The 57,671-nt window shown below is 38.6% G+C and carries 52 protein-coding genes (2 of these 52 cut by a window edge); 22 read left to right on the forward strand and 30 right to left on the reverse strand.

Annotation, left to right across the window (positions count from 1 at the left end; all coding sequences use genetic code 11):
- The 3 genes from ACK1I8_RS08870 to ACK1I8_RS08880 form a co-directional block, all read right to left on the reverse strand.
- A protein-coding gene (locus tag ACK1I8_RS08870) for an OmpA family protein (RefSeq protein ID WP_412468972.1) crosses the window boundary here: on the reverse strand, positions 1–1,154 show its 5' portion. 130 nt of this gene lie to the left of the window's left edge; only the first 1,154 of its 1,284 coding nucleotides appear in the window; its start codon is at positions 1,152–1,154; the stop codon falls past the left edge of the window.
- 383 nt (positions 1,155–1,537) lie between these two features.
- Positions 1,538–2,068 (reverse strand): RNA methyltransferase, encoded by a 531-nt coding sequence (locus ACK1I8_RS08875; protein ID WP_412468973.1) that lies wholly within the window; start codon positions 2,066–2,068, stop codon positions 1,538–1,540.
- A gap of 96 nt (positions 2,069–2,164) precedes the next feature.
- Entirely contained in the window at positions 2,165–3,316 is a 1,152-nt protein-coding gene (locus ACK1I8_RS08880; RefSeq protein ID WP_412468974.1) for a galactokinase, read from the reverse strand.
- Between the two features lie 76 nt (positions 3,317–3,392).
- On the opposite strand from ACK1I8_RS08880, the gene ACK1I8_RS08885 reads away from it, so the two are divergent.
- Both ACK1I8_RS08885 and ACK1I8_RS08890 read left to right on the forward strand, forming a co-directional pair.
- The gene (locus ACK1I8_RS08885) at positions 3,393–4,442 is read left to right on the forward strand and encodes an aldose epimerase family protein (RefSeq protein WP_412468975.1); all 1,050 of its coding nucleotides are present in this window, start codon (positions 3,393–3,395) and stop codon (positions 4,440–4,442) included.
- 3 nt (positions 4,443–4,445) lie between these two features.
- Complete coding sequence (locus ACK1I8_RS08890; protein ID WP_412468976.1) at positions 4,446–4,841, forward strand: DUF1398 domain-containing protein; 396 nt, start codon at positions 4,446–4,448, stop codon at positions 4,839–4,841.
- Between the two features lie 203 nt (positions 4,842–5,044).
- On the opposite strand, the gene ACK1I8_RS08895 is transcribed toward ACK1I8_RS08890, so the two are convergent.
- From ACK1I8_RS08895 to ribD, 4 genes are all read right to left on the reverse strand, one after another.
- Complete coding sequence (locus ACK1I8_RS08895; RefSeq protein WP_412468977.1) at positions 5,045–5,905, reverse strand: nucleoside phosphorylase; 861 nt, start codon at positions 5,903–5,905, stop codon at positions 5,045–5,047.
- Between the two features lie 144 nt (positions 5,906–6,049).
- On the reverse strand, positions 6,050–6,664 hold the full coding sequence (locus ACK1I8_RS08900) for an IMPACT family protein (RefSeq protein WP_412468978.1): 615 nt from the start codon (positions 6,662–6,664) through the stop codon (positions 6,050–6,052).
- A complete protein-coding gene (locus tag ACK1I8_RS08905; RefSeq protein ID WP_412468979.1) occupies positions 6,651–7,520 on the reverse strand; it encodes an EamA/RhaT family transporter in 870 nt (289 codons plus the stop codon). The genes ACK1I8_RS08900 and ACK1I8_RS08905 overlap by 14 nt, the downstream gene beginning before the upstream one ends.
- Complete coding sequence (gene ribD, locus ACK1I8_RS08910; RefSeq protein WP_412468980.1) at positions 7,521–8,573, reverse strand: bifunctional diaminohydroxyphosphoribosylaminopyrimidine deaminase/5-amino-6-(5-phosphoribosylamino)uracil reductase RibD; 1,053 nt, start codon at positions 8,571–8,573, stop codon at positions 7,521–7,523. It abuts the gene before it with no gap.
- Positions 8,574–8,653: 80 nt separating this feature from the next.
- Between ribD and prmC the strand changes: the two genes are divergently transcribed.
- Positions 8,654–9,526: a peptide chain release factor N(5)-glutamine methyltransferase gene (gene prmC / locus ACK1I8_RS08915; protein WP_412468981.1), complete on the forward strand. Its 873-nt coding sequence runs from the start codon at positions 8,654–8,656 to the stop codon at positions 9,524–9,526.
- A 141-nt stretch (positions 9,527–9,667) separates the two neighbouring features.
- Here prmC and xerD read toward each other — a convergent pair whose 3' ends face one another.
- Complete coding sequence (gene xerD, locus ACK1I8_RS08920) at positions 9,668–10,567, reverse strand: site-specific tyrosine recombinase XerD (RefSeq protein WP_412468982.1); 900 nt, start codon at positions 10,565–10,567, stop codon at positions 9,668–9,670.
- Positions 10,568–10,616: 49 nt separating this feature from the next.
- Here xerD and aroQ point away from each other — a divergent pair, with 49 nt between their 5' ends.
- On the forward strand, positions 10,617–11,033 hold the full coding sequence (aroQ, locus tag ACK1I8_RS08925) for a type II 3-dehydroquinate dehydratase (protein ID WP_412469360.1): 417 nt from the start codon (positions 10,617–10,619) through the stop codon (positions 11,031–11,033).
- A 176-nt stretch (positions 11,034–11,209) separates the two neighbouring features.
- On the opposite strand, the gene ACK1I8_RS08930 is transcribed toward aroQ, so the two are convergent.
- Positions 11,210–12,223: a glycosyltransferase family 2 protein gene (locus ACK1I8_RS08930; protein ID WP_412468983.1), complete on the reverse strand. Its 1,014-nt coding sequence runs from the start codon at positions 12,221–12,223 to the stop codon at positions 11,210–11,212.
- A gap of 5 nt (positions 12,224–12,228) precedes the next feature.
- Positions 12,229–13,101: a lysophospholipid acyltransferase family protein gene (locus ACK1I8_RS08935; RefSeq protein WP_412468984.1), complete on the reverse strand. Its 873-nt coding sequence runs from the start codon at positions 13,099–13,101 to the stop codon at positions 12,229–12,231.
- 39 nt (positions 13,102–13,140) lie between these two features.
- Between ACK1I8_RS08935 and ACK1I8_RS08940 the strand changes: the two genes are divergently transcribed.
- The 4 genes from ACK1I8_RS08940 (at position 13,141) to bioB (ending at position 17,476) form a co-directional block, all read left to right on the forward strand.
- A complete protein-coding gene (locus ACK1I8_RS08940) occupies positions 13,141–13,752 on the forward strand; it encodes a WbqC family protein (protein ID WP_412468985.1) in 612 nt (203 codons plus the stop codon).
- 4 nt (positions 13,753–13,756) lie between these two features.
- On the forward strand, positions 13,757–14,878 hold the full coding sequence (gene corA / locus ACK1I8_RS08945; protein WP_412468986.1) for a magnesium/cobalt transporter CorA: 1,122 nt from the start codon (positions 13,757–13,759) through the stop codon (positions 14,876–14,878).
- A gap of 136 nt (positions 14,879–15,014) precedes the next feature.
- Positions 15,015–16,364 carry a magnesium transporter gene (mgtE, locus tag ACK1I8_RS08950; RefSeq protein ID WP_412468987.1) on the forward strand — a complete coding sequence of 450 codons (1,350 nt, stop codon included), beginning with the start codon at positions 15,015–15,017 and terminating at the stop codon, positions 16,362–16,364.
- Between the two features lie 110 nt (positions 16,365–16,474).
- Positions 16,475–17,476 carry a biotin synthase BioB gene (bioB, locus tag ACK1I8_RS08955; protein WP_412468988.1) on the forward strand — a complete coding sequence of 334 codons (1,002 nt, stop codon included), beginning with the start codon at positions 16,475–16,477 and terminating at the stop codon, positions 17,474–17,476.
- Positions 17,477–17,645: 169 nt separating this feature from the next.
- On the opposite strand, the gene ACK1I8_RS08960 is transcribed toward bioB, so the two are convergent.
- Positions 17,646–18,056, reverse strand: coding sequence for an organic hydroperoxide resistance protein (locus ACK1I8_RS08960; RefSeq protein ID WP_412469361.1), 411 nt, complete (start codon positions 18,054–18,056; stop codon positions 17,646–17,648).
- Between the two features lie 405 nt (positions 18,057–18,461).
- Here ACK1I8_RS08960 and ACK1I8_RS08965 point away from each other — a divergent pair, with 405 nt between their 5' ends.
- Positions 18,462–20,879: a hypothetical protein gene (locus ACK1I8_RS08965; RefSeq protein WP_412468989.1), complete on the forward strand. Its 2,418-nt coding sequence runs from the start codon at positions 18,462–18,464 to the stop codon at positions 20,877–20,879.
- 17 nt (positions 20,880–20,896) lie between these two features.
- Positions 20,897–21,877, forward strand: a complete 981-nt coding sequence (locus ACK1I8_RS08970; protein WP_412468990.1) for a PorP/SprF family type IX secretion system membrane protein — start codon at positions 20,897–20,899, stop codon at positions 21,875–21,877.
- 16 nt (positions 21,878–21,893) lie between these two features.
- On the opposite strand, the gene ACK1I8_RS08975 is transcribed toward ACK1I8_RS08970, so the two are convergent.
- Positions 21,894–24,053, reverse strand: a complete 2,160-nt coding sequence (locus ACK1I8_RS08975) for an FUSC family membrane protein (RefSeq protein WP_412468991.1) — start codon at positions 24,051–24,053, stop codon at positions 21,894–21,896.
- 788 nt (positions 24,054–24,841) lie between these two features.
- Between ACK1I8_RS08975 and ACK1I8_RS08980 the strand changes: the two genes are divergently transcribed.
- Complete coding sequence (locus ACK1I8_RS08980) at positions 24,842–26,194, forward strand: PhoH family protein (protein WP_412468992.1); 1,353 nt, start codon at positions 24,842–24,844, stop codon at positions 26,192–26,194.
- 95 nt (positions 26,195–26,289) lie between these two features.
- Here ACK1I8_RS08980 and ACK1I8_RS08985 read toward each other — a convergent pair whose 3' ends face one another.
- A complete protein-coding gene (locus ACK1I8_RS08985) occupies positions 26,290–27,501 on the reverse strand; it encodes a TCR/Tet family MFS transporter (protein ID WP_412468993.1) in 1,212 nt (403 codons plus the stop codon).
- Between the two features lie 475 nt (positions 27,502–27,976).
- On the opposite strand from ACK1I8_RS08985, the gene gyrA reads away from it, so the two are divergent.
- The 3 genes from gyrA to ACK1I8_RS09000 all read left to right on the forward strand — a co-directional run bounded on the left by gyrA (position 27,977) and on the right by ACK1I8_RS09000 (position 32,934).
- A complete protein-coding gene (gene gyrA / locus ACK1I8_RS08990; RefSeq protein ID WP_412468994.1) occupies positions 27,977–30,571 on the forward strand; it encodes a DNA gyrase subunit A in 2,595 nt (864 codons plus the stop codon).
- Positions 30,572–30,598: 27 nt separating this feature from the next.
- Positions 30,599–31,687, forward strand: a complete 1,089-nt coding sequence (locus ACK1I8_RS08995; RefSeq protein ID WP_412468995.1) for a tetratricopeptide repeat protein — start codon at positions 30,599–30,601, stop codon at positions 31,685–31,687.
- Positions 31,688–31,815: 128 nt separating this feature from the next.
- Positions 31,816–32,934 carry a tetratricopeptide repeat protein gene (locus ACK1I8_RS09000; protein WP_412468996.1) on the forward strand — a complete coding sequence of 373 codons (1,119 nt, stop codon included), beginning with the start codon at positions 31,816–31,818 and terminating at the stop codon, positions 32,932–32,934.
- 171 nt (positions 32,935–33,105) lie between these two features.
- Here ACK1I8_RS09000 and ACK1I8_RS09005 read toward each other — a convergent pair whose 3' ends face one another.
- Complete coding sequence (locus ACK1I8_RS09005) at positions 33,106–37,908, reverse strand: RecQ family ATP-dependent DNA helicase (protein ID WP_412468997.1); 4,803 nt, start codon at positions 37,906–37,908, stop codon at positions 33,106–33,108.
- A 376-nt stretch (positions 37,909–38,284) separates the two neighbouring features.
- Here ACK1I8_RS09005 and ACK1I8_RS09010 point away from each other — a divergent pair, with 376 nt between their 5' ends.
- On the forward strand, positions 38,285–38,722 hold the full coding sequence (locus ACK1I8_RS09010; RefSeq protein ID WP_412468998.1) for a hypothetical protein: 438 nt from the start codon (positions 38,285–38,287) through the stop codon (positions 38,720–38,722).
- 290 nt (positions 38,723–39,012) lie between these two features.
- On the forward strand, positions 39,013–39,711 hold the full coding sequence (locus tag ACK1I8_RS09015; RefSeq protein ID WP_412468999.1) for an endonuclease V: 699 nt from the start codon (positions 39,013–39,015) through the stop codon (positions 39,709–39,711).
- Between the two features lie 122 nt (positions 39,712–39,833).
- Here ACK1I8_RS09015 and hemF read toward each other — a convergent pair whose 3' ends face one another.
- Positions 39,834–40,748 carry an oxygen-dependent coproporphyrinogen oxidase gene (gene hemF / locus ACK1I8_RS09020; RefSeq protein ID WP_412469000.1) on the reverse strand — a complete coding sequence of 305 codons (915 nt, stop codon included), beginning with the start codon at positions 40,746–40,748 and terminating at the stop codon, positions 39,834–39,836.
- A gap of 89 nt (positions 40,749–40,837) precedes the next feature.
- Positions 40,838–42,070 (reverse strand): MFS transporter, encoded by a 1,233-nt coding sequence (locus ACK1I8_RS09025; RefSeq protein ID WP_412469001.1) that lies wholly within the window; start codon positions 42,068–42,070, stop codon positions 40,838–40,840.
- Positions 42,071–42,197: 127 nt separating this feature from the next.
- Between ACK1I8_RS09025 and ACK1I8_RS09030 the strand changes: the two genes are divergently transcribed.
- The 4 genes from ACK1I8_RS09030 (at position 42,198) to ACK1I8_RS09045 (ending at position 45,462) form a co-directional block, all read left to right on the forward strand.
- Positions 42,198–42,539, forward strand: a complete 342-nt coding sequence (locus ACK1I8_RS09030; protein ID WP_412469002.1) for a hypothetical protein — start codon at positions 42,198–42,200, stop codon at positions 42,537–42,539.
- Between the two features lie 196 nt (positions 42,540–42,735).
- On the forward strand, positions 42,736–43,221 hold the full coding sequence (locus ACK1I8_RS09035) for a DUF4442 domain-containing protein (RefSeq protein ID WP_412469003.1): 486 nt from the start codon (positions 42,736–42,738) through the stop codon (positions 43,219–43,221).
- Between the two features lie 12 nt (positions 43,222–43,233).
- Entirely contained in the window at positions 43,234–43,863 is a 630-nt protein-coding gene (locus ACK1I8_RS09040) for a helix-turn-helix domain-containing protein (protein ID WP_412469004.1), read from the forward strand.
- Positions 43,864–44,103: 240 nt separating this feature from the next.
- Positions 44,104–45,462 carry an MATE family efflux transporter gene (locus tag ACK1I8_RS09045; RefSeq protein WP_412469005.1) on the forward strand — a complete coding sequence of 453 codons (1,359 nt, stop codon included), beginning with the start codon at positions 44,104–44,106 and terminating at the stop codon, positions 45,460–45,462.
- Positions 45,463–45,667: 205 nt separating this feature from the next.
- Here the strand turns inward: ACK1I8_RS09045 and ACK1I8_RS09050 are convergent, their stop codons facing one another.
- The 8 genes from ACK1I8_RS09050 to ACK1I8_RS09085 form a co-directional block, all read right to left on the reverse strand.
- A complete protein-coding gene (locus tag ACK1I8_RS09050) occupies positions 45,668–46,402 on the reverse strand; it encodes a hypothetical protein (RefSeq protein ID WP_412469006.1) in 735 nt (244 codons plus the stop codon).
- A gap of 38 nt (positions 46,403–46,440) precedes the next feature.
- A complete protein-coding gene (locus ACK1I8_RS09055) occupies positions 46,441–47,124 on the reverse strand; it encodes a pseudouridine synthase (RefSeq protein ID WP_412469007.1) in 684 nt (227 codons plus the stop codon).
- A gap of 41 nt (positions 47,125–47,165) precedes the next feature.
- Positions 47,166–48,068 (reverse strand): histone deacetylase, encoded by a 903-nt coding sequence (locus ACK1I8_RS09060; RefSeq protein WP_412469008.1) that lies wholly within the window; start codon positions 48,066–48,068, stop codon positions 47,166–47,168.
- Positions 48,068–48,928 carry a bestrophin family protein gene (locus tag ACK1I8_RS09065; RefSeq protein WP_412469009.1) on the reverse strand — a complete coding sequence of 287 codons (861 nt, stop codon included), beginning with the start codon at positions 48,926–48,928 and terminating at the stop codon, positions 48,068–48,070. Before ACK1I8_RS09065 ends, ACK1I8_RS09060 begins: the two co-directional genes overlap by 1 nt.
- The gene (kynU, locus tag ACK1I8_RS09070) at positions 48,929–50,254 is read right to left on the reverse strand and encodes a kynureninase (protein WP_412469010.1); all 1,326 of its coding nucleotides are present in this window, start codon (positions 50,252–50,254) and stop codon (positions 48,929–48,931) included.
- A gap of 64 nt (positions 50,255–50,318) precedes the next feature.
- Complete coding sequence (locus ACK1I8_RS09075; protein ID WP_412469011.1) at positions 50,319–50,807, reverse strand: pyridoxamine 5'-phosphate oxidase family protein; 489 nt, start codon at positions 50,805–50,807, stop codon at positions 50,319–50,321.
- 53 nt (positions 50,808–50,860) lie between these two features.
- Positions 50,861–51,466 carry a DNA-3-methyladenine glycosylase gene (locus tag ACK1I8_RS09080; protein ID WP_412469012.1) on the reverse strand — a complete coding sequence of 202 codons (606 nt, stop codon included), beginning with the start codon at positions 51,464–51,466 and terminating at the stop codon, positions 50,861–50,863.
- A gap of 13 nt (positions 51,467–51,479) precedes the next feature.
- On the reverse strand, positions 51,480–51,959 hold the full coding sequence (locus tag ACK1I8_RS09085; RefSeq protein WP_412469013.1) for a GAF domain-containing protein: 480 nt from the start codon (positions 51,957–51,959) through the stop codon (positions 51,480–51,482).
- A gap of 129 nt (positions 51,960–52,088) precedes the next feature.
- Here ACK1I8_RS09085 and ACK1I8_RS09090 point away from each other — a divergent pair, with 129 nt between their 5' ends.
- Positions 52,089–52,778 (forward strand): DUF3291 domain-containing protein, encoded by a 690-nt coding sequence (locus ACK1I8_RS09090; RefSeq protein WP_412469014.1) that lies wholly within the window; start codon positions 52,089–52,091, stop codon positions 52,776–52,778.
- Between the two features lie 16 nt (positions 52,779–52,794).
- A complete protein-coding gene (locus ACK1I8_RS09095; RefSeq protein WP_412469015.1) occupies positions 52,795–53,046 on the forward strand; it encodes a hypothetical protein in 252 nt (83 codons plus the stop codon).
- Between the two features lie 421 nt (positions 53,047–53,467).
- On the opposite strand, the gene ACK1I8_RS09100 is transcribed toward ACK1I8_RS09095, so the two are convergent.
- The 6 genes from ACK1I8_RS09100 to ACK1I8_RS09125 form a co-directional block, all read right to left on the reverse strand.
- A complete protein-coding gene (locus ACK1I8_RS09100) occupies positions 53,468–53,803 on the reverse strand; it encodes a Dabb family protein (RefSeq protein ID WP_412469016.1) in 336 nt (111 codons plus the stop codon).
- A 101-nt stretch (positions 53,804–53,904) separates the two neighbouring features.
- Positions 53,905–54,396: a YMGG-like glycine zipper-containing protein gene (locus tag ACK1I8_RS09105; protein ID WP_293787758.1), complete on the reverse strand. Its 492-nt coding sequence runs from the start codon at positions 54,394–54,396 to the stop codon at positions 53,905–53,907.
- Between the two features lie 130 nt (positions 54,397–54,526).
- Positions 54,527–55,249: a diphthine--ammonia ligase gene (locus tag ACK1I8_RS09110; protein WP_412469017.1), complete on the reverse strand. Its 723-nt coding sequence runs from the start codon at positions 55,247–55,249 to the stop codon at positions 54,527–54,529.
- Positions 55,242–55,925, reverse strand: a complete 684-nt coding sequence (locus ACK1I8_RS09115; protein WP_412469018.1) for an SIR2 family NAD-dependent protein deacylase — start codon at positions 55,923–55,925, stop codon at positions 55,242–55,244. The genes ACK1I8_RS09110 and ACK1I8_RS09115 overlap by 8 nt, the downstream gene beginning before the upstream one ends.
- A gap of 7 nt (positions 55,926–55,932) precedes the next feature.
- On the reverse strand, positions 55,933–56,874 hold the full coding sequence (locus tag ACK1I8_RS09120) for an ABC transporter substrate-binding protein (protein WP_412469019.1): 942 nt from the start codon (positions 56,872–56,874) through the stop codon (positions 55,933–55,935).
- 270 nt (positions 56,875–57,144) lie between these two features.
- Positions 57,145–57,671: the 3' portion of a DUF6580 family putative transport protein gene (locus tag ACK1I8_RS09125; RefSeq protein ID WP_412469020.1), read on the reverse strand. Its footprint extends 67 nt past the window's final position; the window shows 527 of its 594 coding nt (coding positions 68–594); its start codon lies off the right edge, out of view; it ends in the stop codon at positions 57,145–57,147.

Raw genomic sequence — 57,671 nt, forward strand, 5'->3', positions numbered from 1 at the left:
TAAGCTTTTACTGATTCAGCTCTTTCTTTTGATAAACGTAAGTTTAACTCTCTGCCACCAGTGTTATCAGTATGACCAGCTAATTTCAAGCTAAAGTTTTTCTCTATCAATAATGCAGCAACACGGTTTAAAGTAGCATATGATTTAGAACGGATTGTTGATTTACCTAAATCGAATTCTAAGTTAGATATTGCATCTTTAACCACTTTACGGTCTTCTTCAGTAATTACTTTAGTTTCTTTAATGATTTCGCGTTGAACTTTGATTGGACAACCAGAACCATCAACAACAGTACCTGATGGCGTTCCTGGGCATTTATCAAATTTGTTTGCTACGCCGTCATTATCATCGTCAGCTAAATCTTTAGCATATTGTTCTCTATCACGTTGTGCATTTTGTTCAGCTGTTGATAACGCTCTTCTTAACTCAGCACTTTCTTCAGCACTTTGCTTGCGTAAATCGGCAACAGCGCTGTAGTTTTGTAACTGAGAATTTTCTTTGTTACCTAAAGCAAACTCTAAACCTGCATGCGCATAAGAGAATCTGCTTTCGTTGTAAGCACTTTTAACCGTTGGAGACGATTTGATGAAATTGATGTCGTAACCTAAATCGATGTTAATTCCTTTAGCTACACCAAGTTTAAATCCAACACCGGTAGGAATAAACCATCCTTCTCTATCAGTAAAGGCTTGTGTTGAGGCAACTTCAGAATCAGAAGACATATAACCAGCACCCGCTTTAACATAAGGAATTAAAACGGCATTCTCCGTATTCAGACTGAAGTTGGCAATATTTAAAACAGCTGTTAATGAACCTGACCAATTGATGCTATTTTTTTGTTCGATGGTACTGGTTTGGTTTAGGGTTTTAATCTCACCGCGTAAAAAATCAGCCTGTAAACCTAATGCAGGTAAAATCTGTTTTTTAACAAAAGCACCATATCCAATACTTTTAAACTCTTCAGCTTTAACGCTTCCGCCGCCTAAAAATGTGTTTTGACTAAGAATACCTCCATGGGCACCAATACTCCATGTTCTTAATGATTGTTTTCCAAATCTGCCAGAAGGCGGAGTCGGTACTTCCTGTGCAAATAATTGTGATGATAATCCTAATAAGGCAACCAACATTGTTGATTTAGTAATTCTCCTATTCATGTTTTCTATTTTTAAATAATTAGAGTCTTAACAGTTTTTTAATCATACTGTTTGAACGTGATTTAGAAAAAATCCTGCCAAAGACATTATTTAACACACAATTAACATATTATCAGGTGATTAACACGTTAAATTTATTTCACAAAAAAGTTACGTAATGTTAGCTACACCGTATTTAACTGTACACAATAGTATACACCAAGAGTTTAAGACTGAGATTTATCCCATAAAATTTTATTAAATAATAGTTTATGAACTGTCTAGCTAACCTCTGTTCATGCACCGGGACTGCGCAAAATATTTTATAAAATTAATCCAACATTTGATGTAATGAATACGAATAGATGCCGGATCAATAAAGCAAACTAAATGAAATTAGGATATCACAATCTCAATTTAGCAAAGAAATCCCAAAATACAATCCCGGCAGAAATGACGATGTTAAAAGAATGTTTGGTGCCGAACTGTGGAATTTCGATACATTCATCAATTTTAGCCATTACCTCTTCGCTTACACCATCAACCTCATTTCCGAATATCAAAGCATATTTTTTATTGGGATCGGGATTAAAAGTATTCAGCATGGTGCTGTGTTCGGCCTGCTCAATGGCCACTATTTCATATCCCAGGTTACGCAGGGTATCAACAGCTTGCAGTGTATCAGTATAATGAATCCAATCAACCGATTGCGTGGCGCCTAGAGCTGTTTTCTCAATTTCACGGTGGGGAGGCTGTGCGGTAATGCCGCAGAGAATTACTTTCTCCAACGCAAAACCATCAGCAGTACGGAATATAGATCCCACATTGTGCATGCTGCGAACATTATCCAAAACTACCACAACCGGTAATTTTTCCTGTGTTTTAAATGTTTCAATATCCGGACGGTTTAATTCGTCTAATTTTAATTTTCTCATTATTTTTTAAAATGATTTCACAGATGGAAGGATTACACAGATTGGATGTAATATCGAATCTGTATTTACATGTTATGCATCTTGTGGCAATTGTTTTTATAAAATGGATGGTCCGTCACCAATTTCACTGATGTAAATTGCAGCTGAATAACCTATTCTTTCGAGATAATAACCAGTTAAGTGTTTAGCAAAATCTTCTTCGTAACCTTTCTCTAACAAAGCAATGGCACAGCCGCCAAACCCCGCACCCGTCATACGGGCACCAATTACATGCTGATAACCTGAACAAAAATCTACTACTGTATCTAATTCTTTTCCGCTTACTTCATATAACGTTCGCAAAGACTGATGTGAAGCATACATCAATCGACCAAATGTTATTAAATCTCCTCCATTTAATGCTTTGGATGCTAAGTGGACACGATCATTCTCCTTAATCACATGTGTAGCCCGATTTAATATGGTTTCATCTTTGATTAAATGACTATGCAGGGCAAACTTCTCTGCATTAAGTTCGCAAAGATAGTTAAGCGTAATTTCCTGGTTTAATAGTCCCAGGGCGGTTTGGCATTCTTCAACACGCTCATTGTATTTTGAATCTGCCAGTTCGCGGGGTTTGTTGGTATTAATGATGGCCAGAACATAATTACCCAGATTTACATCAACCATTTTATATTTTAAGGTCTCACAATCTAAAACAATGGCTTTGTCTTTTTCACCGAAAGTAACCGCGAACTGATCCATGATACCCGAATTTAAGCCGATAAAATCATTCTCAACGCGTTTGGCAATTTTAACAAGCGCTAATTTATCGTAACCCAGGTTATAATAGGTGTTCAGCGCATAAGCGGTAGCAATTTCTATAGAAGCTGAAGAAGAAAGTCCGGATCCGATTGGGATATTTCCATAAAAGAGAAAATCTAAGCCGTTAATTTCCTTACCATCTTTTATAAATTCATTAATCACACCAATCGGATAATTCGCCCAGATCGTACCATCTTTTTCGTTTACCGTGTTGCTATTTATAGCTGTTTCAATATCAAAATTTAAACTTTTAAATCTGAATTGACCACGGTTGTTTGGGGCAATGGCTACCCAGGTTCCTAATGAGATAGCACAGGGCATAACCAAACCGCCATTGTAATCTATGTGTTCTCCAATCAGGTTGACCCGCCCAGGTGTGAAATAAACAGCTTCGGCGTTTTTATGGTATTGCTCGGCAAATTTTTCCTGTAGGTTAATGTTCATTGGGCTAAATTATGTTTATAAAAAGCATTAATAATGGTATGTTTGCTTTGAAAACAAAAGCCCTAAGTTACAATTTATGAGCGTTCAGCAAATACCCACCGGAAAAATTATTGATGGCGAAGAAGTTACCGCAATCGAACTTACCAATAGCAAAGGTACTTACGTCAAAATATTCAATTATGGCGCCATCATCAATCAATTTATAGTTACAAATGCCAAAGGTGAAAAGCAGGATATCGTTCTGGGCTTCGATACATTTGATGAATATCTCAACCCGGCTTATTTAACTAACTACCCTTATCTGGGCGCTATCATTGGCCGATATGCCAATCGCATCAAAGATGGAAGATTTAGTATTGACGGGGAAACTTATCAATTGGCACGAAATGCGGGTAGTAATACGCTACATGGCGGTTTTGTAGGTTTTGATAAAAAAGTTTGGGATATTGTTGAAATCAATGATGGTCCCCAACCTTCGGTTACCTTGCAATATGAAAGTGTGGATGGCGAAGAAAATTTTCCTGGAAACCTGATTGTTGATTTAACTTTCGAACTCACCGAAAATGATGAGTTGATTTTAAGTTATGAAGCAGAAACAGATCAAGCTACCGCCATAAATTTAACACATCATGGTTATTTTAACCTGGCTCCCGGTGGTGGAAATATCAAAAACCATTTACAACAGATTTTTGCTTCACATTATCTGGAGCAGGATGATAATTATTCAGTAACAGGCAAACTAATTCCTGTTGAGCATACCCCTTTGGATTTTACCAAACCTAAAGCAATAGGACAGGACTGGAATAAAGATGAAGGTTATGATCAGACTTTTGTTCTGGATAAAATTTATGGCGATTTATCATTGGCCAGCAAAACAATTGAAGAGGAAAGCGGTTTAGTGCTAAGTGTTTATACTACCGAGCCGGTAGCTCATTTATATACAGCAAAATATTTAGAAGTAAAAAATGGAAAAGGGGGCAGGGATTATAATGGCTTTGATGCCTTTTGTATTGAAACACAACATCACCCAAATGCAGTGAATATCCCAACATTTCCAAGTACCATTTTAAGGCCGGAGGAGTTGTATACGCAAACCACCATTTACAAAATTTCATTAAATAAATAAGTTATGTTCACCATTGAAAATATACGGACTGCAGAAGCAAAAATTAAATCTGGTTCAGATTTTCCGCAATTTATAAAAGAAATAAAGGAACTGGGTGTGAAACGGAACGACGTTTACGTCAGCAACGGCTTGTCTGTTTATTTTGATGACGAGGATAATGCCCAGCAATTAAGTCCGCAGGAGTACCCGACTTTAGTGATCAATGAAGAATCATCGGCTGATAAATTGAAACATGCTTTGAAAATACACCAGCAAGGTGAAACTGATTATTTTTCTTTTTGTAAGCAGGCAGCAGATGCAGGAGTAGAAAAATGGGTTACAGACCTGGATGAGATGACCTGTACTTATTTAGATGCTGAAGGAAATGAATTAATAAAGGAGAAGATAAGAATCCTCTAAATATATTGGCCCGAGATTCCGGGCCTTTTTTATGATATTAAGCCCTATTATTGAAAATAGAACAATTATTTAACCACTTGTAACTTCCTCGCCAACATAATCTTAAACAGGAAAAACCCAAAATACATTCAGGATGACGGCCTATATTTATTAAACTTCCGTGTGAGCTGCTAAAAATAATATAAACTACAGGACTCCGATAACTAGATCCTTTCCAATACCATTTTTATAGCCTGTTCTACAATTTTATTGGGTTCGTTGCTGAATTCGAATTTTACCCTGCTGGCTAAAACAGCATTAATAGAGAGTGCTTTATGCCCTAAAATTTTGGCCAAAGCGTAAATCCCCGCTGTTTCCATTTCTAAATTGGTAATACGGTGCTGATTGCTCTTAAAATTGTTTATTAAGCCGATAAAATCTGGAACGGCATTTTTTGCCCTCACAATTCTACCTTGCGGGGCGTAAAACCCTGGTGCAGTAATGGTGATGCCATGAACCGTATCCCTGCCAATAGTATTTAACAGACCACCGTCCGCAGCAGTTAGGTAAGGATTGATGTTGTTGAGTTGACCAAAGTGTTTTTTAACCTCATCCAGCAACAGTTGTTCATCAGCAGACAGTTGCTGAAGATAATAACTCATTAAAGCATCCATTCCCAAACCATATGAGGAAGCCAAAATGGTTCCCATCGGAATATCTGGCTGGACAGCGCCTGAGGTACCCACCCGTATAATATTTAAAGAAGTAAGCGATTTTTTAATTTCACGTGTCTCAAAATCAATATTAACAAGTGCATCCAGCTCATTAAAAACGATATCGATGTTATCCGTTCCAATTCCTGTCGAAATTACAGTAACGCGCTTTTTGCCTAAATAGCCGGTGTGCGTAATAAATTCACGTTTTCCTTTTTTTAACTCTATGTGATCGAAATATTTACTTACCTCACCAACACGGTCGGGATCGCCAACAGTTATGATTGTTTCGGCAATATCTCCTGGTAAAAGATTGAGGTGGTATATACTCCCGTCAGGATTGATGATCAGATCGCTTTTTGATATTTTCATATTTGGTTTATATCGTCCTAACAGATTTGGCTGAAACAGATTTATTTCTGTTTACCCGATCTGCAGCTACTTATTAAATTTTTTTTACACGCTGTTTGTTCCCGCAGATTTGGCTGATTAATGCTGATCTAATGTCTGTGGAGATTAAATGGTATACAAATATTTCAATTTAACACCTTCAATCTTATCAAATTTACTCAAAACCTGATTGAGTTGTGCTTTTCTTACTTCAAACTTTAATATACAATTCATATCAAATTGCTGTTCCAGGATCTGCAGATTTTCTTCTTTGCTTAATTTCATTACATCATTCATCTGCAGGTATTCGAAATGGGCCTCATACACATCATTAACCGTTTTCCTGATAATCTTTGCAGCTTTAATGGCCTCGATACTAGCATTTTTATACGCGTTAATTAAACCAGGAACACCCAATAAAGTTCCGCCGAAATAACGTACCACGACAATTAATATATTAGTCAGATCTTCTGATAACAGGCAGTTCAGGATTGGCCTGCCAGCAGTACCAGATGGTTCGCCATCATCATTTATCCTGAAAACAGACCGATTAGGCGTTAAACGGTAGGCATAACAAAAATGATTGGCCTTGACATTTGCAGACCGCAGGCTCATGACAATTGGTTTTACTTCTTCCTCACTGCGAATGGGATAGGCATAAGCAATAAACTTGCTCCCCTTATCTCGAAAGATACCTTCTGAAGTACTTTCGATTGTTTGATAAGCATCATCGAACAGCATGTTGTGATAAGGTAATGAAGATAACGGCCGCAATAGCCAAAATTATACCTGCGTAATTTATTTTGCTCAACTTTTCTTTAAATACCATGACGCCAATAAAGGTGCCTGCAATAATTACCCCTAAGTTCATTGCTGCAAACACGGTAGATGGATTGTTTGCCAATACCTTGTGCGCTTTCATATAAAAAAGGATATTCCCAAAATTGAACAAGCCTAAAATAAATCCACAAACCACATTTATCAATTGTAGTTTTGTTTTGCCGGCCACCACCATGGCCATTACCAATAGTAATGAAACGATAAAAGCCAGACCAAAAACGATAAAAAGTGAGGTAGTATAAGGCAATTCTTTGTACAATGCAATCTGTTTAAAAAGTACATCAATAACGCCAAAACCAACAAACACCATAATGGGATAGAAGAGGCTTTCTTTCCCAGTCTTCTGATGATCTGATTTTCGGAGGAATGTTAAGATAATAGCGGCAAAACCTATTATAAGGCCAGCAATTTTCAGGTGGTTAAAACCTTCCTTAAAAATAAAATAAGCCGCCAGTATCGGAATAAATAGCGATAAACGTTGGGCGATGTCGGTTTTAACGATACCCAGTTTTTTTACCGATGCCGCAAGGAATAAAAATATGGAGGGCAAAAGTATAGCCAGCACAATATAAACAGACCATGGATCAGCAGAACTGATCAGGTTAACATCGGGTCTGAAAAACAGAAAACACAAACTTAAGGCGATAAAATAATTGACCGTGACGGCTTGAATAACACTAATCTGGTATCGTTTCGCCAGCTTTAATAAAACAGCTACCGTAACACTGCAGCAGATGCTTAAAATAATGTAAATCATTTATTTGATGTCGTTTAGATAGATAGATAGCTTGTCATTGCCAATTTGTACGGTTTGCTGTAGGTTTCCATTAATATTTGGAGAAGAAACTCCATCGATCCAACTGGTAGACGAAGTAAAGATACGTGCTTCATCCCACAAATTCGTCTTTAAAAATTGATTCAGAATATTGGCACCACCTTCAATAATAACCGATTGTATATCCATCAGGTAGAGCTGAAAAGCTATTTTTTGTGCCAGGTAGAAGTGCATATCTTCCATCTGGATATAATGGATATGATCAACTACATCGGTTTTAATTTCATTAAAAATGATGGTTTTGGCCTCAGTATTAAAAATGTGATTCGATAACGGCACCTGCAGGTTTTTATCAATCAGCAAACGGATAGGATTTTTACCCGGCCATTCGCGCGATGTTAACTGTGGATTATCCATTATAGCAGTCTGCTTACCGATCAGGATGGCATCTTCTTCGCTCCGCCATTGGTGAGCCAGACGTTTGGCCAGCGCGCCGCTGATCCACTTCTGGTGACCATCTGTTGTTGCAAAGTAGCCATTGGCAGTTTCGGCCCACTTCAAAATAATATATGGCCGCTGTTTTTGTATCCTGGTAAAAAATCTTCTGTTAAAGTAACGGCATTCGTCATCCAAAATCCCGCTTACCACTTCAATACCTGCATTTTTAAGTTTCGCTATACCTTTACCATCAACACCTGAAAAAGGATCTCTGTTGCCAATAACTACTTTTTTTAGACGATGTTTCACCAATAGATCAGCGCATGGAGGCGTTTTGCCAAAATGTGCACAGGGCTCCAGATTGACGTAAGCGGTAGCCTGTTGTAATAGATTTTCGGCCTCATTGCCATAAGCATCAAATACAGCTTTAACAGCATTGGGTTCTGCATGTGCCTTTCCATACTCCTGATGATAACCTTCGCCGATAACTTTATTGTCTGCAACAATCACACAGCCAACCATTGGATTAGGGCTAACATTTCCCGAAGCTAAAGCCGCCAGATCCAGACATCGATTGATATAAAATTCATCGCTCATTAGCGCAAAAGTAGTAAAAAAAGCTTCATGGACAGGTCAAAAGAATACGGTTATCATCTCAAATCAGTAATTTTGCCATTATGAAGATAGGAGAATTAGCGGCGCAATATATACTCGAACTTGGGCCTCTTTACGATGGTAATGAAGCAAAAACACTCTTTAATATGGCTGCCGAAAAGGTTTTAGCCATATCTTCAGGCAAGCTGATCATGCAAAAAGATCTTGATATCAGCTTTATCGATCTTCAAAAACTGTTAAGTATCCTAAACGATTTACAGATCGGAAAACCAATTCAGCATATTCTAGCAGAGGCCCATTTTTACGGCTTGGTTTTTAATGTAAATGAAAATGTGCTGATACCAAGGCCTGAAACAGAGGAATTGGTAGATTGGATCATATCAGTTTGCCATAAGCAGTTTTCAGCTGATAGTTCGGCATTGCCAGAAAAGCTGAGCATACTGGATATTGGAACCGGATCTGGCTGTATCCCCATAACGCTAAAAAAACACCTGCCAAACGCGGCAGTATCTACTTTGGATATTTCTGCTGAAGCTATTGCAGTTGCCAAACAAAATGCCAGTCAGATTGGCACTGAAATCAATTTTATAGAGGCCGATATTTTAACTTTTACATCTGAAGAAAAATTTGATGTTATTGTCAGTAATCCACCCTATATCAGAGATTTAGAGAAAGCAGATATGCATCACAATGTGTTGATGCATGAACCACACCTGGCATTATTTGTAAGCGACCAGAACCCATTGCTATTTTATAGCGCTATTGCAGATTTCGCAAAAACGAACTTAAAGCCCAAAGGGCAACTTTACTTTGAAATCAACGAATATCTGGGTAAAGAAACCATTGAAATGTTAACCGATAAAGGCTTTGTTAATATTGAGTTAAGACAAGATATGCAGGTAAAAGATAGAATGGTAAGGGCAGAGATCCGATGATAAAGAGATAATGGAGAATGTAAGATGGAATTGAATATCAATAATCCGTTTATACCACTGGGTTGTTCCGATTTTATTGGAATAGCTAATTGTAAAATCATCATTTTGAGAAGCGAAGCAATCTTATAACCATTCTTTCCACTAAGCCCGTGGATGAAACTGGGTAATTACTTCTCTCAAATAATCCCGATCAATGTGCGTATAAATTTCTGTAGTGGTAATGCTGGAGTGGCCTAACATTTCCTGTACCGCACGCAAATCAGCACCTCCTTCTATTAAATGCGTGGCAAAAGAATGTCTCAAAGTGTGCGGACTGATCGTCTTTTTTATTCCTGCGGAAATAGCGAGGCTTTTAATCAGGTTAAATATCGAAATGCGGGAAATTTTAGCGCCAAAACGGTTTAGAAATATAAAATCTTCGTGTCCTTTTTTAATATTTACATGTACACGGACTTCTTTAATATAGATATCGAGTAGTTTAAGGGCAACATTACCGATTGGTACCAAACGCTCTTTATTCCCTTTTCCAATTACCTTAATAAATTCGATCTTGTGGAACACGTTTGATATTCTCAGTTCGGTCAGTTCGGTTACGCGCAAACCGCAACCATATAAAACCTCCATAATGGCTTTATTACGCATCCCATCTGGCTTAGAAGCATCAATTGCTGCGATAAGTGCATTAATTTCATAAATATTCAAAGTATCGGGTATCTTTCTACTGAGTTTTGGCGCTTCCAATAGTGCTGTTGGATCGTCTGGAATCAAATCTTCGATCATTAAATAGGAAAAAAAGGCCTTTAATCCCGATATTACCCTGGCCTGCGTACTCGCTAGCATTCCAAGTTCGTTTAGCCATGAAATAAAGGATTTTAAATGGCTTATTGTAATTTCGGTTGGTTTGGGTTCGGCATTCAACGATTGAAAATACTGGATCAGTTTATTGATATCGTTCAGATAGGCATCAATAGAATTTCCGGATAATGACCGTTCCAGTTTTAAATACGATTTAAATCCTTTAATATATGATGACCAAAGCATGCTTTTATTTGAGATTTTTTATAACATTGCAACGTTACAACATTATATGATGAAAATACAAATTATTAACGGTCCAAACTTAAACTTGTTGGGTGTTCGTGAGCCATCTATCTATGGGAGTACCAGTATAGAAGATTATATTAAAGAATTAAAAACGTTTTATCCGAATATTGAAATCGAATATTACCAGAGTAATGTTGAAGGCGATATAATTAATAAACTACATGAGGTTGGTTTCAGTTACGATGGGATAGTATTAAATGCGGGCGGTTATACCCACACTTCCGTAGCCATTGCAGATGCCATAGCTGCAATTAAAACGGCGGTAGTTGAGGTGCATGTCTCTAATATTTATGCCCGTGAAGAATACCGCCATGTATCATTAACCGGAAAAAACTGTCAGGGCGTGTTAACCGGGTTTGGCATGAAAGGCTACCGCCTGGCGATTGAAAGTTTATTGGTATAATTTGATCATTTCACTGATCTTTCAGACGCTATACCTGCTAAGCCTCAAAAAATTCATTCCCCCGCAGGCGGGAACCACGAAGTGCTCAGCGAAGCTAATCTTAAAGCCTAAAGCATCGTGATTATATTTATGCACAAATTATGATGGCAATCGAGTTGCGAATCGCGATTCGCAACTTATTTTAACCTCGAAAAATATTGAATTTTCTTTATAAAGAATGCCCAAACGATACTGTTGTTGTACACTCCGGTATGCTTGGCATAATCTTTTTGAATTGCTTTACGCTTTTTGTTTGTTTTAAAAAACGATTTAACAAAATGCCAGTGGCCTTTGGTAACCGCCATCGTAAATTTTGGTTTTCCAGTCAGCAAGAAATGCCACCAGGCAATAAAATCAATAAACATTCGGATAATAATCCTAAAAATTGCATCACCTGCAGGAAGGTTTTTTTGCATGATGATGAGATTATTCCTGAAATTGAGGTAAGTTTTAAACGGATTTTCTGTTTGTAAAGTTCCACCGCCAACATGGTACACTTCAGCATCCGGACAATACATAATTTTATAATTCAGGTTTTTTAAGCGCCAGCAAAGATCTATTTCCTCCATGTGTGCAAAAAGATCGGCATCTAAACCTCCGGCTTCTACCCAGCAAGCACTTTTAATAAAAAATGCAGCTCCACTTGCCCAAAAAACTTCGGTTGCGTCGTTATATTGCCCCTCGTCAGATTCATATACATTGAACAGCCTTCCACGACAGAAAGGAAAGCAGTAAATATCCAGATACCCTCCGGCTGCACCCGCGTATTCGAATTGTTTTTTGTTTAACTGCCATTTAATTTTAGGTTGAGCCGCAGCAATACGCTTATCGCCTTCCATCAAATCGATCACCGGTTTTATCCAATTTGGCGTTACTTCTACATCAGAATTAAGCAGGATAAAATAATCCGCTTCAACACGTTCTAAAACCTTATTGTAGCCTCCGGCGAATCCATAATTCTGGTCGTTCCGTATAATTTTAATGGTAGGAAAGTTTCCCTGTAAAAACGAAACCGAATCGTCAGTAGAAGCATTATCGCCCACAACAATTTGCAGGTTGTCATATTCGGAAAGCAAAATTCCTGGTAAAAACTGCTTCAAATATGCTTTTCCATTCCAGTTTAAAATTACAACAGCTACAGATGGGTTCATTCTTTTTATTCGGGTTTAAATTTCCAGCGCTTATGGCTCCAGAGCCAATATTGCGGCTGTTCTTTTATAATATTCTCTAAAAACTTAAAATGCAGATCAGTAATCCCAAATTCGTGTATATTTTCCGGATTCAGGCACATAGGCAATACTTCTACATGGTAATAACCTTTTTTAACCACATTTACTTTGAAATAGTAGATCGGCCTTCTGGTCGATTTTGCAATTTTTTCTACCCCCAGAAGTGCGGCTGTGGGCTGATTTAAAAAATCAGTAAAATATTTGGTTTCTTCTTTTGTAGGTGATTGGTCGCTCGCAAAACATAATAACGTAGGTTCATTTTTATAAGCAGCAATTCCTCTTAAGGTTTGCCGCATAGCAATAAAAACATTCCCATATCTGGTCCGCATGCAATCAAACCAGGTTTCGAAAATTTTATTTTTGATGGGCTTAAAAATAACCAAGGTTTTGGCCGATATGCTTAATCCAAGCGCAAGGGTACCCAATTCCCAGTTTCCATAATGGCCGGTACAGGCCAATACGCTTTCTCCTGTTTTAAAGTGCTCCTCCAATTGTTCCAAGCCAGTAAACTTTACTCTCCTTAAAGCTTCGGTTTTAGAAATACTTGTTATTTTAATAATTTCAAAGATAAGTTCTGCCAGATATAAGAAGAATTTTTTCTCTATGGCCTTTATTTCCACAGTGGATTTTTCAGGAAAGGACTGCGTTAAATTTTGCCTGACGACTTTTTTTCGATAGCCAATTACGTAATAAAGCAGATAATATAGTAATCTTGCAAAAAAAAAGAGCAGGGGAAGGGGAAGCAGCGATAACAGGTACAAAAAAAATACGCCAACGTGCGCAATCCCTCTCTTAATCATTATTTTTAAAACGTTTCAGCTACAAACATAAATTTTCAAATGCAGAATACAGCTATACTTCCATTATTTTATCTTCCGCCGGTAGGTTATTTTAGTTTATTGCAAAAGCTGGGAGACGATTTTTTAATAGAGAAACATGAGCACTTAGCCAAGCAGACTTACCGTAACAGGGCCAGCATTTATTCGCCCAATGGCAAACTTGACATCACTGTTCCTGTAGTTAAAGGTTCTAAAACACATACCAAGATGAAAGATGTCCGGATCAGTTATGATTTTAACTGGCAACGGTTACATTGGTTAAGTTTAGAAAGCTGCTACCGCAGTTCTGCTTATTTCGAATTTTATGAAGATGAACTTTCTCATTTTTACACCAGGAAATTCGAATTTTTGTTTGATTACAACCTCGAGCTTTTAACATGGCTGAATAAAAAATTAAAATTAAATAAGCATTTTGAAGTAACAGCTGAATATATGGATGACATCCGGCAAGAATTAGACTTCCGATCGGCCATGAACCCTAAAAAACCGGAAGATATGGTAAACAATAAACCATATTATCAGGTTTTTGAAGATAAACATCAATTTTTACCCAACTTAAGTATTGTTGATCTGTTATTTAACCAGGGTCCGCAAGCCCGGCTATATTTATAACCATATGGGAAAAAGCAAGCCACGTAACCGCCATAAACACTATAAAGTTCCGGCTCCGGGAACCAGTCCGGGTTTGTATGCCATTGATGAAGATGCATTAAAGCCCCTTATTGTATTGCATACCTACAATGATAAGAGCTATAAAAAAACCGAACTGGAAAACATCAATAACATTGATAAACTGATCGAGAACAACGACCTCTTTTACTGGTTTGAGATTAAAGGCTTGGGTGATCCGAATATATTTGAAACGCTATATGCTAAACTCGATATCAGCAGGCTTGTACTGGAAGATATTACCAGTTCTTATCAGCGGCCTAAACTGGATGAATATGATAATGACAAATACATTTTTTCAGTAAGCAGGCATTTATATTTAAGTGATGACAATGTGCTTTGTAACGACCAGATTTCTTTCATCTTATCAGAACGGACACTAATCACCTTTCAGGAAACTTATGCAGATTGTTTCGAACCGGTAAGGAAACGACTAGAATTAGGAAAGGGGAACATCCGAATTGGCGGTAGCAGTTATTTAATGTACGCCATCATGGATGTGATTGTAGATAACTATTTTACGCTGTTGAATTTTTGGGGCGAAGAATTAGATGCAATTGAAGACCGCTTATACGATCATCCCGATAAAAGGATCATGTATGATACACAGGCCATTAAAAGATCTCTGATTACCATCAGAAAAGTGGCCTGGCCTGAAAGGGATAAATTAAATGATATTATCCGGACAGACAGCCCCCTGATATCTGAACTGGCCAAAACCTATATGAAAGATGCGTATGACCATTGCATCCAGATCATCGATTTTATCGAATCTTTAAAAGAGATTGCGTCGGCCAATATCGATATGAATTTATCGATCATCAGTAACCGCATGAATGAAATCATGAAGGTATTGACCATTATTTCATCAATATTTATCCCATTAACCTTTATAGCAGGAATCTACGGCATGAACTTCAGCAGGGAAGATCCGGCTACCGGAAAGATATTGAAGGATAATATGCCGGAATTGTATGCGGAGCATGGCTATTTATACACCTGGCTGGTGATGGCAGTGATTGCCATTATACAGGTGATTTATTTTTGGCGTAAAGGATGGTTTAAATAGATCTGGTGTCATCAACTTCTCTTAAGCTACGAATAATTCGAGCGATAGGATAAATAAAAAGATTAGAATAAATTTAAACGGGTTATAATTCAACTTTTAATATTTGTAGCTTTAGGGCGTTTTGGTTAGGTTATAAATGCAGTCATTCGAAATAGATAAAAGCGACGTACTCAAGGTTAAAAATGCAATTTTAGCTGGTGATGAAACTTTGAAAATCGTTTTAGAGGAATACCATGCCTCAGAAATTGCGATTTTATTCGAACGTTTGGACAAATCAGAACAACGGCATATCATAAATCTTCTTCCTGCTGAAATTGCTTCAGAGATTATATCTGAAATGGATGAGGAATCCCACCCGGAGGAATTACTTTTTGAACTTCATCCTGATAAACGTACGGAGATTGTAGAGGAACTGGATTACGATGATGCAACGGATATTATTTCGCAGCTGGAAGATCACGAGCAGAAAGAAATTCTGGAAGATCTGACGGAAGATCATGCTTCAGAAATCCGGAACCTTTTAACCTACGACGAAAAAACCGCTGGTGGTTTGATGAACACAGAACTGATCTGTGTCAATATCAATCTGACGAAAAAAGACGCAATAGACGAAATCATTCGCCAAAGCGAAGAAATGGAGGAGTTTTATACCATTTACGTGGTAGATGACGAGAAAATTTTTAAGGGTATTGTTTCCTTGAAAGATATCATCAAGGCCAAACACAATGCCAAAATAACTGAATTGGTAAAAGACGATGCTGTTTATGTACATCCCGATACCGATCAGGAAGAAGTGGCCAGCCTCATTTCTCAATATAACTTAACCAGTATTCCGGTAATAGACGATCATCAGAAATTACTGGGCAGGGTCACTTTCGATGATGTGATCGACGTAATGGAGGCAGAAAGCACTGAAGATATCCTGAAAATCTCAGGGGTATCAGAAGATGAGGAGTTGAGCGGTAACTGGGTGGAAGCCGTAAAATCGCGTTTACCCTGGTTAATCATCAACCTGGGCACGGCTTTTCTGGCATCATCAGTGGTGCGTTATTTTGATCCTACAATTAAACTGATCCCATCATTGGCAGCCTATATGACTATTATTGCAGGCATGGGTGGAAATGCTGCCACACAGGCACTTGCGGTAACGGTAAGGCGTATTTCGCTGTACGATTTAACTGATAAACAAGCTTATAGAACGGTATTAAAAGAATTTACAGTAGGCTTAATCAATGGCGCAGCTAATGGTTTAATTGTATTTATTTTTGCCTTCTTTTTTGATGGAAACCCTATGCTCGGTTTGGTTATCTTCCTGGCTATGACCGGTAATCTGATTATTGCGGGTATAACAGGTGCAGGTATTCCACTTATTTTAAAACGCGTAGGTATTGATCCGGCCATTGCATCGTCTATAATTATTACTACTTTTACCGATGTTTTTGGATTCCTATTAATTTTAGGATTGGCGAGCAAACTCTTACTATAATCAGGACTTACCTGATCCAGTGCTATTAGCTTAATGCTTGCAAAACTAAATTTAGGGCCTATTAATTTAACTAAGACCACAAAAAATTAAATCTGTAAAATCTGATCCCGATGCAAATAACAAGACACGATTGGACAAAAGAAGAAATATACGAAATTTATAATAAACCGTTTTTGGATCTGGTTTATGAGGCTGCTACAATTCACCGTGAAAATAAAGACTACAATGAAGTTCAGGTCAGTTCATTAATTTCCATCAAAACCGGTGGATGTGCAGAAGATTGTAGCTATTGCCCGCAAGCGGCCCGCTACCATACTGATTTAGAAGTACAGCCCTTAATGCAGGTGAGCCAGGTAGTTAGTGCTGCTGTTAAAGCCAAAGAGGGCGGAGCATCTCGGTTATGTATGGGAGCCGCCTGGCGCGAAGTGCGCGACAACCGCGACTTTGATCGTGTAATTGAGATGGTTAGGGCGGTGAATGATATGGATATGGAAGTTTGCTGCACATTGGGCATGCTTACCGAAAACCAGGCACAACGTTTAGCTGATGCGGGTTTATATGCGTATAACCATAACATTGATACTTCTGAAGACGATTACAAAAGGATTATATCAACCAGAACATATGATGATCGTTTAAATACCATTAAAAATGTTCGGAAAGCCAAATTAACGGTATGTAGTGGAGGCATTATCGGTTTAGGTGAAACGGTAGAAGACCGCGTTTCCATGTTGCAGACTTTATCAAATATGGAGAAACATCCGGAATCGGTTCCCGTTAATGCTTTGGTACCCGTAAAAGGGACACCTTTGGCAGATCAGCCACGCGTTCCCATCTGGGATATGGTCAGGATGATCGCAACAGCACGTATCGTAATGCCAAATTCGGTAGTACGCTTATCAGCTGGCAGAAACGAAATGAGTACATTGGAACAGGCATTTTGTTTTATGGCTGGCGCAAGTTCTATTTTTGCAGGCGACAAATTATTAACCACGCCGAATCCGGCATTTGTTGACGATATGGCCATGTTTGAATTATTAGGATTAAAAACCCGCGATGCCTTTAAAAATGGCAGACCTGCTAATACCATCGTTGAACAGGAAGCCATTTGATTCGACTTACGATGCTGTCAGCTGTTTCCAACTGATAGCCCGGTAGATTTCAAACCATAGTGTACGATAAACAAGAAAGTCCCGGATTAAATCCGGGACTTTCTTGTTTATCGTATTATTTGCAATGTGAGCTGTTTCCTTCTTACAGCACAACAAATCAATAATTACCTTACACCGCAGTTACCCTCACCTCGATATTACCTCTGGTAGCTTTAGAATAGGGGCAGGCCCGATGTGCTTTTTCTGCTAGTGCTTGTGCTTCCTCATGCGAGATACCTGGAATGTGTACATCCAGATCTGCAGAAAGAGCAAATGCATTACCATCTTTATTAAATGAAACCAACACCTTTACATTAGCTTCACTGGTATCAATACCCTCTCGTTCCGCTACACTAGATAGCGCACCTAAATAACATGGTCCCCAAGCAGCAGCAAATAATTCTTCCGGGTTTGTAGCACCTCCCTGCCCTCCAAGTTCTTTTGGTTTTCTTAAATCGAAATCCAAAATTCCATCACTCGATTTAATGTGTCCGTCTCTTCCTCCGATAGCTGTAACTTCAGCTGTATATAGCTTTTCCATCATAATTTCTGAATTGATTTAAGGTTAACAAATCACACTTGTCTTTGTTTTTAGTATTCAAAAAGACTGCCTAATCATACCATTATAGAGCTAAATGAGAATTAGTGAAGAGAAATAAAGGCCTGTTCATGTAAAAAAATAATACCTCGATTATATCAACTTTTGTAAAAAAACGAACATAAAATCAGCTTTCGCATATTTATCATCCATACGGTTAAATAAAAAAACACTGATAATCAACACCTTAAATCCAATACTATCCAAAAATCCATTCTATCTAAATCTTCGTATACTCATTTATAAGTATTAGGTTTCGTGTAAAAAACCATGACTTTGACTTGACATAAAATGCGCCAAACATGCCAAAACGATATTTTTATATCATAACAGCTAAAAATCATCCCAATGGCATATAGATTGTTTTTGTTGATGCTCATAGCAAGTATTGTTATGCCATCCAAATCAAACGCACAATCCGCTCCGGAGAATATTGAATTTGAAAAAGGAAATTTTCAAAACTGGAAAATTTATGCAGGCGCTATTGCAATCGAAAATAACCAGAATGTATTTACGATGAATGAAGTGCCGAAGCCAATTTCTGGGCGGCATACCATCATCAGCAACAAAAATATGGTTGATCAATACGGCGGTTTTCATCTGATTCCGCCTTCAGGAGGAAATTATTCTGTTAAACTGGGAAATAATGCCACCGGCGCACAGATTGATGGAATAGCTTATGTGATTGATGTTCCGGTTGATCAACCTACATTTACATTAACTTACCAGTACGCGGTAGTTTTAGAAGACCCAGATCACGAATCATTTGAACAGCCACGCTTTATTGCCAGGGTTAAGGATGTAGAGAAGAATGAATACATTCCATGTGCATCATTCGAATTTGTAGCGACCTCATCGTTACCTAACTTTAAAAAATCAGCGGATTATGAAAATGTTATCTATAAAGATTGGTCGCCTGTAACCATTAATTTATCCGGTTACCAGGGTAAAAAACTACTGATCGAGTTTATCAGTACCGATTGTTCCAGAGGACAACATTTTGGCTATGCTTATTTAAATATCAAAAATGTATTTGGAGATTTAATTACTGGTAATACTTATTGTGCCAATGTTGATGCTGTTAACTTATCTGGTCCGAGCGGCTACCAAACCTATAACTGGTATAGTGCAGACCGATCGATTAAATACGGTTCGGGTCAATCGATCAATATTAAACCGAAACCTGCCGACGGCTCACGTATCTTACTGGATTTAATACCTTATCCCGGGTTTGGCTGCCCTGCTACAATAAGTACCGTAACTAAAGGTATGGGGTCTGAACTTAGTGTTTTAAAAAAAGATGTCGTATGCCAGAATGCGGAGATAGATCTTTTGGCTCCAAAATACATTCTTAACAAAACGCAAGACTTTACCTATCAGGCTTATGAAGATAAGGATTTAACCAGGCCGATAAAGGGACTGGTTAAAATAGTTTCTGATCATACTTTTTACATTAGAGCTAGCCATAGTAAAGGCTGCGAAAGTGTTGTTCCGGTTGAAATTTCGATATTTAATGCGGCAAACATCACTATCAGAAATCCTGAAACCGTTTGTTATGCTGAGCCTGTAGACATTACGGATGCCACTTTATACCTCGGCAACTTGGAAGGAATTAACAGATCGTATTTTGCAGATGAAGCGGCTAGTCAAATCATTGCAGATCCACAGCACATCACTAAAACAGGAAAATATTTTATCAAACTTTCCAATCAATCGGGCTGCAGTAAAATTGTTCCGATTGAGGTGAACATCAAAAACAAACCTGTTTTAAAGGTAAGCAATCCTAAACCAGTTTGTACAGCATCAAAAATTGATATTACTGCTGCAAATTATTACACAGGAAGTGATGTTACGTTCAAATACAGTTTCTATGCAAATGAAGCATTAACTATACCGTTAACCAATCCTAAAGAGATCGATAAATCTGGAACATATTATATAAAAGCAACCAATGCTGATGGATGTACGGTAACGGACAAAATTGAAATAACAGTTAGTGATATGCCCGTATTACGGATCAAAGATCCGGAAACAGCATGTTATCCAGATAAGGTTGATATTTCTAATCCAGCGCTTTATAGCGGATCGGGTAATAATTTAAAATACTCATTTTTTTACGATTCAGCCTTGAGCAATCAGATTACTTCTCCTAAAACCATTGCCAAAGCAGGCACTTATTATGTGAAAGCAGTAAACGATGGAGGTTGCTTTACCTCTGGCAAAATACAGGTAAGCTTTAATACCGCACCAAAGATAGTATTGAATAAACCAAAGGCCATTTTTGATCAAGGTTATATTGATTTAACTGCGCAGGAAATTACCAAAGGGAGCAGCCCTCATGTAAGGGCGGGTTATTTTGAAGACGAAAATCTAACAAGGCCTTTAGCCAATCCTACTCGAGTAAACAAGGCGGGAGTTTATTACATTTCTATACAGAATGAACAGGGATGCATAGCTTCTGCGCCAATTGAAGTAGAAATCTTACCTCAGCCAAAAATAATTGTACCAACAGCTTTTACCCCGCAAAAAGAAACCAATAACCGTTTGTATCCATTTTTGGTCGGGATTCAGAAGTTAATCAGCTTTAAGGTATACAACAAGTGGGGAATTTTGGTTTATCAAAGTGCAGATTTAGCAAATGGAGGCTGGGACGGACAGTATAACAGCAAAATGCAACCTTTGGAAACGTTTTCCTGGTTTGCGGAAGGTATTGATGTATCAGGTGATAAAATTCAATCAAAAGGAAAAACTATACTCATATTATAATGCACAAATCGCTACTCATGTTTTGTTTTTGCCTTACTACGGTATGTTGTTGGGCACAAGATCCCAAGTTTTCTCAATACTTCGCTGCACCATTAAGTCTAAACCCCGCATTTACCGGTTTTTTTGATGGCGATTATAGAATTGCCGCCAATACCAGGCAACAATGGGGCAATCTGGGCGACCCTTACAATACCTATAGTATATCCGGCGATCTGAAATTGGTAGAAGACGAAAATTTTACAGATAGCTATTTCAGCCTCGGTTTGAGCGGACTGTTTGATGAGTCGCTGAATAAAGCGTTAAAATCACAATATATCAGTGCCAGTTTTTCTTACTATCAGTATATGGACGAAGAGCATCGTTTTAAATTTGGTTTGGCACCACAACTAGCCTATGTTTCCAGATACCTGGATTACAACAAACTTACTTTTGCTTCTCAATACAATGGTGCGGGTGGTTTTGACACTTCAATGCCTAATTACCTCGATTTAAAGAATGATAAAACATCCTATTTTGATTTAAACATCGGGGCTAATTTTGCAGCCAATTTTGATTATTGGAGTGTTGCTCTCGGGTATGCGCAATACCACCTAACAAAACCCAGTGAATCTATGCTCAGCAGCAGCAACGAGGTGGTTGCTGCGCGAAGAACCGTTAATTTAGGCTTGCTTTACTTAATGAACAATAACATCGATTTAAACTTTACAGGAGTTTACAACGCGCAGAAAAATAACAGGGACCTTATTTTCGGTACCGTTCTAGGTTTGAAACCCGGCGATGAAACTAAAATGAAACTGAATTTTGGCATGTGGTACAAATTCAACGAAGCTTCATTTTATCCTTATGTTGGCGTAGCCATAAAAAATGTTAGTGCAGGGATTAATTATACCGTTTACGGAAGTAAATTAATGAGTGCTACACCACGTACATACGAACTTTCCCTAATCTACAGGCATAATAATTTTAAGGGTTTTAAGGTACCTTGCCCTAAATTTTGAGATTAGCTTTTATACGTTAAAGCTTTATTTTTACCGACAGTTTGTAAATATCATATGCCACTTTCTGAATCAGATCAAACTGCTCCGGAATTAAATCTTCGCCTTTTGTAATCGCCAAGCCATTTTCATTTAACCTGATTAAAGGTACATTGTCTATTGCGCCGTTTCCCCGCTCCAGATTGTCAATAGAAGCATCCAACAAGTAATTGGTATTATTGGCGATCGGTTTTAAGGCTTCAAAACTCTCAAATATAAATTGGTGCTCTTTATTGTAAAGCGACAGCGTTGCGACATATGATGACAATAAATGGCTTAGTGCTGTAAACTGATGCACTTCTTTGATAAATAACTGCTTGCTTTTGGGTTCAGAGAACATCCTCTGAAATAAGGAAGCCAGATTGGCTGTACTAACATATACCTCTTTACGCGCCAGTTTATATTCCGTTCTGTTATAATTTTTTTCAAAATACAGTTTAATCACTTGTTCATAATAAGCCTTATTGGCTCTTAGCATGTCGATCATGGCCTCTTTCAGTTTTTCATGCTCCCAGGTTGGGAATAATGAGTAACTGGCTAACAAAGCAATACCAGAACCTATAAATGTATCATAAATCCTTTCACGTGCCAGGGCTATTGATCCCATACCTAAAAAATCGAACAGGATTAAGATATAAGGAGTCATAAAAAGTACGCTGACTACATAGTTTTTCCTTTGGAAGCTGTAGCAGCCAATCATGCATATTAACAGGATTACAAACAAAGTATGGCGATCATGGATATAAGTAATTACCCCCATACCAATAAAAGCGCCAACGGTGGTACCGATTAAACGCTGGTAGTTACGTTCTTTCGTTAAACTGAATCCCGGTTTTGAAATAACGAGGATGGTAAGGAGAATCCAGTAACTATGCGAAAAATCGAGAATCTGCGCCACAATAAAGCCTAATAACATCACTACAGTAACCCGTAACGAATGCCTGAAAGTAGAAGAGGTATAGGTTAAATTCTCCGTAAAGAGTTTGAAATCAAATTTTTGTCTGGTGATAAATTTCTCGGTATCTACCTCTGCTTTTCGAATATCTTTGCTGTTTCTGATTTTGAAGTAGCTGAAAATAGTCTTAACCCTCGACAGGATATTCTCAATGTTTACCTCGATGTTTTTTAAGGCTATAATACCCAGGGTATTGTATTCCTGATTCTGATTGTTTTTTTCCAGATTGTTGATTTTGATCTTTAACCTTTCAATCTCGATTAACAAACGCTTCGAAATAACAGGTATCCCACCACTTTTTAATGCAAAGGCAACATCATCAAGGGCATACGAAATCCGCTTGATGGCCATTTCATAATCTGACAGGATACCTGCTTTATCAAACTGAGCGTGCAGTTGCTGGTAATTATAGTAGGTAGACATTACCTGCTCAAACAGATCGACCATATCTACAAATACCAATAACAAAAATCTGCCTTCCGGAGTAGAATCTCTTACAATTTCGCGGGTCCTGAATAACAATTCTCTTACTGCATCTTGTTTTTCGTGAACGGAGACCTGAAGTTGCAACAGTTCTGAATAAGTTTTATCGTAGTTATTATTCTGATGATAAAACTTAGCCTTTTCGCGTAGAAATTCTGCAACCTCTAAAATAGAATCACTTAACGATTGCTGTACCAAACGAAAAGGGCGCAGCCGGTACACAAAATAGCTCAAACCTGTATACCATAGGCTACCGGCCAGCACCAAAGCAGCATGTAGCAATACCTCTTGCCACGGCCGGATATCATCAATACTTAATACCATGATCAACAAAACGGCGGTACCCACTGATGCTGCCCTGATGCCATAGATATAAAACATCGAAAATACAAAACTCGATATGGCCAACAAAAAGCCTATGAAATAATGATTTTTATTGGTGAGGCCCGTTATGATAGAGAAAGTAAAGATAAGTGCCGTTGTAATCAGCATGGCGTTTCTGCGGTGCACCATTGGCCCCGGACTATCTACCACACTTACGCATAATGCGCCCAAAGATAAAGTCATGCCGTACTTTAGCAAGCCAAACTGGGCAAAAATTAAAGAGGGGAGCAGTACACCTATCGTAATACGGAGCCCATCGGCAAAATAGGTACTCAATAAAAAGTCTTGTATATTTCTAATGGGTTGCCTGATCTGCATGTTACAAAAATAACATAATAGCGATGTTTTTTGTTGGGATTAAAATTAAGTTTTTTCGCTTTTTTATGATCTTTGGGCAGAAAAACGATAATTAATTGATTATTAAACACCTGAATAATGTTGACAGGTATATTGAAGGTTATTGTTGATAAACGCATAAAATGTCCAAACCAACCACAAATTCGAAGTTTATACCAATTCAAACTGTTGATAACCAGTGTATTTAAGTGGATAACATTGTTCATAAAAAGATTTATTTTATACTTGACAGTTGAGCGTTTATATGCTAAATTAGATCATATCAAATACGAAGTACTTTGAATGCTGACAAAACAATCCAAAAGAGATAAAGAACCAAAAGGGAAATTATTTCGGATTGTTTACAGGGAAAACGATTAGTTTCAGAAAGGCTTAAACCGAGTAAGAATATATATCACCATCAAAAGATCGGACCATATGAAAATCGCACAGACCCAAACAGCGCTTATGGAAAGCTATGAAGTTTATGGACGGAAGAGCTGGAAATAAATTTTCACGGATCGTAAAAGTTGCAAAACCTAACGATAACGGAAAAATCAAAGTAAACAAGATTTGATGCTTTAAATATAGCTACGGTTATTTTAAAGTTAAAACGGGGAACTCAATCGAAAGAAGAAGGTCCCCGTTTTTATTTTCCCCTGCCGTAGTCACCCTGAACTTGATTCAGGGTCAATCTTCTACCATAAGATTGCTAAAATATCGTTTAAGGAATTTGCCTTATTTAATCCCTAAAACATTAAATTTACCAAATGGCCAAAAAAGGTAAATCAATCTCCAGTGCATCAAAAAAAATTTTCGTTTTAGATACCTCGGTTATTTTATATGATCATGATGCAATAAATAATTTCCAAGAGCATGATGTGGCCGTTCCCATCCAGGTTTTGGAAGAGCTTGATCATTTTAAAAGCGGTAGTGATACGCGAAATTTCGAAGCCAGAAGTTTTATCCGGCTTATCGATGAAACCTCCAAAGAAAAACTAATCAGCGATTGGATTTCATTGAAAAGTCCGGAGTCAGGAAAATTTAAGGTGGTTTTAAATGAAAAGCCATTAATTAAAAACGCTGAAGAAGTATATGGTAAAGGAAAAACTGACCATAAGATTTTAAATGCAGCATTAAGCTTAAAAGAAGAATACACAGATAAAAAAGTAATTTTGGTATCGAAAGACATCTGCCTGAGGTTAAAAGCAAAGGCTTTGGATTTAAATGCAGAAGATTACGAAACGGGTAAGATTAAAAATGTAGATGAACTCTACGCCGGAAAGACAGAAATAGCTGATTTTTCGGTTGAAATTATAGAGAACGTAAAAAAACAATCATTTGTTGAGGCAAGTGAAATAGCCTTACCTCCCAAAAATGCCAATCATTTTTATGTTTTAAAAAATAAGAGAAAAACTGCAAATGTATTTTATAACCATTATTTAAAAACTATTTCGGCAGTTTCTACAGATGCTGTATTTAAAATAAAACCTCGGAATATCGAACAGGCCTTCGCTATCCATGCGCTACTAGACCCGGAGATTAAACTGGTAAGCATACAGGGCAATGCCGGAACCGGTAAAACACTATTGGCCCTGGCCAGCGCTTTAGAACAGCGTAAAAATTTCAGGCAGATTTATATTACCCGCCCGATTGTATCTTTGAGCAATAAAGACATCGGTTTCCTGCCAGGTGATGCAAAATCCAAAACAGATCCATTTATGGCACCCATCTGGGATAATTTACGGTTTATTAAAGAGCAGTTTGTTGGAGATGATAAAATGTCGGAAAAGATTGATGAACTGATTACAACTGAAAAAATAGCCATTGCACCTTTGGCCTTTATCAGAGGCAGAACCCTGACAAAAATTTTCTTCATAATTGATGAAGCGCAAAACCTCACACCACACGAAGTTAAAACGATCATTTCGAGGGCTGGGGAGCATACCAAGATCGTTTTTACCGGTGATATTTATCAAATTGATACACCTTACCTTGATTCGGAAAGTAACGGATTATCTTATTTAATCGAAAATGCGAAAAACCATCCGCTTTACGCGCACATTACTTTGCAAAAAGGGGAGCGCAGCGAACTGGCCAATTTAGCGAATGAGTTTTTGTAATAATTCTACTCCCAAACCAAATGATCGTCATTTAGAGCGGAGTGTTAAGAAGTCGAGATGAGTATTTCATTATAGAGATAAAGCCTCATCTGCACTTAATGATATTTCTTTAAACTTCTCAAACAGATAAACAAACCAATCAAAGTTAACAATGCACTTAATATGAACGGTGCTCCAGGGAAATAAACAGGTGCTTTTCCTTCGATAAAATACGCAAAAATATGTGTCATTACCCAAGGTGCAAATATGGCTGCCAAACTCTGCAAGCCAGTTAAAACACCTTGCATTTCACCCTGTGCATTGGCGGGTACCTGATTGGAGATGAGTCCCTGCATAGCAGGTCCGCCGATTCCAGCCAAGCCGTAAGGAAGCATAAAGGCGAACATCATCCAGCCCTTAGATGCAAAGGCAAAGGCTACAAAGCCGATTACATATAAAATCAGACCGAAGTAAACGGCTTTCTTTTCACCTATTTTAGGTAAAATGATCCTGATTAATCCACCCTGTACAATTCCGATAACCAAACCCACAAAGCCTAATGAATAACCCACCCATGCCGCATCCCAGTTAAATTTCTCCATGGTGTAGAATGTCCAGTTAGATTGAACCGAATGACTGGAAAAATACAATAAGAATAAGGTAGCCATTAAACCCGCCAATGCCGGATATTTCCCTATACTTCGCAGCGAACCGATCGGATTTGCCCTTTTCCAGTCAAAAGCCCTGCGTTTCTCTACCGGCAAAGATTCTGGCAATATAAAATAACCGTAAAGCCAGTTCACTAAAGATAAACCCGCCGCAACCATAAAAGGAACACGGGTGCCAAAGTGGCTAAAAATACCGCCTAAAACCGGGCCTAATATAAAACCAACACCAAACGCGGCACCAACCAAACCAAAATTCTGTGCCCTTTTTTCGGGGGCTGAAACATCGGCAATGTAAGCCTGGGCAGTGGTAAAACTGGCACCGGTAATACCTGCAATGATACGACCTACAAACAACCATACAATGGAAGGCGCAAAAGCTAAAAAGATATAATCGATACCTAAACCAAACAAAGAACTTAGTAAAATAGGTCTTCTTCCATACCGGTCGCTCATTGAACCGATAATCGGAGCACTTAGAAATTGTACTGAAGCATAGGCCAGCGTGAGCCAGCCTCCATATTCTGCGGCCAAACCAAAACCGCTACCGGTTAAGTCCTGTATAAGCTTAGGTAACACCGGAATAATGATCCCAAAACCTGTAAAATCAATCAGGAGGGTGACCATAATAAAACTCATTGCAGATTTTTTGTTATTTGCCATCTTTAAAAGGTTGAAAAACAAAAGTATCAGAATTACTTAAAAATGTAAATTTTAGTTGGACAAACCTCGTAGGTTGCTAAAAAACTGCCTGGTTAATTCAGCATATGAATACAGAACCCTGTTCATAAGCGGATAGCGCAAAAAAGCCCGCAACCCAATTAACGCACAGGCTAATTGCCTGTATGGAATGCTTGCTTGTTTTACAGGATCCATCGGCAGGACATGCAGCAGGACTGCAGCCTGCCATTAACGCTAAAACAGCCCTACGTTTTCAAAAAAAATTAAATTCATCCGCGCTATACTGAAATGCGTTAAACTGACTTACAATAAATTAAAAAACCTTCAGACATCAAAAACCTATCACAACGGTCAAAAATTTTCCACAATGCCTTAATCCGGCTAAATTTTGCTAAATTCGCAAGGTTATAGTAACACCCTTTTTTAATATCGTTTTAAGTAGCGAGAATAATAATTTATGGCAGAAGATTTAGAAAATCAGCAGAACGACAAAATCATTCCAATTAACATAGAAGAGCAGATGAAATCGGCCTACATTGATTATTCAATGTCGGTTATCGTATCGAGGGCATTGCCTGATGTACGCGATGGATTAAAACCGGTACACCGCCGTGTTTTATATGGTATGCTCGATCTTGGTGTAACCAGCAATAAACCGCATAAAAAATCTGCCCGTATTGTAGGGGAGGTTTTAGGTAAATATCACCCGCATGGTGATGCATCTGTATATTTTACCATGGTACGTATGGCCCAGGATTGGAGTTTGCGTTATCCTATGGTAGATGGTCAGGGAAACTTTGGCCACATTGATGGCGATTCTCCGGCAGCAATGCGTTATACCGAAGCACGTTTCTCGAAAATTGCGGAAGAAATGCTTGCCGATATCAATAAAGATACGGTAGATTTTCAGTTAAACTTTGATGATACTTTACAAGAGCCAACTGTTTTACCTGCAAAAATACCTAACTTACTGGTTAACGGATCTTCCGGTATTGCGGTAGGTATGGCCACTAATATGGCCCCACACAATTTAACCGAAGTAATTGATGGGGTAGTAAACTATATTGACAATAGAGATATTACCATAGAGGAATTAATGAAGTTTGTAAAAGCTCCGGATTTCCCTACAGGTGGTATCATTTATGGATACACCGGCGTTAAAGAAGCATTCGAAACCGGCCGCGGGCGTATTGTAATGCGTGCAAAAGCTGAAATCGAAAGCATTAAAGACCGCGAAGTAATTATTGTTACCGAAATTCCTTATCAGGTAAACAAAGCGCAGATGATTGAGCGTACTGCTGAATTGGTGGGTGAGAAAAAACTGGAAGGTATTGCCAACATTAAAGACGAATCGAACAAAGATGGTATCCGTATCGTGTACGAAATTAAACGGGATGCCAATGCCTCGATCGTTTTAAACAACCTGTATAAATATACAGCCTTACAAACCTCTTTCAGCGTAAATAACATTGCACTGGTAAAAGGCCGTCCACAAATGTTAAATCTTAAGGATTTGATTGTACATTTTGTGGATCACCGTCATGATGTAATTGTTCGCCGTACCAGATACGAGTTGGCTGAAGCTGAAAAACGGGCACATATTTTAGAAGGTTATTTAATTGCTTTGGATCATTTGGATGAAGTAATTAAATTAATCCGCGCCTCAGAAACACCAGATGAGGCCCGCTTAGGCTTGATGGAAAAATTCGGGCTGAGCGACCTTCAGGCACGTGCTATCCTTGATATGACACTCCGCCGTTTAACAGGACTGGAGCGTGATAAGATCAAGGAAGAATATGCAGAATTGATGAAAACCATCGAATACTTGAAAGCTATCCTGGCAGACGAAAGTTTACGGATGAAAATCATTAAAGATGAGCTGGAAGAAGTAAAACAAAAGTTTGGTGATGAGCGTAAAACCACAATCGTTCACTCGGCTGAAGACATGAGCATGGAAGATTTCATCGATGATGAAGAAGTGGTGATTACCATCTCTCATGAAGGTTATGTAAAACGTACGCCAGCAAGCGAATTTAAAGCACAGGGCAGGGGCGGAAAGGGTTCTAAAGGCAGTACCTCAAGAAATGAAGATTTTATTGAGCACATGCTGGTGGCCACCAACCATAATTACATGTTATTCTTCACCGAAGCAGGAAGGTGTTTCTGGTTAAGGGTGTACGAAATTCCGGAAGGTTCGAGAACCAGCAAGGGCAGGGCGATACAGAATATTATCAATATTCCGAAAGAAGAGAAAATTAAGGCTTATATTAAAGTAAAAAATCTTAAAGACCAGGAATATTTAGAGAACAATTTTATCATTATGTGTACTAAAAAAGGTACCATTAAGAAAACTTCTCTTGAAGCGTATTCTCGCCCGCGCGTAAATGGTATCAATGCCATTAACATTAACGAAGGCGATATCTTGTTGGAAGCTTGTTTAACCAATGGCGAAAGCGAAATTGTAATGGCATTGCGCTCAGGCAGGGCCATCCGTTTCAACGAAAAAACCGTTCGCCCGATGGGTAGAACAGCTACCGGCGTACGTGGTGTTAGGCTTGCACATGATCAGGATGAGGTTGTTGGCATGATTGCTGTAAACAATCCTGAAGTTACGGTGTTAGTAGTATCAGAAAAAGGATACGGTAAACGTACCGATATTGAAGATTACCGGGTAACCAACCGTGGTGGTAAAGGGGTAAAAACAATTAACGTTACCGAAAAAACCGGACAATTAGTTGCTATAAAAGACGTTACTGATAGCGAAGATCTGATGATCATTAACCGTTCAGGCATTGTGATCAGAATTCCGGTTTCAGCGCTAAGGGTAATGGGCCGTGCTACGCAGGGTGTCCGTTTAATTTCGTTAAAAGGTGATGATGAAATTGCTTCAGTAACTAAAATCGATCACGAGGAAGATGAAGAAGAAACAGTAGATTTAACTGACGTTGTCGTTACAGATGGCGAAGAACTGGAAGCAGATACTACACCAGAGGCCGATGATACTGAAGACGATGAAGCCGAATCAGATAACGAAACGGAAGAAGAAAATTAAACTAAAAATAAGATTAGAATAAAAATTATGAAAAGAGTATTTCTAAGTATAGTTTTAGCAGGTGCGGTAAGCGCTGCATTTGCTCAGAAAAGTGAAGTTAATGCCGCAAAAAATGAATGGAATTTATTCCAGATCACCAATTCAAATGCATCAACTCCATTGGCAAAGAAACTTGAAGCTTTAGCAAAGGGCTTAGCCCATACAGATAAAGCCATTGCTGATGAAAAGTCTAAAGTGATGCCGGAAGCCTGGTCATACCGTGCTTTATTTGCCTCTTCAGCGGCAATTTTAGATTCAACCAGTACGGCAAACGCTGATGCAAATCTGAAAATTGCTCAGGACGCCATTGCAGAAGCAAAGAAACTAGATACCAAGGGATCAGAAAAAGATAATATTAGCTCAGCAGAGCTCAATGTGAGCAACGCCATTAGAAATGGTGGTGTAATTGCCTATAATAAAAAAGATTACAAAACAGCTTACGAAAAATTTGTGGCTGCCACTGTAATTAACCCACAGGATACTGCCATGTATTTAAATGCTGGTATTGCGGCCAGGAATATTGAAGATTATCCAGCCATGATCACTCAGTTTAAAAAAGTAATTGCTTTAAATTCACCACAGTCAAAAGATTTATACGCTGAGATTCTTAATGCTACTTTAAGCAAGCAAAAAGATACTACAGCTGCTTTAGCCATAATTAAAGAAGCAACTGCAAAGTTTCCTGAAAATACAGACTGGATCAAAACCGAAACACAGATTTATATTAATAGGGGTGATGTTGCAAAATCTGAGCAGATGTTAACAGCCCTGGCTGCAAAAGAGCCAAACAATGCTAACTATCAGGTTTTATTAGGTAATATCTATTTCAGCCAGGCGCTAAAATTACAAGCCGACAGGAATAAAATCGACTCGAAAAAAGTGAAAGAATTTAACGAAGTAACTGGTAAAATGAATGCCTTGTTAGATAAATCTCTTCCATTTTACAAAAAAGCTTTAGAAATTGATGCTAAAAATGAAGGTGCTTTAGAAACGTTGAAAACGATCTATGCCTTTAGAAACGATACTAAAAATTATGAAGATATCAAGAAACGTTTAGACGCGTTGCCTAAACAATAATTCTGATATCGATCTCAAAAAAAGAGCCCTGAAATTTCGGGGCTCTTTTTTTTATGTTTATTTTTATAGTTTATTACGGTTTTACCACATTATTCTAGCTTATGCAAAATTGCTTTAAAATATCATTAATGGCTTTAATTTTCGTCTCTTTTAGCGCTATGGCCCAAAAAAGTCAGATTTTAATCGCCCGAAATGCGGTTGGCAAACTGCAGGCATCTATTGCCAATAAAGAAGATGAGAAAAAGCAGTTAGGTATTATAAATGAGGGTTTAAAGGCCATCGAATCTGCAGAGAAAGATAATAAAACAAAAAAATGGGCCGAAACCTGGTCAATAAAGTCTTATCTGATGTCGTTTGCCGCCTTAATTGATACCGATCCAAACAATGCCAATAAATATTATGATAATGCAATTGAAGCTGTAGCCAAAGCGAAATCACTTGACCGATATGACGACAATTCAGGCCTAATCAAAGCTTCCAACCATAACATCCTGATCAAAAAACAAGAGAAAGGCAACGAAGCATTTTTTAATAACGATTTTAAAGAAGCGTTTACTGATTTAAAAGAGGTGGGAGATAATTTCCCGGCCGATACTACATTAGCCTTGAATACAGCCATTTGCGCCTTAAATATCCAGGCTTATGATGAAGCTTTAACTTATTTTAAGCGCGCTAAAGAAAATGGAATAAAAAATCCATCTGTTTTTCAGAAAATGGCACAAATGTATGTGGTTAAATCTGAAAATGAAACCGCAATTAAAACCCTTGAAGACGGATTATTGCTTAATCCGTTTAACCATTTTTTAACCAACGATTATATCAACCTGTTACTGGATACCGAAAATTTTAGTAAGGCACAAGGATTGATCGAAAGCAATTTAAAAGTAGAAAAAGGAAATAAATTGCTGTATTTTCTTTATGGATACCTGCAACAGATAGGCGGAAATAATGCTACGGCAATTTTAGCTTACGAAAAAGCTTTATCAACCGATCAGAATTATTTTGATGCACTATACCAATTAAGTTTGGCGTATATCAATACCGCCAACGAAACTCTGGGTAAAAATGATGCAGATAAAGCCGCAAAATATAATGGATTAATTAACCATGCGCAATTTGCTTTGCAGCGTGCCAATGAAATTAATCCGAACGATAAAAAAACAGTCCAGTTACTGATCGAGATTTACAATAGAAAGAAAGCTACCGACAAAGTTCAGGAGCTAAACCGTAAACTTCAGGAATTATAATTAATTGATGGAAATATATTTAAATAGGGTGGTATTTGAAAACACAACTTAACATAATATTAATTATAGGACAAATATTATCAAACTGAAATGCTGCTATCATTACAGTTTTATCTTATAAAAAATCTGATGTTTTATTTCTGTTCAAACAAAGTATAATGTATATAATCCTTACACTTTTTTCAGCAATAATATTGGTAACACAACCTTTGATTCTTTCTGTTTATCTTCGTCTTTCCAGTACACTATAAAATTTATTTTTGCAGCCGTTATTTTAAATCCTTGATCAAAGCGTTCCTGTAGGATAGTTTTGAATTTTTGTGAATATTTAACAATGAGTTCACCTTGAGCATTTTTCAATCCTTCATCTGACGGCTGCAAACGCAGACCACTAAAAACAGAATTGATGCGATTCTGTATATATTCGAAGTAGCCCAGTTGTACATCTCTAAGTGTGAGATGCATGGTTATTTGTTGCGGTTCAGGGTATTGATTATCATCTTTGGTATAAATAAGTCCTTCAAAAGACTGGAGATATTGGCCTTGATAATGTATGCTAAGATTGGTTTTGGCTCTGGTAATGGCTACATAAAATTGTCGCTTATGCTCATCATTAAGATGGTTAAAATGCTGCAATAAAAGATATAAATTGTCGAACTCCTTGCCTTTCGCTTTATGAATTGTGGAAACATATACCACTACAGCATCGATATCCACAAAATCTTCTAGTTTAGATTCAAAAAGAAATGCTTTCCAGTCGCTTTTATATTTCTTGGCGTTATTTACCTCTTCAAATGCACGTATTACAGCAGTAGTAAGTTCTTTTTGTGCACTGGTTTGGATATGATCTATTAAACGTCGCTTGGCTTCAGTCCATTCTTCATATGTTACCAGCGGGCTATCTGTACAGGTATCGATCATATCAGAGAAAAGTCGTAGCTCATGTAAATTCTGGAGGTTAAAGCCGTCATTTGACTGAATAAGTTTAGCCTTCACCCCTTTTTGCAAAAGTAGACTACAAAGCAAGGTTGCTTCTTGATTGGTTTGAGTGAGCACACAGGTAGATCCCGATAGTTCCGCTGTAGCTATACTATCAGCTAAAGGAACAATAATGTGGTTTTGGGCATATTGGGTGATATGGATCATGCCATTTTGATGCTGACTGGCAAAGCAAGGCTCGATTTTGAGCCTGTGGCTGATGGTTGCCGCCCATTGATTGGATAACGATACAATATTGTTTTTGCTACGGTAGTTTAGCGTAAGCTCGTATTTAATGGCATCTTTTTCAGTAATAAGTGCTTGCATATAGGCGGCATCTGCTCCTCTAAAACCATAGATATTCTGATCATCATCGCCAACCAATATCACCCGCATATCTTCATTTTGCTGCATTAAGGCCTGAACCAGCTCATATTCTTCTTTATTCATGTCCTGGGCCTCATCTACCACTAATACCGTTTTAGTGATCCTGAAAGGCTCTATCTCTCCTGCCTTAATTTTGTCAACTGCCACTTGTATGATGTTTTCAGAAGCCGTCAAGCTACCTACCCTGCCTAACAGATCAAAGGAATACGAATGAAAGGTTTTTATTTCGGTATAATGGGCTGCGTTGCCAATGAGTTCCATCAGCCGCTTTTTGAATTCAGTTGCCGCTGCACGTGAAAATGTAAGCATCAGCAACTGCTCATGTTTTACATCCTCGGCCATCAGCAAAGAGGCCAGCTTATGTACCAATAACTTTGTTTTACCACTCCCGGGTCCGGCAGCTACAACGATATACTGGCTGCTGGTATCGTTAATAATTTTTAACTGTGTTGGCGAAAGCGCACCAAATAATTTCATGAATTTTGCAGGTGTGAGCGTGCGTTTTATTTCGTCCTGCCTACTGCCGGGAAAATATTTTGAGAGAAAGGAAGGATAATTTAGCTTGAAATAATCGTCTACAAATTTTAGTGCTTCATTATAGTTACGGATCATTTTTTGAGCGTACTCCCCCACGATATGGATCTGTTGTAATTTTTGCTGATAAAACTGTTTTAACTTGTCGTAGTCACTTTCCTTATATTGTATTCGGTTATTCTTTTCAATGCGCTCGATAGTAAGCTTATTATGTACCACCATAAAACCTCCCTCAATTTTAATAGCCCCTATGCGCGCCAGATAAAAAAGACTGTCTTCAATATCATCAATATCAGCTTGTATAGAAAACATGCCCTGCTCTTCTTTAATCATCTCCTTAAGTTCCTGAACGGAAAATTCAATCAATAATTCTTCCTCTCCCTTGTTATCCGATTTTAGGAGTGCTGATGCTTTTTTGTGCAGGTATTCAGTAATCATCCTGGCAACAAGATGCCGCTTTTCCTGCTTTTCGATAAAGATTGACTTATCCACCAATAAAGCGATCTGCATATGGTTTTTTGTATATTCCAAATTGCGGCGACTGATCCATTTTTGGATCGTCCAGAAATTAATAATGGTCCTTAACTGGTTAAGCGAACTGTCTTTGATGCCAGAATTTAAAAACACCTCAATGATCTCCTTTAAATTATAAGCTCCTTCCCCGTTTTTTAACTGCGACAATAAAAGTTCTTCCTGTTTTCTAAAACTTTCTACAATGGCTAGCGATCGGCTGGCAGATTCTGTCTTTTTAATAAAAGCCGTGAGGTCTTTGGTATGGGCCAATATTTTTTCCTCACGCATCAATTCTATTGCCCTAATTACTTCTTCCTTGTAAATACCCAATTGATCGGATATATAATCTATTCGAGACTCCGCCACCTCGTCAGTTGATAATCTTTTACTTTTGCTCGAAAAAAGTTTTTTAATAATCCGCTTAGCATTACTGCGATGCTTTTCGGAAAATTTTTCTGATGCATTTATCTGCTCTATGGCCTCTTGTGCATTTTCACTTAGAATACTGGTGGCAAAAACGCGGGGCATGTTTTGCCCACGCCTTAAATAGCCGGCATCTTCCAGGGCAGCGATAGCAGTGGTAACCCTTGTTTCAATCTCATTAATGCTATCGTCCCAACCTGCCTGTCTGGCAATCTCCAGTGCCGAATTAGAAGCCTTGTCCCTTGATCTGGTTAATTCCTTTATGGCTTTCCATACCTGGTTGATCTCCTTACTACTAATTTTGGTTTGGTTAAGCAGGATGAAATGTTTATCCAGGTCTTCTTCACTAAAAAGTACAAAACAATCCGCCTGTAACTGTTCATCCCGTCCTGCCCTTCCAGCCTCCTGTACATAATTCTCCAGTGAGTCAGAAATGTCGTAATGGATAACTGCACCCACATCGCTTTTGTCTACCCCCATACCAAAGGCAGAAGTGGCCACCATAATATCGATCTCACCACTCATAAAGGCATTTTGATTTTTAGACTTTTCGTCTTTCTCCATTCTGCCGTGGTAGGCTTTGGCTATAAACCCATCACTATTTAGCTTTTCGGCTAACTTCCTGGCTCTTTTGGTACGTGATACGTAAACAATAGTAGGACAATTCTTTTCCTCGATGATATCCCTAAGCTGATTGTATTTTTCCTCTTCGTTATCACGTTGATAAACCCGATAGTGTAAATTGGTGCGTGAAGCATCGGCCCGGAATACCTTTAACTCAAGTTGTAATTTCTCCTTAAAATAAAACCTAATGTCTTCTATTACCTTTTGCTTTGCGGTTGCGGTAAAACATGATACCGGAATGATATAATCAAGTCCTTTCTTGTGTTGCAGGTTTTTGATAAAATCTCCAATGTATAAATAATCAACCCGAAAATCCTGCCCCCAGGATGAGAAACAGTGCGCTTCGTCAATCACAAATCGGGCAATTTTTCTTTTGAGCAGCAATTGTTCTACAGTAACTGAGCGTAACGACTCGGGAGAAATGTACAATAAGCTTGCATGTCCATTTTCTATACGTTTGACGGCCTCTCTACGACCCACTGGATCTAACAACCCGTTGATGGTAACCGCTTCGGTAATATCTTTCTTTTCCAGGTTATCTACCTGGTCTTTCATCAGAGACTGTAAGGGCGCAATTACCACTGTTAAAGCTTTTGCATTTTCGCCACTCATTAATGCAGGTATCTGGAAAGTGATAGACTTACCGCCACCTGTGGGAAATACAGCCAAAATAGATTCACCCCGGATAGCTGCCCTAACTGCATCTTCCTGCAGCGGTTCATCACCATATTTGCGAAAACCAGAAAAACCAAAATGTTTTTTTAATGCCAACAACGGATCGTGAGCTTGCCTGCAATAATCGCATCCCTGCAAACAGGGATTATTTCGCAACAAAAAGAGCAAACGCTCTACATCCGGGTAGTTTTTCAATACCCAAGGTGGTGTGATGGAAAAACGATCATCACAATGAAGCAAGGCCAAAGTATAAGCCAAAGCAACAGGAGTTGTATCTATAAAATGATCAATTTCACTTTCTCTGCAGATCTTACCTTGAAATAAGGTGTTGATATTGGTCTTCAGCTGTTCTTTATTCACTTTTGCGGAATAATTATGGTACCTGAAGAAATTATCAAAGCCGGTTTGATGATGCAAAAGACCATACAATATCAACTTAAATGTCTCATCAAGCGTTCTAAAAGCGCTTAATTCATCATAAAACAGATCTCTGGCTTTTTTGGCATCATTTAAAGGATTGTTTCTTTCTTCAGTTTGAACTTTGTCATCCTTAAGCAGACGGTGGTAAGGCTGCCTTGGAAACAACAAAGGCGATAATAACAGAGTATCGATAGCCTTATTGAGACCCCATTCAGCACAACCAAGCTGCCTCTGTAGGTAAGCCAGATCGTGTGCTATAATATTATGCCCACAAATAAAATCACACCGTTCGATAAACGCTATAAATTCCTGAAGCTGGTTTTTATGAAAGCCCAGCCCATCTGACAAAACACAGCCAATATCAAGCAGTTGTTTGCCATTTGCGGCTAGTTCTATATCAAAGAAGGCTATACTATTCATTTTCAGGTTTGATTCTGGTACATATTCCTAAAATAGCTAAAGTATTAAAATTTAATACTATTTTAATAGTTATTACACATTTGTTGTATTGAATTCAAAACAAAGGCAATGTCCCCATCATTCTAATTGATTTCTGAGAGACAGTATGATTTCATAGTCGCCGTTTTCAATAAACATGTAGTACTTAAACAACTTACATTGAGCAGATTACAATGAAATTTTCAATTTGAACGCGAACACCTTGTCTGTTCAGGCGCCATTCATTATTTAGTATTAAACCTACTTTACAACATTTTAATTAATACTTTTATAATCTTGATTTTACATATTACTAAAAATATTTTAGGATCTTTATACTACACTAAAACCATTTATTATGAAAAAGATCATTTCAATTTGTATGCTTGTGTTATTTGTTGCATCCTTCGCAACATATGCCACACCAGAATTACCAAAATCATTTAGCGGCACAAAAGCTAAAGTAACCACTTACAATGTTCGTTTGGGATACCGAAATCTTGATGGCAGTGTAACCACTTCAGGATCCACAGAATCCCCGGGTTTTACTGTTTATAATCAGGAAACCGGTGATGATTATTTTGTTGAAAACGGGCCGTCGTCGTCCGGAACGTTTTTGCCTTACCAGTTACCAGGTTTAATTAATGGTTTACCTGCAGGAACATATGAGTTTAGCGCAGAAAGAGGTCAGGGAAACTGGACGGGTTATGGATCTATCACCGTAACCTTATCGCCAGAGCTAGTAGATGCCGATGGTTATGTAACGGTTTACGTTCCTATTGCCTGGGTAGAATAATTATTTCTGATTAAAGTAAATAGTCCTTAATAGATTAGGACTATTTACTTAGATTATTCATTTTTTAAAAGTTGTTTTTCAAAAGCATCAGCTTTTCTTATTTTCTTTTCTGAGTGAAGAAGCAAATGGTCAGTATCTGGAGGGATCAGAGAAAAATCGATCAATAAGCTGGATAAATTCGCCCCGAACGCACACTGTTGATTTAGATGATTATCAACCATTAAAATTGTTTTGAGGTCGCTGCCATTAAGTTAATCCAAACAATTACGACTTCAACTTGTACTAAAATCATGTACGACCATTATAGTTTCGAAGAAGCTAGCGCTTATCAGATCGAACTCGCCAGACAGTTAAAGTTTCAATCACTTGATAAAATCCAAACCATAGCGGGTGCTGATATTTCGTTTAACAAAGACAGTGATACCATGTACGCCGGGATGGTGATCCTCACTTATCCGGGTATGGTGCTGAAATCTTTCGCTTTAGCCACTTACGAAACCAATTTCCCATATAAACCAGGTTTTTTAGGCTTCAAAGAAGTTCCTGCTTTATTAAAAGTATGGGAATTAATTGAGCATAAACCAGATGTTGTGGTGTTGGATGGAAATGGCATTTTGCACCCGAGGCGTATGGGTGTTGCTTCGCATTTTGGCATTCTGGCTAATCAGGCAACAATAGGCTGTGCCAAAAGCCTTTTACATGGCGAAAACCATATTCCTGAAAATAAAAAATTAAGCACGACCGAAATTAACAGCCATGGTGAAACCTTGGGTTTTGCTTTACGCACTAAGATTAACTGTGCGCCTGTTTATGTATCTGCTGGTCATTTAATCACAGCCGATCAAAGCTTGTCTATCCTAAAAAACTGTATCGGAAATTACCGTATCCCTGAGCCTACACGCATCACGCACAATATTGTTAATGATTTTAGAACCGGCAAACTGAACGCTGGTTTTCACGAAGTATCGGCGCCACTTACTTTGTTTTGATAAACTTATAAGAGCTCTAAAATGCCTTATGTTAAACAACAGATCTCTACCCAGCTGTACGGGCGCAGGCGGCCACGCTGCTACAGTTCAATCGAGATGATGTGAGTTTTAATCAATTTTAACTAAATCCAGTTAATCCCTTTTTTGAGCAGCTGCAGTGTTTTATATTCTTCCGAATCTACCACTGGCTGAACATTGTAGCCCCAGTTGGCCTGTGGTGGTAAACTCATTAAGATAGACTCAATCCGGCCATTGGTTTCCAGTCCGAATTTAGTTCCGGAATCATATACCAGGTTGAATTCTACATAACGGCTACGGCGTTGGTATTGCCATTCTTTATTTGCTTCGGTAAATTCTTTATCCCGGTTCCGGTCAATTAACTCGGTATAAATCGGTAAAAATGTTTCACCTATATGAACAGAGAAATCTAAAATCTGCTCCCATGATAGATTGGTATTTTCAGGTTTTAACCGATCATAAAAAATACCGCCGATACCACGGGTTTCTTCACGGTGTTTAATAAAAAAATAGTCATCCGCCTGTGTTTTAAACTTTGGATAAAATTCAGCGTTGAAATCGTCGCAAGCTTGTTTTAACTTATGATGGAAGAAACGGGTATCGTTCTCGAAAACATAATGCGGCGTTAAATCAATACCGCCACCAAACCAACGCGTTTCCTCATTAAGTTCAAAATAACGGATGTTCATATGAATAATTGGCACCAGTGGATGATTTGGATGGATCACGATGGAAACGCCCGTAGCAAAAAAATCTTCTTCGGTTACATTAAAAGCTTTTTTTACCGATTCCGGTAGCTTACCATGTACAGCAGAAAAATTTACACCACCTTTTTCAATGATTGCTCCATTCTGCATAATCCGGGTACGCCCGCCTCCCCCACCGTTTCTCTCCCATAGCTCTTCTTCAAATTTCCCTTTGCCATCGGCAATTTCCAGTCCCCTGCAAATTTCATCCTGTATTTGCTTATACCGTGCTGCTACTTCTTCTTTGAACATGATGACTTTTTCTATTTCCATACAAATTTATAGGTATTAAAGCAGCTGTATTGATTTATGTTTAGATAGTACATTTTATTGACATTGTTTATAGTCCTGCGTTCCGATAACTAATGTTCCAGATAGTTGAGGTCTTTATTAAAGCTCTCTTTTAAATAAGCAACAGAGACCATGGCAATGACGGTAACTATGCCCATCACAATAAAACCGGCCGAAACAATGTTGTAACGATGTACAAAAAATTCGAAAACAAAGGTGATCGGAATTAAAGCACCGCGTACAAAGTTCGGTGCGGTAGTGGTAACGGTTGAACGGATGTTTGTACCAAACTGTTCTGCAGCAATAGTTACAAATGTTGCCCAATAGCCAACCGCAAAGCCCATAAACAGGCAGATTAAGATAAAATTACTTTCAGTTAAACCTTTACTGGTTAAATAAACGAGTACAGTAATTACGGATAAACTTTGAAAAATAAGTACTGTTTTCTTGCGCGATCTTAAAACCTGCGCTAAAACCCCGCAAACCACATCACCAATGGCTATACCAAAATAGGTGTACATAATACCGGTTCCTGCATTCAATGCGTCCTTAGCACCCAATGCTTTGCCTATTTCTGGCGACTGCGTTACTAAAATACCGACTATAAACCATAATGGAAGCCCAAGACAGATGCAGGCCAGGTATTTTAAGAATCTTTTACGATCGGAGAACAACATAAAAAAGTTACCTTTCGAAATCTCTTGATCCTGTTCAGCATGTTTAAACATACCTGATTCGAAAGTACCTACACGCAGGAGCAGTAAAAGCAGGCCCATACCACCACCAACAAAATAAGAAGTTTGCCAGGTAAAATGTTTGCCAATGGTAGCGGCTGCCGCTGCGCCCAGTAAACCGATTCCAGCAACCACCATAGTACCGTAGCCCCGTTTTTCTTTATCCATGGTTTCGGTAACGAGGGTAATCCCAGCACCTAACTCCCCTGCCAAACCAATGCCTGCTATAAACCTGATGATGGCATAGCTATGCACATCAGTGGCAAAACCATTGGCTATATTTGCAAGCGAATACATCAAAATTGATCCGAACAATACTTTGATCCTGCCGAATTTATCGCCGATGATTCCCCAGAGCAAACCTCCGAGCAACAAACCAAACATCTGCATATTGATGACATACTCACCTTCTGTCCGCATGTGCGCTGCAGAAACACCGATGTCGGTAAAGCTTTTTACCCGTACAACAGAAAACAGAACAAGGTCGTAAATATCGACGAAATAACCCAGAGCAGCTACAATCACTAAGAAAATTACATTTCGGCTGTTGGTTTTTGTTTGATGATCCATTTAAGTATTTGGTTTAAGTGCTGAAAGTACACAATAACACAAATATTTAAAATAGATTTCTAAAAATAAAAGCCACCCTGTTTTTGGGTAGCTTTTAAGATTCTACATTGTAGGATTCTTTTTTGTCGTGTCAGGTGGCATTTTTGTTGTCGTGTCCGGCGTTGTTTTGGATGTTGTATCCATTGGTGCCGTAGTTGTCGAATCCGTTCTAGTACTGTCTGATGAACCAGCCATATTTTTTGACGAATTGCATGCTGAAGTGGCTATCATAAGAGAACCTGCAAAAGCAAGACTTAAAATTATTTTTTTCATAGTTTTCAATGTTATCTATCATCCAAAACAACCTGACCATCATTTAGTTTTATTTTTTTTTCTAAAAAAAGAATATTTTGCGTTAATGAATAATGGACTGTTAAGGGTTTACCGAGATGATTACATGTTTTTTGCGATAGATTTTAATTTTCTTTAAAACGCAGTAATACATTCTATGATACTCGTGCCTAAAAGCATGTAAATTTCAGAATAACTTGAGTGAAAATAACGATTTCCAGAAAAGTCTCAATAATGGGATGATAACCAGGCCTATCGATAAATTGCAGAAAATATGACTAAAACAAAATCCTTTAAACTTTAAAACGTGGTAAAACTTTCTGATATTAGTAAGTATGATTATTTCTCAAAATACCCTTAAATGGGTAATGCGTTTTTACCCACCCCTATTTTTTCAACGCATTTGGGTTCAGAAATTTGAAAATGAATTTAGAAGCTGTACGGTTAAACTGAGTAAGAGTTTTCTGAATAAAAATTACAACGGTTCTATTTTTGGAGGTACCATTTATGCCGCTACCGATCCATTTTATGCCCTATTGTTTGATCAGTTGATGCAACGTCGGGGGTTCAAAGTCCGGGTTTGGTTAAAAAGCGCCTCCATACAATATTTAAAACCCGGACGTTCGACCTTATATTTTACCATACGTGTAACGGATGATATGATTAATGAAGCTGAACATGCGTTAAAAACAGTTGGAAAGTTTGTAAAAGCCTACCCTATGGAAATAACCAATAAGCATGGCGAACTGTGCGCAACTGTAATGAATGAAGTATATATCAGAAACCTGCATCAGGGCGAAACACCCAGGGTTGCTTACTAATTTTTTTATATTATGCCGAGTATTAAGAGTTTAATTTTGCAGGGCGAGGGCGTAATGCTCGATTTTAAAAAAACCATCACCAGTACCGAGAAAATAGCGAAGAGCTTGGTTGCTTTCGCCAATAATAAAGGAGGCAAATTATTAATCGGCGTTGCAGACAATGGTGCTATTAAAGGTGTAAAATCAGAAGAAGAAGAAAAATATATGATCTTAACAGCTGCACATCAGTTTTGCAAACCTGCTATTGAACCTCACTTTGAAGAAATCTATGTGGATGATAAACTGGTTTTGGTGGTTGAGATTCCGGAAAGCGATACCAAACCGCACTACGCACTCGATCATCAAAAAAAATGGTGGGCTTATATCCGCATCGATGATAAAAGCGTTTTAGCCAGCCGGATTATTCTTGAAGTGCTTAAACAGGAATATAAAAATAATGGTGTACTTATATCCTATTCCGACAACGAAAAAAAATTGCTAGAATACCTGGAGCTGAACGAGAAGATCACTCTAAAGGAATTTAGCAAATTGCTGCGCAGTTCGTATCGCAAGGCCCAAAAAGTATTGGTTAATTTAATTCTGACCAATGTAATTAAATCACATACTACTGAAAAGGAAGAATTTTTTACTGCGGTAAGATAGTTTTATTTTCGTATTTATTTTACAACGTTGAGTCCAAACTTGCGCTAGTATTAAGTATCATTTTATATCCTGATGTGATGGATGCTGAACTAAATCTGATAACTACCAGATCAGCATGACAGATCCCATGTAGATATTGTCAACCTGAACTTGTTTCAGGGTCCGTTGTCAAAGCTTGTTGGCATTATCTTTTCTACATTCCTATTTTTTGAGCTTTAAAAACCCGATCTTTGCAAACCTATGTTTTCTAAAATTTACACCAAATATAAGCCCTACTATAAAGAAAATCTTCATTTGGCGCTTCCAATTGTAGGGTCGCAGGTGGGGCATACTTTGGTACACATGGCCGACAGTATTATTGTAGGTCATTTTACCGACACCATTCAATTGGCTGCTGTCTCATTGGTAAACAGTATATTTATGCTTATCCTGGTTATCGGTCTGGGCATTTCTTATGGTTTGACCCCACTTATTGCACAAGAAAACGGCCGCCAGCATTATGATGAATGCGGAAAGCTTTTATCAAACAGTTTAATGATTAATATCTGTATCGGCATATTATTATATGTACTGGTGCAATTGGGGATAGTTTTTGTTATCGATCGCCTGGACCAAACTCCCGAGGTTGTACGTTACGCGAAACCCTATCTCAATCTTTTATCTGTTTCGATTATCCCACTATTGATTTTCCAGACGTTTAAGCAATTTGCAGAAGGTTTAGGCTTTACCAAACAAGCTATGTTTGTTTCCATCTGGGGAAATGCCATTAATATTACTTTAGGAATTATTTTCGTGAAAGGCATGTTTGGCATCAAATCTATGGGCGTTAGCGGCGTAGGTTTAAGCACTTTGATAGATAGGATTTTGATGGCCGCTGTCATGTGTTTTTACGTGTTACGCTCGCCGCATTTCAAAAAATATCTCACCAGTTTTAAAGCCACTTTTTTTGATAAAATGAGAGCCATTGAAATTGCCAAAATCGGAATGCCTGTGGCCATGCAGTATTCTTTTGAAATCAGTGCTTTTAGCGGTGCTGCCGTATTAATTGGCACCATCGGAGCAGTGGAGCAGGCTGCACACCAGATTGCGATTAGTTTAGCAGCAATGACGTATATGATTGCCAGTGGTGTGGCATCGGCGGCAACGATTAAAACCGGAAATAACTTTGGTAAAAACAATTTTAACGACCTCCGTAAATCTGCCATTGCCAGCTACCATGTAATATTGCTGTTCATGTCGTGCACAGCGGTTATTTTTATGTTAGCTAACAATCTCATGCCTTTTATTTATACCGAAGACGCAACGGTAATACCTATCGCTGCACAGTTATTGATTATTGCCGGATTCTTTCAACTGTTTGACGGCACACAGGTAGTGGGATTAGGCGTTTTACGGGGTATGGGCGATGTGAATATGCCAACCTTAATCACCTTTTTAGCCTATTGGGTAGTTGGAATCCCCATCGGCTACGTATTGGGCTTTCATTTTGGATTAGGTGTGAATGGAATTTGGTATGGATTGACCCTGGGTTTGTTAACTGCCTCGATCTTATTGTTTCTGAGGTTTCAGCGTAAGACAAAAGGGTTAATGCATCAGTAGTTGCGTATTCAATAAAATCGTCATTGCGAAAAAGCTTTACACCCGACAGCCTGTTCCGACTTCGGGGAAGCAATCTTTACCCTCAGGAATTATCTACAGGAAAGATTGCCGTCCAGTTGCCGGCAGACTTCGTCATTCCTCCGCTCAACGACGACATTTCGTTGATGTCGCTTCAATGGACTTTAGCACAGGAGAAAAATCAAAATTATTTCCCTCCGACATTCACCACAACCCCGATGGTGAAAATAGAATTACCAGCAGACATGTATTTACGGCTTTTTAGGCCGATATTACTGCTTGTGGTGTATTGAAGCTGAAAAGTTTTGCTAAGTGCCATACGTGTAAAGAAAACAGGCTCAAAAAAAATATTATCTTCTTTAGGCTGCACCACGCCATTCAAAAAGAACCGGTCCATTTTAATATGACTGATTCTTAAAGCGGTACCATAATTAATGGGAAAATCGGTTCCAAACAAATGAAAATTATTTTTCTTTTTCGAACTATAGTTTACCTGTAAAAATGTTTTCCGGTAATCTACTTCCTGCAGTTCGGAACTGATCAGGATATCGTTTTTATAATCACGGAAAGTAATATCGCTCCAGCCCTTTCCCACACCGGCATATATTTCAATAATCCGGTTATCATCCGGACCAAAGGTATCAAAATAACCTCCGCCAATTTCAATCAGTTTATGACCAAAATCTTTGCTTTTTCTTTCACTGTTCATCCTTGAACCGCTAAAAAGTACTCCTATATGATCAGAAACGGCATAAGCACCGTTAATGCTGGTATTGCCTTTTAAAGAAATGTGTGCACCTCCACTAAATTCACCTTGTTTACTTAACATGGGTGTATTTGGAACGTTAGGCATATAAACTGAAGAACAACTGGCTGCAAAAAGTGCCAAAACAGGGAGTGTAAAACGTAAGTATTTAATCATAGATGTTATATAAACAGATTTTGGCTTTAAAAATTGTGCTACATATCCATTTTCAGGAAATCCATTACTCTTTTAAACTCATCATGTAAACCGGCTTTTAGGTGGATTCTTTCTTTTGTAATGGGATGGACAAAGGCTAACTCCGACGCATGCAATAACATGGTCGTCATGTCCCATTGTTCTTTAAAAAATTTGTTCTGTTTGTTACAGCCATGTGTCCTGTCGCCAATAATTGGATGGAGGATGTGGCTAAAATGCCTTCTTAATTGATGCATCCTACCGGTTTTAGGTGTGGCTTCTATCAACGAATACCGGGAAGTTGGGTGTTTACCAAAAGCTACTGCTACCTCCGCCCTCCGGAGCGTGATGAATGACGTGAAAGCATCTTGTAAGGTCCCGTTTTCTTTAACCAGCGGATAATCGATATCCATCGCATCGGGAGTAAAACCACGCAAAATTGCCAAATACTTCTTTTCGGTCTCCGCATTCATAAATTGCTGATGCATAGCAACTTCAGACTTCTTATCAAAAGCAAATAATAATATACCGCTTGTTTTCCGGTCTAAACGATGTACCGGACTAACGTGCTTGCCCACCTGATCTCTCAACACTTGAAGGGCAAACTCTGTTGCATCCCTCGCAATAGAAGACTGGTGCACCAGCAATCCATGAGGCTTGTTAATGGCAATTAGATTATCGTCCTGATAAATGATCTCCAACATATAGCGGCGAAGATAAGGATATTATGAATTTGCAAAAGAGCTTATCCAAATAAATCAAAGGCGAGCCGGTAAGTATTGCAATGCGCATCCACAATATCTCTGATATCCACAGAGTAACCTCCCCCCATACTTACCTGCAGCGGTAGGCTTTTATTCTTACAGGCCTGCAGCACGATTTTATCGCGCTCCTTGCATGCGGCTCTGGTTAAGGCTAGTTTGCCCAGCTTATCGGTCGAGAGTACGTCCACGCCTGATAAATAAAATACAAAATCAGGCTTGGCACTTTCAAAAGCTTTTTTCAGATGTACATATAATGCAGACAGATATTCATCATCCTCCATTCCATCAGATAAAGGAACATCCAAGCTCGAGACTTCTTTTTTAAAAGGAAAATTCTTTTCTCCATGCATCGAAAAAGTAAATACCCGTGACTCACGTTGAAAAATTTCAGCAGTACCATTCCCCTGATGTACATCTAAATCAATTATTAAGATGCGATTGACTAATTTTTTATATAACAGATAATTAGCAGCAATAGCCTGATCATTTAACAAACAAAAACCTTCACCCCAATGGCTACCTGCATGATGCGTACCTCCCGCAACATTAAAAGCAATACCGTTATCTATTGCGAAATGGGCGCCATCGATTGTGCCCTGCGTAATCCGCAATTCGCGTTCTACAAGCTGTGCATTTAACGGGAAGCCAATCCGCCTCTGATCCTTCGCAGAAAGTGTCAAATCCCTCAATTGTTCCCAATATGCTTTTTCATGAGAAAGGAGAATAATATCTTCAGAAACGGGCTCAGGATGGAACAAATTCTGCGGTACTATTGTGCCCTCGTGTAGAAGTTGCTCCGGTATCAATTCATATTTGAGCATCGGAAAACGATGTCCTTCGGGTAAAGGGTGTGCATAAAGCGGGTGCCAGGCAATCTTGATCATTAGCCTAAGATTTCCCCTACATGTTTTTCGATATTGGCGCAGATCTGATCTACCGGAAGATCATTCGCGTCGTAACCAAACGGGTTTTCTATTTCTTCAGCTACCAGCTCCAAACTCGCTAATACATAGAGAATAAAGGGAACAATCGGAATCACAAAATAACCCAGGCTGAATACCCACCCGAAAGGCAGGGTAATTACATAAATAAAGATGAATTTTTTGATAAAGGCACTGTATGAAAACGGGATCGGTGTATTTTTAATCCTTTCACAGGCACCGCATATATCTGTAAATTGATTAAAATCAGCCGATAGTACAATAAATTGTTCCTGAGAGATTGAACCCTTTTCCAACAAACCATAAAGCCTGTTCACTAAACTACCTGCAATCTGGTTCGGGATATGTTTGCCCTCTTCCACTTCTATCAAAAAGCTGTTTTTGCCAAAATATAGTTTTTCGCGCAGGTGCTCCTTTAAACCAAAAGCATATTTGGGGATGCCATACTCAAAAAAACGAACCTCTTCTTCCGCCAGTTTAAGCGCCCTGATCTTCATGGCCAGGTTGCGGCTGACGTTGGTTAACGATCCGAGCAACTTCCTCCCTTCCCACCACCTATCGTAGGCCGTATTGGTCCTAAAAACCAATAGCAGGGATAAAACAAAACCCAATAAACTGTGCATCATACCTACATTGGTTACATAACTACTTTTTGAAAGCTGAAAGAAAGTTAATTCGGCATAGGCAACCAGTCCCGAAAAAACAGCAACTGCAAGCATTAATGGCCATAGTTTTCTAAAGGTATCACTTTTGTGGATATGAAAAATGAAAGTACTCCAGTCTTTGGGGTTATAATTAATCATTTAGCGATTTTTTTTATCAAATGAATCTTGTTTACTTTGTAATAAAACTGCCTTACTTACTTTCAAAAGTGCTTGTCCGGCCAGATAAACATCTTCAAAAGAGTTGTAAAGCGGCACAGCACTCAGGCGGATCACATCAGGTTCACGCCAATCGCCAAGAATATGATTGGCTACCAAGCCGTCAAAAATCTGTTTACCGTTACGCGCTGCAATGATGGATAATTGCGCACCTCTATCTTTTGCCAGCTTTGGCGTTATGATCTTGTATTGCTCTACCCCTAAATCTTTATTTACTTCATTTACAATAAATTCAAGATAAGCAGTTAAAGCAATACTTTTTACTCTCAATGGTTCAATAAAACCCGCTTGTTCAAAAATCTGAAGCGAGGCATGGTATAATGCCATTGGCATCACCTGCGTACAACTTACCTGCCAGCCATCAGCCCCGGCTTCCGGAACAAAACCTTTCTCCATTTTAAAACGTTTACTTTCCTGGTAACCCCACCATCCTGCAAAGCGGTTTAACTTGGTATTAGTGAAATGTTTTTCATGAACAAAGATTCCACTTATTCCCCCAGGACCTGAATTCTGGTATTTGTATGAGCACCAGCAGGCAAAGTCAACATCCCAATCATGAAGTTTTACAGGAACATTACCAGCAGCATGCGCCAGATCCCAGCCTACCACTGCACCGATTTCATGTCCCGCTTTGGTAATGGCTTCCATATCATACCATTGTCCGGTGTAATAATTTATCCCACCAAATAATACCAAAGCGATTTCATCAGCATTTTCTTTGATTTTAGCCAGGATCTCTTCTGTTTGAAGTATTTCTTCGCCTTCCTTTGGAAAAACCTCTATAATGGCTTCTTTTGGATCGAAATCATGAAACCTTACCTGACTTTCTATCGCATATTGATCGGATGGAAAAGCACCGCCTTCCATAATGATTTTAAAGCGCTTGCCTTTGGGCTGATAAAAGCTAACCATTAACAAATGAAGGTTTACTGTTAAGGTATTCATCGGACAAACCTCCGAAGGCCATGCACCAACAATGGGGGCCATTAACTTTTTGAGGGCTTTGTGATAGAACATCCAGGGCTCTTTTCCGTCAAACCAACCCTCAACAGCATAACTGGCCCAGTTGTTCAGCTGGCCCTTTAAAACTTCTTCCGCTACTTTAGGCTGAAGACCTAATGAATTGCCACACAAGTAGATAAAATCTTTTTCTTTGTGGTTTGGAAATAAAAACTGAGACCTGAAGTGACGAAGCTGATCAGCCTCATCCTGTAGTTGAGCAAACGATAGGGTGTTTTCGAAATTCATCAGGCCAATATTACAAAAAAGCAGGTATTGTTTCCAATCCTGCTTTTCAATTCTTTTAAATTCATCAGAATTTCATTGTATCATGCTTGCCCAGATCGGGCGTATCTCCGGTAACTACCGCTTTTAATATGCTGAACAAGACTACAATTTTTGATGCAGATGAATCCCAGTATTCCGCTTCTTCAGGCGTAACCTTTATCAGAATTAATCTCGGATCTTCAACTCCATCAGGGAACCAGGCTTTTATAAAAGGAGAAAAATAAGCCTCTTTACGCACTTTATCATCTATCAGCTCCGCCTTGCCCTTAACCGTTAAATAAGTGTTTTTAGACGGATCGCTATAAGCCAGCAATACATTGTTGTCTTTTGAAATTTCTTTTGATTTTAAGGAATACTCATTGGTGTAAAACCATAAGCTCCCATCGCCTTCAATTTTCGCAGTTCCCATTGGCCTGCTTCCAAACTCATCACCCGAAGAAAATGTTGTAAACATACAAGTCCTTACACTTTCTGCCATTTCTTTTAAGATCGCTATATTTTTCTCGTTTTTCATGTTTTGATTATTTATTAAGAAAAACAGCAAGCTCTCTAAAAGGTTTCTATAAATTAAACCTTATTTGGCTTACTTACGTATTTGCTGCCTTTTACAAAGAAGCGCCAGGGCAGTAATGCATGCTCTTTAGCGTAAGCAATGCCAATTCGTGGTGTTGCCGCAATATCTTCTTCCGGATACCGGATACCATGATCTTCGATCCAGATCTCATCAGCGCAAAGATTTTTGGCATTAAAAGTCTTATCAATCCCTAATGCCTTTGCTGCTGAACCAGGCCCGGCTGAAATCGCGCCTTTTGCATGCGGCATATTCCTCCGCTGCTCTATAATGTCTATTCCAACAAGCGGTTCTACCCCCCTGATCAAAACTGCATGGGGATCATCTTCGACCGAGGTTACCACATTAAAAAGATGATGCATACCATAACACAGATATACATAAGCAATGCCGCCTGCACCATACATGGTTTCGGTCCGGTTGGTCCGGCGTCCGCCATAAGCATGAGACGCTTTATCTTTTACACCAAAATAAGCCTCTGTTTCAACAATAATACCAGCAGTAACTTCATTGCCAATTTTGGTATACAGAACCTTGCCCAGTAAATCTTTCGCCAGGCTTACAACATCCTCATTCTGGTAATATTCGGGTCTTAATTTCAATATTTTATCTAAACTATCTATTTAACAAAACAGAAATAACCTGCTCTAAATAAATCTGATCTGTTTCATCAAATTTGTTTAAAACCTCGCTATCAACATCCAGCACACCGATAACCTCATTGTTAACCATTAAAGGCAGAACAATTTCAGACCTGGAAGCTGATGCACAGGCGATGTGACCGGGAAATAATTCTACATCTGGCACGATGATGGTTTTAGCTTCCGCCCAGGACGTACCACAAACTCCTTTTCCTTTTTTTATTCTTGTACAAGCCACAGGTCCCTGGAAAGGGCCAAGAACAAGCTCATTCTGCTTTACCAGATAAAAACCTACCCAAAACCAGCCAAACTGCTCCTTAAGAGCAGCAGCTACGTTTGCCAGATTAGCTATAAAATCGGTCTCGCCATATAATAGCGCTTCAATCTGAGGGATGATGGACTGGTACTGTGCTTCCTTAGAGGCATCTCTGGTAATCAATAAGTCTTCTGCCATTTCTTTTATTTATACGATCAAAGTTAACAATGAATTGCGAGATGAGAGCGAAACTCACTTTTAATGACGAAAATTTGAATGATAAACTATCATTAAAATCATTAGTTTTGGCAAATTAACCATAGTATAATGATTGTAGCCTTAACCATAACTAGATTCCGTGGCGTTGCTGTTCCTTTTGCTTTTATGGGCATGGCAATTTTGAGAATACCATTATGGCTAAATAAAAAATGTAAATTTTGGAAATTGATGGGAAGCGGAAAGAATGCCCAGGTAGATCTGGCTCCTGATTATAGGCATTGGGCAGTCCTGACTACCTGGGATAACCGTGATGATTGTGATGATTTTTATCGTGATTCTATAGTAATGAAATGGTTTAGTTTGTTTGAAACAGAAAGCTTCACCGTATTATTAAATCCTTTACATAGCCATGGTTTATGGTCTAAAAAACAACCATTTAACTATAACACTATAAACGAAAACCCTTCAGGAAAAATCGCTGTAATTACGAGGGCAGCAATCAAATTTAACAGGCTAAAAGAGTTTAGGCAAAATGTTAAACGGGCGGCCAATGCCATGCGCATTGCCCCAGGATTTATCTTATCGGCAGGTATGGGAGAAAATCCGTTTTTTGACCAGGCTACCTTTTCGATATGGAAGGATGCTGAAAGTGTGAAAAATTACGCCTACAAAACTTTTGACCATGCTGAAGTGATTAAGCTCACCAGATCGCGTCACTGGTATAAAGAAGAGCTTTTTGCCCGGTTTTCGATTGTTGATAACTGGGGAACACTTAATGGTGTATCCATAGAATTGTAAATAACAATATATAATAATGAGAGTAGTAGCAGAACTTCCCCATCCGGAATGTAAGATCACCATTTTTTCGATGAACCAAAAATACATCGTAAAATTTGAACAAGGTACTTTTGAACAAAGTTATAAGCTTGCAGAACTAGACCTCAGTGGCGGAGGAGTAAATGACGTATTTGAAATTATAGATGAAGAATTTATCCAGACCGTTATCATACGTTTTAAAGTGATGCGTTCAGATTTTACAGCAGCATACAATCGGCATCAATACTAAGCATAAATAAATTTAAATTACTGATTTACATTTACTTAAATAACAAAACAAAATTATATTTTGAGTTTTTAGTTCATTTCAACAAAAAAATCAAATATTACTAAAGCTATTATTAAAGTAAATCAATTTAAAACATTGATATTTTGACTATTAAACTGAGTAACAAAATATAATTTTGGCATTTAATTTTGCCAAATATAAAGGAAGTTGAGAATTTTTGGCACAATACAATTGATCTCATTACCAGGAAGAAACGACTTATCATGCCGGCACAGGTTGGCAATTTTTCATATTGAAGATTTTTGCTACAAAAGGACTAACTGGTCGGCCGAAAAGATTTCTTCACAATGAACTCCGAGAGCAGACCTGTAAAGTTGACAACTACTGCTGGAAAAAACGGTTAGTTATGACGGAAGTGGTTCTAAGCAATTACCGTATCGTGCACCACTACCCTGTACCAGTTTTTAGAGAATTTTTCTACAGCATCTAAGTGTATTTTATCTTCCTGGTATGCATTGTGATCTGCAATGTTCGCAAAGGTAATTGTAAGCGAATAGGTAAAAGAGTTATCGGTAACCGGACGCACGGGCGTGCCGGCAGCTAATCCGTAACTTAATGTTTTGATATATTTAATTGGCTTCAAGCTTTCAAAAAACTTGGCAAAATCGGCTATTTCGTTTTTGGTTAATTGGGGTTTCAACCAGAACATAACAAAATGTTGAATCTGACCTTTATCTGCGGCGGTATGATCTGTCATAAAAAATTTTATTTTATGCAATATAGAAATGATTTACTTGTGTACAAAAAAAGCGTTGCGATTTTATACCGCAACGCTTTTCAAATATGAACAGGCTGATATTAGTTTTGTACCCTGCCTGATTTACGATCTTCACCTCTTCCGATTAAGTAACCGCCACCGGCACCAACCAAACCGCCAATGATAGCACCTCTTCCTTTTTTCTTGTCAATTAAAGCACCACCAACTGCACCAGCAGCACCACCTATTACAGCACCTTTAGCTGCATCACTCCAACCTTTTTTCCTTGCAGTTGGTTGCGTACCGCCATAAGCACTGCTTGAACTTCCGCCAGAACTGGCATATGATCTCCTGGCACTTGTGCTGGATCTTCTGGCAGCTGCTAATTCTGCCTGGTGTTTTGCTTCTTTCTCTTTTTCTACTCTGGCCACTTCAGCTTTTTTAAAGCTGTCAAGGCGTAAACTATCTTTTACGGCTTTAATGGCTAATTGTTTTTCTGCTTCCTGCTGTTTTAAAGCAGCTTCTTCTTTTGCCTTGTTATTACAAGCAAACATCACAGAACTTAATGCGATTACTACCAATATCCTTTTCATAATTTTTGATTTTAGCATGATCCCGGTTCAGCTACCTAACCTCACTGAACAGGTTTCATTTGTGATATATGATTTAGTTAATTACCACTATTAAAGAAAAAATAATGCCAAATGTTTTAAAAATAAAAAATTATTCAATTAAATCGGTGTACCAAAAACCCGAAAGTGTAGGTTTGGCATAAGGATCGTCATTCCCTGACGCAGCTATTGCAGGCGAATTGTATGTTCTGAATACCTGTTCACCTACAGAAAAATCAATTTTTACTTTAAAAATTGCCCCCTCGAAGGCAAAAGTATGAAACTCTCCGTTTTCACCACAGGGATCAATTCCGGGCGGAAGCTGATCAATCAGGTCTTCGCTGATTATTTTTCCACAAATGTCTTTTAGATTCTCCTGTGCACAAACAATGATGGTTTTATAGTTCAGATCGATAAACTCACCGATCAATTCTTTAGTATCCATTCCCCATAATGGAAAGATCGCTTTCAAACCGATTTCAGAAAGCTTACTTTCACGGTAATTGCGTAAATCTTCCAGAAAAATATCACCAAAAATCGAATGCGTGATTCCTTCAGCTTTAAATTTCTCCAGGTGCATACGCATGATATTGTCGTAAGTTTCCATATCTGGCATTTCACCCAAACGGATCTGATACAATGGGATGCCAATACTTTCAGCTTGTTTAATCAGCAAAGTTTCTCTTACTCCATGCATCGAAACCCGATTATATTGTTCAGTGACGGTAGTAACGAGATAACGGATTTCGAGCGTTGCATCCTGAAGGGCATAGTGCAATGCGAGGGTACTATCTTTACCTCCACTCCAGTTAAAAATGCAGCTTTTTTTATCCATTTATTAAAATGCTTTTCAGCTGTTCCATACCATTCACTGCATTTTGTTCAATAGTAATTATATTTTGGTAGCGTTTAACATCAGGAGTTTTTGGATCGATGATGTACTTATTTACCTCACGTGGTACAAAATCAATCAGTCCGGCAGCCGGATAAACCGCTAAAGAAGTGCCGATCAGCACAAACAAATCGGCTTTCCCACAAATTCTGGCCGCAACTTCTATCATCGGTACCGCTTCGCCAAACCACACTACATGCGGCCGCAGTTGCGACCCTAACTCGCAAAGTTCACCCATTTTGATCTCTGAACCTGTAATCGGGTAAGTCAAATCGGGCCTCAGATCAGATTGGGCTCGGGTAATGATGCCATGGAGGTGGGTAACTTTGGTAGAACCTGCTTTTTCGTGCAGATCATCGATATTCTGGGTAATGATTTCAACATCAAAATCGTTTTCGAGTTCGGCCAGCAACTGGTGCGCGCGGTTGGGCTTTGCCGCTAAAACCTGCTTTCTTCTTTCATTATAAAAGTTCTGCACCAATTCCGGATTCCTTTCCCAGGCTTCGGGTGTTGCTACATCATATATATTATAACCTTCCCATAAACCATCCGAATCCCTGAAAGTCTTTAATCCACTTTCGGCACTGATTCCTGCTCCTGTTAATACGACTAATTTCATATCATAATTATATAGATTGGAGCGATTGAACGGACTGGGCGTAATTGATAAACTTGATGGCAATATTCTGATCAGCTTTAAAAATTTCAGGATGAAGCATGCAAGCTAAAGCCTCTATACCTTCTACCAAAGTACCAATACTCGGCTGAGTGAACATGTCAAAATCGGCAATATAAACCTGCTTGTTTTTTACTGCTTCCAGGTTATCCCAACCTGTTTTAGAGGTAAGAAGCTGCATTTCTTCCAAACTTCTTTTCTGATCGAAACCGCATGGCGCAATCACCAAAACCTCCGGATTATATTTTAAGATCTTTTCCCATGGCGTAACGATTGAATCACCCGCAGGGTTCGAAAGCATATCAACACCGCCAGCAGCAGCAATCTGAAAAGGAATCCAATGTCCGCAATTGTAGATTGGTTCAATCCATTCCATCAGCATCACCCGCTTTAAAGGTGATCTGTTTTCACGTAATTTATCCAAAATCTGATCGGTTCTCTGCTGTAAACCTGCCAGGTAACTAAAAGCAACTTCTTCCTTCCCCAAAGCCCTGGCAATGGTAACTGCACATTCAAAAACATCCTGCAGATTATTGGGCGAAAGCGGAACCAGCGTTGGCTGCTTACTTAATTTCATTACAGCTGTTTCGGTACAAACCGTATCGATATTACAAACTTCACATATATCCTGTGTAAAAACTACATCAGGTGCGATGCTTTCCAATAGCGCATCATCTACCCAATACAGGCTTTTGCCCTGTGCTTTGGAAGCCGAAAAAATCCGGTCGATCTCTACACTGGAGTAGTTTTTACCTTCGAGGATACACCGTACGATTTTAGGTTGATCAGCTGCTTCTTTAGGACACTCAAACGTGACCCCGTACAGGTAATCCTGAAGGCCCATATCATAAATCATTTTCGTGGCAGCCGGTAAAAAGGAAACAACTTTCATGGTATTTATAAATTCATCATCCTGAACTTCCGCCCGGCCGGTCGGACGGGTGTTTCAGGATATATTATTATTAAAGTCAGACCTCTATAAGGAAATATCGTTTTCGCAGATGCTGAAATAAATCCGAAAGTTATCTGATCAGCATGACGTAACCACTAAGTTAAAAAAAATCCCCTTTTGAATCGAATCAAAAGAGGATTTCCATGATATTTTAACTTGCCTTGTGTTACCTCAAAAAACTTGTCTGGTGTTACCTCAACAAATAAATATCTACAGCTCTTCTGTTTGCAGTTTTAATACCGGATATTTTGCTTTTAAGGTTTCAAAAGCACTAAAAAGTAAAGCACCATAAATGACAGTTCCTTCTAAAAACCTGATTTCGAATGGAATGGCTTTTACCAGGCAGCTCCAGTAACCAGCTAAATCCTGCGTATATGCCGGATTATTAATCCAAACACCTAAGTCAGTAACCAGCCAGTGGATTAGCACAATGCTCAATGTTGAAGCCAGCAAATTTACCACGTTAATGTTCTTAAGCAGTACTCTGCCTACCAAAACCATTAAAGCAAACGCAATATAGGTCCAGTACCAACCCTCATATAAAAACGACCCACCGCTGTATTTACTGAAAATTGTCGAAGCTAAAACAAAGTCGCTTAAAAACAAACTCAACAGCGGAAAAGCAAATGCTTTAAGGTGATTTTTAAAATAAGCCCCGCCAAACAAAGCTACTGCTCCTATAGAGGAAAAATTGGCAAACTGCAATTCATCAGCGTTGAATGTAACCAGCAAACGGA

Source organism: Pedobacter sp. KLB.chiD (assembly GCF_047040275.1).
Classification (GTDB): Bacteria; Bacteroidota; Bacteroidia; order Sphingobacteriales; family Sphingobacteriaceae; genus Pedobacter.

Bases quoted from the DNA above. Each gene is read 5' to 3' on its own strand.
- ACK1I8_RS08875 (WP_412468973.1), bottom strand. From the start codon at position 2,068: ATGAGAAAATTAAAATTAGACGAATTAAACCGTCCGGATATTGAAACA.
- ACK1I8_RS08880 (WP_412468974.1), bottom strand. From the start codon at position 3,316: ATGAACATTAACCTACAGGAAAAATTTGCCGAGCAATACCATAAAAAC.
- ACK1I8_RS08885 (WP_412468975.1), top strand. From the start codon at position 3,393: ATGAGCGTTCAGCAAATACCCACCGGAAAAATTATTGATGGCGAAGAA.
- ACK1I8_RS08890 (WP_412468976.1), top strand. From the start codon at position 4,446: ATGTTCACCATTGAAAATATACGGACTGCAGAAGCAAAAATTAAATCT.
- ACK1I8_RS08895 (WP_412468977.1), bottom strand. From the start codon at position 5,905: ATGAAAATATCAAAAAGCGATCTGATCATCAATCCTGACGGGAGTATA.
- ACK1I8_RS08900 (WP_412468978.1), bottom strand. From the start codon at position 6,664: ATGCTGTTCGATGATGCTTATCAAACAATCGAAAGTACTTCAGAAGGT.
- ACK1I8_RS08905 (WP_412468979.1), bottom strand. From the start codon at position 7,520: ATGATTTACATTATTTTAAGCATCTGCTGCAGTGTTACGGTAGCTGTT.
- ribD (WP_412468980.1), bottom strand. From the start codon at position 8,573: ATGAGCGATGAATTTTATATCAATCGATGTCTGGATCTGGCGGCTTTA.
- prmC (WP_412468981.1), top strand. From the start codon at position 8,654: ATGAAGATAGGAGAATTAGCGGCGCAATATATACTCGAACTTGGGCCT.
- xerD (WP_412468982.1), bottom strand. From the start codon at position 10,567: ATGCTTTGGTCATCATATATTAAAGGATTTAAATCGTATTTAAAACTG.
- aroQ (WP_412469360.1), top strand. From the start codon at position 10,617: ATGAAAATACAAATTATTAACGGTCCAAACTTAAACTTGTTGGGTGTT.
- ACK1I8_RS08930 (WP_412468983.1), bottom strand. From the start codon at position 12,223: ATGAACCCATCTGTAGCTGTTGTAATTTTAAACTGGAATGGAAAAGCA.
- ACK1I8_RS08935 (WP_412468984.1), bottom strand. From the start codon at position 13,101: ATGATTAAGAGAGGGATTGCGCACGTTGGCGTATTTTTTTTGTACCTG.
- ACK1I8_RS08940 (WP_412468985.1), top strand. From the start codon at position 13,141: ATGCAGAATACAGCTATACTTCCATTATTTTATCTTCCGCCGGTAGGT.
- corA (WP_412468986.1), top strand. From the start codon at position 13,757: ATGGGAAAAAGCAAGCCACGTAACCGCCATAAACACTATAAAGTTCCG.
- mgtE (WP_412468987.1), top strand. From the start codon at position 15,015: ATGCAGTCATTCGAAATAGATAAAAGCGACGTACTCAAGGTTAAAAAT.
- bioB (WP_412468988.1), top strand. From the start codon at position 16,475: ATGCAAATAACAAGACACGATTGGACAAAAGAAGAAATATACGAAATT.
- ACK1I8_RS08960 (WP_412469361.1), bottom strand. From the start codon at position 18,056: ATGGAAAAGCTATATACAGCTGAAGTTACAGCTATCGGAGGAAGAGAC.
- ACK1I8_RS08965 (WP_412468989.1), top strand. From the start codon at position 18,462: ATGGCATATAGATTGTTTTTGTTGATGCTCATAGCAAGTATTGTTATG.
- ACK1I8_RS08970 (WP_412468990.1), top strand. From the start codon at position 20,897: ATGTTTTGTTTTTGCCTTACTACGGTATGTTGTTGGGCACAAGATCCC.
- ACK1I8_RS08975 (WP_412468991.1), bottom strand. From the start codon at position 24,053: ATGCAGATCAGGCAACCCATTAGAAATATACAAGACTTTTTATTGAGT.
- ACK1I8_RS08980 (WP_412468992.1), top strand. From the start codon at position 24,842: ATGGCCAAAAAAGGTAAATCAATCTCCAGTGCATCAAAAAAAATTTTC.
- ACK1I8_RS08985 (WP_412468993.1), bottom strand. From the start codon at position 27,501: ATGGCAAATAACAAAAAATCTGCAATGAGTTTTATTATGGTCACCCTC.
- gyrA (WP_412468994.1), top strand. From the start codon at position 27,977: ATGGCAGAAGATTTAGAAAATCAGCAGAACGACAAAATCATTCCAATT.
- ACK1I8_RS08995 (WP_412468995.1), top strand. From the start codon at position 30,599: ATGAAAAGAGTATTTCTAAGTATAGTTTTAGCAGGTGCGGTAAGCGCT.
- ACK1I8_RS09000 (WP_412468996.1), top strand. From the start codon at position 31,816: ATGGCTTTAATTTTCGTCTCTTTTAGCGCTATGGCCCAAAAAAGTCAG.
- ACK1I8_RS09005 (WP_412468997.1), bottom strand. From the start codon at position 37,908: ATGAATAGTATAGCCTTCTTTGATATAGAACTAGCCGCAAATGGCAAA.
- ACK1I8_RS09010 (WP_412468998.1), top strand. From the start codon at position 38,285: ATGAAAAAGATCATTTCAATTTGTATGCTTGTGTTATTTGTTGCATCC.
- ACK1I8_RS09015 (WP_412468999.1), top strand. From the start codon at position 39,013: ATGTACGACCATTATAGTTTCGAAGAAGCTAGCGCTTATCAGATCGAA.
- hemF (WP_412469000.1), bottom strand. From the start codon at position 40,748: ATGGAAATAGAAAAAGTCATCATGTTCAAAGAAGAAGTAGCAGCACGG.
- ACK1I8_RS09025 (WP_412469001.1), bottom strand. From the start codon at position 42,070: ATGGATCATCAAACAAAAACCAACAGCCGAAATGTAATTTTCTTAGTG.
- ACK1I8_RS09035 (WP_412469003.1), top strand. From the start codon at position 42,736: ATGATTATTTCTCAAAATACCCTTAAATGGGTAATGCGTTTTTACCCA.
- ACK1I8_RS09040 (WP_412469004.1), top strand. From the start codon at position 43,234: ATGCCGAGTATTAAGAGTTTAATTTTGCAGGGCGAGGGCGTAATGCTC.
- ACK1I8_RS09045 (WP_412469005.1), top strand. From the start codon at position 44,104: ATGTTTTCTAAAATTTACACCAAATATAAGCCCTACTATAAAGAAAAT.
- ACK1I8_RS09050 (WP_412469006.1), bottom strand. From the start codon at position 46,402: ATGATTAAATACTTACGTTTTACACTCCCTGTTTTGGCACTTTTTGCA.
- ACK1I8_RS09055 (WP_412469007.1), bottom strand. From the start codon at position 47,124: ATGTTGGAGATCATTTATCAGGACGATAATCTAATTGCCATTAACAAG.
- ACK1I8_RS09060 (WP_412469008.1), bottom strand. From the start codon at position 48,068: ATGATCAAGATTGCCTGGCACCCGCTTTATGCACACCCTTTACCCGAA.
- ACK1I8_RS09065 (WP_412469009.1), bottom strand. From the start codon at position 48,928: ATGATTAATTATAACCCCAAAGACTGGAGTACTTTCATTTTTCATATC.
- kynU (WP_412469010.1), bottom strand. From the start codon at position 50,254: ATGAATTTCGAAAACACCCTATCGTTTGCTCAACTACAGGATGAGGCT.
- ACK1I8_RS09075 (WP_412469011.1), bottom strand. From the start codon at position 50,807: ATGAAAAACGAGAAAAATATAGCGATCTTAAAAGAAATGGCAGAAAGT.
- ACK1I8_RS09085 (WP_412469013.1), bottom strand. From the start codon at position 51,959: ATGGCAGAAGACTTATTGATTACCAGAGATGCCTCTAAGGAAGCACAG.
- ACK1I8_RS09090 (WP_412469014.1), top strand. From the start codon at position 52,089: ATGATTGTAGCCTTAACCATAACTAGATTCCGTGGCGTTGCTGTTCCT.
- ACK1I8_RS09095 (WP_412469015.1), top strand. From the start codon at position 52,795: ATGAGAGTAGTAGCAGAACTTCCCCATCCGGAATGTAAGATCACCATT.
- ACK1I8_RS09100 (WP_412469016.1), bottom strand. From the start codon at position 53,803: ATGACAGATCATACCGCCGCAGATAAAGGTCAGATTCAACATTTTGTT.
- ACK1I8_RS09105 (WP_293787758.1), bottom strand. From the start codon at position 54,396: ATGAAAAGGATATTGGTAGTAATCGCATTAAGTTCTGTGATGTTTGCT.
- ACK1I8_RS09110 (WP_412469017.1), bottom strand. From the start codon at position 55,249: ATGGATAAAAAAAGCTGCATTTTTAACTGGAGTGGAGGTAAAGATAGT.
- ACK1I8_RS09115 (WP_412469018.1), bottom strand. From the start codon at position 55,925: ATGAAATTAGTCGTATTAACAGGAGCAGGAATCAGTGCCGAAAGTGGA.
- ACK1I8_RS09120 (WP_412469019.1), bottom strand. From the start codon at position 56,874: ATGAAAGTTGTTTCCTTTTTACCGGCTGCCACGAAAATGATTTATGAT.